The sequence below is a fragment of the Rhizobium sp. BK399 genome, from assembly GCF_014194695.1.
Lineage (GTDB): Bacteria > Pseudomonadota > Alphaproteobacteria > Rhizobiales > Rhizobiaceae > Rhizobium.
On the sequence record NZ_JACIAH010000011.1, the window covers coordinates 55,686 to 111,919 of the forward strand.

Annotated in this window: 52 protein-coding genes and 2 tRNA genes (2 of these 54 cut by a window edge); 26 read left to right on the plus strand and 28 right to left on the minus strand. The window is 59.1% G+C overall.

Translation table 11 applies throughout. The annotated features are described in order from the left end of the window. The 3 genes from trmFO to FHT97_RS21130 form a co-directional block, all read right to left on the minus strand. Positions 1–13, minus strand: the 5' end (the start) of a protein-coding gene (gene trmFO, locus FHT97_RS21120) for a methylenetetrahydrofolate--tRNA-(uracil(54)-C(5))-methyltransferase (FADH(2)-oxidizing) TrmFO (protein WP_183864149.1). Its footprint begins 1,421 nt before the window's first position; 13 of the gene's 1,434 nt are visible here — the first part of the coding sequence; it begins with the start codon at positions 11–13; its stop codon lies beyond the left edge, outside the window. Positions 14–76: 63 nt separating this feature from the next. Continuing rightward, complete coding sequence (locus tag FHT97_RS21125; RefSeq protein WP_183864150.1) at positions 77–2,140, minus strand: pyridoxamine 5'-phosphate oxidase family protein; 2,064 nt, start codon at positions 2,138–2,140, stop codon at positions 77–79. A 28-nt stretch (positions 2,141–2,168) separates the two neighbouring features. Continuing rightward, positions 2,169–2,786, minus strand: a complete 618-nt coding sequence (locus FHT97_RS21130; RefSeq protein WP_183864151.1) for a glutathione S-transferase — start codon at positions 2,784–2,786, stop codon at positions 2,169–2,171. Between the two features lie 127 nt (positions 2,787–2,913). On the opposite strand from FHT97_RS21130, the gene FHT97_RS21135 reads away from it, so the two are divergent. Further along, positions 2,914–3,783 (plus strand): LysR family transcriptional regulator, encoded by an 870-nt coding sequence (locus FHT97_RS21135; RefSeq protein WP_183864152.1) that lies wholly within the window; start codon positions 2,914–2,916, stop codon positions 3,781–3,783. 501 nt (positions 3,784–4,284) lie between these two features. On the opposite strand, the gene FHT97_RS21140 is transcribed toward FHT97_RS21135, so the two are convergent. Further along, positions 4,285–4,428 (minus strand): DUF1127 domain-containing protein, encoded by a 144-nt coding sequence (locus FHT97_RS21140; protein ID WP_183757029.1) that lies wholly within the window; start codon positions 4,426–4,428, stop codon positions 4,285–4,287. A 298-nt stretch (positions 4,429–4,726) separates the two neighbouring features. Next, the gene (locus FHT97_RS21145; protein ID WP_016553779.1) at positions 4,727–4,873 is read right to left on the minus strand and encodes a DUF1127 domain-containing protein; all 147 of its coding nucleotides are present in this window, start codon (positions 4,871–4,873) and stop codon (positions 4,727–4,729) included. A gap of 859 nt (positions 4,874–5,732) precedes the next feature. Here FHT97_RS21145 and FHT97_RS21150 point away from each other — a divergent pair. The 5 genes from FHT97_RS21150 (at position 5,733) to FHT97_RS21170 (ending at position 9,929) form a co-directional block, all read left to right on the plus strand. Further along, positions 5,733–6,836: a DUF2157 domain-containing protein gene (locus FHT97_RS21150; protein WP_183864153.1), complete on the plus strand. Its 1,104-nt coding sequence runs from the start codon at positions 5,733–5,735 to the stop codon at positions 6,834–6,836. After that, on the plus strand, positions 6,833–7,420 hold the full coding sequence (locus tag FHT97_RS21155) for a GDYXXLXY domain-containing protein (protein ID WP_183756973.1): 588 nt from the start codon (positions 6,833–6,835) through the stop codon (positions 7,418–7,420). The genes FHT97_RS21150 and FHT97_RS21155 overlap by 4 nt, the downstream gene beginning before the upstream one ends. A gap of 155 nt (positions 7,421–7,575) precedes the next feature. Continuing rightward, positions 7,576–7,660: transfer RNA gene (locus FHT97_RS21160), tRNA-Leu, on the plus strand. A gap of 184 nt (positions 7,661–7,844) precedes the next feature. Continuing rightward, on the plus strand, positions 7,845–9,326 hold the full coding sequence (tig, locus tag FHT97_RS21165; protein WP_183864154.1) for a trigger factor: 1,482 nt from the start codon (positions 7,845–7,847) through the stop codon (positions 9,324–9,326). Positions 9,327–9,503: 177 nt separating this feature from the next. Further along, complete coding sequence (locus FHT97_RS21170) at positions 9,504–9,929, plus strand: nuclear transport factor 2 family protein (RefSeq protein WP_183864155.1); 426 nt, start codon at positions 9,504–9,506, stop codon at positions 9,927–9,929. Between the two features lie 37 nt (positions 9,930–9,966). Here FHT97_RS21170 and FHT97_RS21175 read toward each other — a convergent pair whose 3' ends face one another. From FHT97_RS21175 to FHT97_RS21200, 6 genes are all read right to left on the minus strand, one after another. Then, entirely contained in the window at positions 9,967–11,757 is a 1,791-nt protein-coding gene (locus FHT97_RS21175) for a radical SAM protein (RefSeq protein WP_183864156.1), read from the minus strand. Positions 11,758–11,946: 189 nt separating this feature from the next. Continuing rightward, positions 11,947–13,353 carry a Si-specific NAD(P)(+) transhydrogenase gene (sthA, locus tag FHT97_RS21180; protein WP_183864157.1) on the minus strand — a complete coding sequence of 469 codons (1,407 nt, stop codon included), beginning with the start codon at positions 13,351–13,353 and terminating at the stop codon, positions 11,947–11,949. Between the two features lie 102 nt (positions 13,354–13,455). Beyond that, positions 13,456–14,040 carry a tyrosine-protein phosphatase gene (locus tag FHT97_RS21185; RefSeq protein ID WP_183756969.1) on the minus strand — a complete coding sequence of 195 codons (585 nt, stop codon included), beginning with the start codon at positions 14,038–14,040 and terminating at the stop codon, positions 13,456–13,458. 78 nt (positions 14,041–14,118) lie between these two features. Beyond that, entirely contained in the window at positions 14,119–14,940 is an 822-nt protein-coding gene (radC, locus tag FHT97_RS21190) for a DNA repair protein RadC (RefSeq protein ID WP_183864158.1), read from the minus strand. A gap of 7 nt (positions 14,941–14,947) precedes the next feature. Further along, a complete protein-coding gene (gene map / locus FHT97_RS21195) occupies positions 14,948–15,784 on the minus strand; it encodes a type I methionyl aminopeptidase (protein ID WP_183864159.1) in 837 nt (278 codons plus the stop codon). A 572-nt stretch (positions 15,785–16,356) separates the two neighbouring features. Continuing rightward, positions 16,357–17,646 carry a tlde1 domain-containing protein gene (locus tag FHT97_RS21200; protein WP_348649627.1) on the minus strand — a complete coding sequence of 430 codons (1,290 nt, stop codon included), beginning with the start codon at positions 17,644–17,646 and terminating at the stop codon, positions 16,357–16,359. A gap of 327 nt (positions 17,647–17,973) precedes the next feature. On the opposite strand from FHT97_RS21200, the gene FHT97_RS21205 reads away from it, so the two are divergent. Then, positions 17,974–18,993 (plus strand): class I SAM-dependent methyltransferase, encoded by a 1,020-nt coding sequence (locus FHT97_RS21205; RefSeq protein WP_183864161.1) that lies wholly within the window; start codon positions 17,974–17,976, stop codon positions 18,991–18,993. Between the two features lie 18 nt (positions 18,994–19,011). Here the strand turns inward: FHT97_RS21205 and phaC are convergent, their stop codons facing one another. Next, positions 19,012–20,850, minus strand: coding sequence for a class I poly(R)-hydroxyalkanoic acid synthase (gene phaC, locus FHT97_RS21210; RefSeq protein ID WP_183864162.1), 1,839 nt, complete (start codon positions 20,848–20,850; stop codon positions 19,012–19,014). A 154-nt stretch (positions 20,851–21,004) separates the two neighbouring features. On the opposite strand from phaC, the gene FHT97_RS21215 reads away from it, so the two are divergent. The 4 genes from FHT97_RS21215 (at position 21,005) to recJ (ending at position 26,228) form a co-directional block, all read left to right on the plus strand. Further along, on the plus strand, positions 21,005–21,421 hold the full coding sequence (locus tag FHT97_RS21215) for a hypothetical protein (protein WP_183756963.1): 417 nt from the start codon (positions 21,005–21,007) through the stop codon (positions 21,419–21,421). A 225-nt stretch (positions 21,422–21,646) separates the two neighbouring features. Further along, on the plus strand, positions 21,647–22,864 hold the full coding sequence (locus FHT97_RS21220; RefSeq protein WP_016553794.1) for an LL-diaminopimelate aminotransferase: 1,218 nt from the start codon (positions 21,647–21,649) through the stop codon (positions 22,862–22,864). Positions 22,865–22,928: 64 nt separating this feature from the next. After that, entirely contained in the window at positions 22,929–24,251 is a 1,323-nt protein-coding gene (locus FHT97_RS21225) for a homoserine dehydrogenase (RefSeq protein WP_183864163.1), read from the plus strand. 174 nt (positions 24,252–24,425) lie between these two features. Continuing rightward, on the plus strand, positions 24,426–26,228 hold the full coding sequence (gene recJ, locus FHT97_RS21230; RefSeq protein ID WP_183864222.1) for a single-stranded-DNA-specific exonuclease RecJ: 1,803 nt from the start codon (positions 24,426–24,428) through the stop codon (positions 26,226–26,228). A gap of 55 nt (positions 26,229–26,283) precedes the next feature. Here recJ and FHT97_RS21235 read toward each other — a convergent pair whose 3' ends face one another. Together FHT97_RS21235 and FHT97_RS21240 are read right to left on the minus strand one after the other, a co-directional pair. Then, positions 26,284–27,528, minus strand: a complete 1,245-nt coding sequence (locus FHT97_RS21235; protein ID WP_183864164.1) for a glycosyltransferase family 2 protein — start codon at positions 27,526–27,528, stop codon at positions 26,284–26,286. A gap of 808 nt (positions 27,529–28,336) precedes the next feature. Further along, complete coding sequence (locus tag FHT97_RS21240) at positions 28,337–28,624, minus strand: hypothetical protein (protein WP_183756959.1); 288 nt, start codon at positions 28,622–28,624, stop codon at positions 28,337–28,339. Between the two features lie 887 nt (positions 28,625–29,511). Here FHT97_RS21240 and FHT97_RS21245 point away from each other — a divergent pair. After that, the gene (locus tag FHT97_RS21245; protein ID WP_246712712.1) at positions 29,512–30,624 is read left to right on the plus strand and encodes an AraC family transcriptional regulator; all 1,113 of its coding nucleotides are present in this window, start codon (positions 29,512–29,514) and stop codon (positions 30,622–30,624) included. A 102-nt stretch (positions 30,625–30,726) separates the two neighbouring features. On the opposite strand, the gene FHT97_RS21250 is transcribed toward FHT97_RS21245, so the two are convergent. The 4 genes from FHT97_RS21250 to FHT97_RS21265 form a co-directional block, all read right to left on the minus strand. Next, on the minus strand, positions 30,727–30,933 hold the full coding sequence (locus FHT97_RS21250; RefSeq protein ID WP_183864165.1) for a hypothetical protein: 207 nt from the start codon (positions 30,931–30,933) through the stop codon (positions 30,727–30,729). 41 nt (positions 30,934–30,974) lie between these two features. Beyond that, a complete protein-coding gene (locus FHT97_RS21255; protein ID WP_183864166.1) occupies positions 30,975–31,544 on the minus strand; it encodes a hypothetical protein in 570 nt (189 codons plus the stop codon). 1,263 nt (positions 31,545–32,807) lie between these two features. After that, positions 32,808–32,882, minus strand: a tRNA-Glu gene (locus FHT97_RS21260). A gap of 235 nt (positions 32,883–33,117) precedes the next feature. Beyond that, positions 33,118–34,179, minus strand: a complete 1,062-nt coding sequence (locus FHT97_RS21265) for a class I SAM-dependent methyltransferase (RefSeq protein ID WP_183864167.1) — start codon at positions 34,177–34,179, stop codon at positions 33,118–33,120. Between the two features lie 230 nt (positions 34,180–34,409). On the opposite strand from FHT97_RS21265, the gene FHT97_RS21270 reads away from it, so the two are divergent. Then, on the plus strand, positions 34,410–34,844 hold the full coding sequence (locus tag FHT97_RS21270; RefSeq protein ID WP_016553801.1) for a hypothetical protein: 435 nt from the start codon (positions 34,410–34,412) through the stop codon (positions 34,842–34,844). Between the two features lie 107 nt (positions 34,845–34,951). Here the strand turns inward: FHT97_RS21270 and FHT97_RS21275 are convergent, their stop codons facing one another. The 4 genes from FHT97_RS21275 to FHT97_RS21290 form a co-directional block, all read right to left on the minus strand. Then, positions 34,952–35,725: an amino acid ABC transporter ATP-binding protein gene (locus FHT97_RS21275; protein WP_016553802.1), complete on the minus strand. Its 774-nt coding sequence runs from the start codon at positions 35,723–35,725 to the stop codon at positions 34,952–34,954. A gap of 20 nt (positions 35,726–35,745) precedes the next feature. Beyond that, on the minus strand, positions 35,746–36,900 hold the full coding sequence (locus FHT97_RS21280; protein ID WP_114712612.1) for an amino acid ABC transporter permease: 1,155 nt from the start codon (positions 36,898–36,900) through the stop codon (positions 35,746–35,748). A 1-nt stretch (position 36,901) separates the two neighbouring features. Continuing rightward, complete coding sequence (locus tag FHT97_RS21285) at positions 36,902–38,104, minus strand: amino acid ABC transporter permease (protein WP_183756954.1); 1,203 nt, start codon at positions 38,102–38,104, stop codon at positions 36,902–36,904. A 91-nt stretch (positions 38,105–38,195) separates the two neighbouring features. Then, positions 38,196–39,221, minus strand: a complete 1,026-nt coding sequence (locus FHT97_RS21290; RefSeq protein WP_016553805.1) for an amino acid ABC transporter substrate-binding protein — start codon at positions 39,219–39,221, stop codon at positions 38,196–38,198. A gap of 370 nt (positions 39,222–39,591) precedes the next feature. Here FHT97_RS21290 and FHT97_RS21295 point away from each other — a divergent pair, with 370 nt between their 5' ends. Next, positions 39,592–40,782 carry a cystathionine beta-lyase gene (locus tag FHT97_RS21295; RefSeq protein WP_183756952.1) on the plus strand — a complete coding sequence of 397 codons (1,191 nt, stop codon included), beginning with the start codon at positions 39,592–39,594 and terminating at the stop codon, positions 40,780–40,782. Here FHT97_RS21295 and FHT97_RS21300 read toward each other — a convergent pair whose 3' ends face one another. Both FHT97_RS21300 and FHT97_RS21305 read right to left on the minus strand, forming a co-directional pair. Next, positions 40,783–41,937 (minus strand): FAD-dependent monooxygenase, encoded by a 1,155-nt coding sequence (locus FHT97_RS21300; protein WP_183864168.1) that lies wholly within the window; start codon positions 41,935–41,937, stop codon positions 40,783–40,785. Between the two features lie 27 nt (positions 41,938–41,964). Beyond that, positions 41,965–42,210, minus strand: coding sequence for a zinc-finger domain-containing protein (locus tag FHT97_RS21305; protein ID WP_016553808.1), 246 nt, complete (start codon positions 42,208–42,210; stop codon positions 41,965–41,967). Between the two features lie 156 nt (positions 42,211–42,366). Here FHT97_RS21305 and FHT97_RS21310 point away from each other — a divergent pair, with 156 nt between their 5' ends. The 7 genes from FHT97_RS21310 (at position 42,367) to clpA (ending at position 48,776) form a co-directional block, all read left to right on the plus strand. Continuing rightward, the gene (locus tag FHT97_RS21310) at positions 42,367–43,149 is read left to right on the plus strand and encodes an alpha/beta hydrolase (RefSeq protein ID WP_183864169.1); all 783 of its coding nucleotides are present in this window, start codon (positions 42,367–42,369) and stop codon (positions 43,147–43,149) included. 115 nt (positions 43,150–43,264) lie between these two features. Beyond that, on the plus strand, positions 43,265–44,098 hold the full coding sequence (gene cysE, locus FHT97_RS21315; protein ID WP_183756949.1) for a serine O-acetyltransferase: 834 nt from the start codon (positions 43,265–43,267) through the stop codon (positions 44,096–44,098). A gap of 124 nt (positions 44,099–44,222) precedes the next feature. After that, entirely contained in the window at positions 44,223–44,426 is a 204-nt protein-coding gene (locus FHT97_RS21320) for a DUF3126 family protein (protein WP_016553811.1), read from the plus strand. Between the two features lie 208 nt (positions 44,427–44,634). Then, positions 44,635–45,057, plus strand: coding sequence for a DUF3597 domain-containing protein (locus FHT97_RS21325; protein WP_183864170.1), 423 nt, complete (start codon positions 44,635–44,637; stop codon positions 45,055–45,057). 218 nt (positions 45,058–45,275) lie between these two features. Next, a complete protein-coding gene (locus FHT97_RS21330) occupies positions 45,276–45,647 on the plus strand; it encodes a phasin family protein (protein WP_183756947.1) in 372 nt (123 codons plus the stop codon). A 263-nt stretch (positions 45,648–45,910) separates the two neighbouring features. Next, entirely contained in the window at positions 45,911–46,264 is a 354-nt protein-coding gene (gene clpS / locus FHT97_RS21335; RefSeq protein ID WP_183864171.1) for an ATP-dependent Clp protease adapter ClpS, read from the plus strand. 10 nt (positions 46,265–46,274) lie between these two features. Beyond that, positions 46,275–48,776 (plus strand): ATP-dependent Clp protease ATP-binding subunit ClpA, encoded by a 2,502-nt coding sequence (gene clpA / locus FHT97_RS21340; protein ID WP_183864172.1) that lies wholly within the window; start codon positions 46,275–46,277, stop codon positions 48,774–48,776. A 79-nt stretch (positions 48,777–48,855) separates the two neighbouring features. Here clpA and FHT97_RS21345 read toward each other — a convergent pair whose 3' ends face one another. From FHT97_RS21345 to FHT97_RS21360, 4 genes are all read right to left on the minus strand, one after another. Continuing rightward, positions 48,856–49,281 (minus strand): HIT family protein, encoded by a 426-nt coding sequence (locus FHT97_RS21345; RefSeq protein WP_183864173.1) that lies wholly within the window; start codon positions 49,279–49,281, stop codon positions 48,856–48,858. Between the two features lie 53 nt (positions 49,282–49,334). Beyond that, positions 49,335–50,525 (minus strand): GNAT family N-acetyltransferase, encoded by a 1,191-nt coding sequence (locus tag FHT97_RS21350; protein ID WP_183756944.1) that lies wholly within the window; start codon positions 50,523–50,525, stop codon positions 49,335–49,337. A gap of 78 nt (positions 50,526–50,603) precedes the next feature. Continuing rightward, positions 50,604–51,323 (minus strand): glycerophosphodiester phosphodiesterase, encoded by a 720-nt coding sequence (locus FHT97_RS21355; RefSeq protein WP_183864174.1) that lies wholly within the window; start codon positions 51,321–51,323, stop codon positions 50,604–50,606. Then, positions 51,323–51,787 (minus strand): RidA family protein, encoded by a 465-nt coding sequence (locus FHT97_RS21360; RefSeq protein WP_183864175.1) that lies wholly within the window; start codon positions 51,785–51,787, stop codon positions 51,323–51,325. The genes FHT97_RS21355 and FHT97_RS21360 overlap by 1 nt, the downstream gene beginning before the upstream one ends. A gap of 137 nt (positions 51,788–51,924) precedes the next feature. Between FHT97_RS21360 and FHT97_RS21365 the strand changes: the two genes are divergently transcribed. The 5 genes from FHT97_RS21365 to pyrH all read left to right on the plus strand — a co-directional run. Further along, positions 51,925–52,761: a cell envelope integrity EipB family protein gene (locus tag FHT97_RS21365; RefSeq protein ID WP_183864176.1), complete on the plus strand. Its 837-nt coding sequence runs from the start codon at positions 51,925–51,927 to the stop codon at positions 52,759–52,761. A gap of 178 nt (positions 52,762–52,939) precedes the next feature. After that, positions 52,940–53,590 (plus strand): pentapeptide repeat-containing protein, encoded by a 651-nt coding sequence (locus FHT97_RS21370; protein WP_246712719.1) that lies wholly within the window; start codon positions 52,940–52,942, stop codon positions 53,588–53,590. Between the two features lie 228 nt (positions 53,591–53,818). Continuing rightward, positions 53,819–54,586, plus strand: coding sequence for a 30S ribosomal protein S2 (rpsB, locus tag FHT97_RS21375; RefSeq protein WP_016553822.1), 768 nt, complete (start codon positions 53,819–53,821; stop codon positions 54,584–54,586). A gap of 243 nt (positions 54,587–54,829) precedes the next feature. Continuing rightward, on the plus strand, positions 54,830–55,756 hold the full coding sequence (gene tsf, locus FHT97_RS21380) for a translation elongation factor Ts (protein ID WP_037127686.1): 927 nt from the start codon (positions 54,830–54,832) through the stop codon (positions 55,754–55,756). A gap of 93 nt (positions 55,757–55,849) precedes the next feature. Beyond that, positions 55,850–56,234: the 5' portion of a UMP kinase gene (pyrH, locus tag FHT97_RS21385; protein WP_016553824.1), read on the plus strand. 338 nt of this gene lie beyond the right edge of the window; the window shows 385 of its 723 coding nt (coding positions 1–385); the start codon lies at positions 55,850–55,852; the stop codon falls past the right edge of the window.

The window sequence follows — 56,234 nt, forward strand, 5'->3', positions numbered from 1 at the left end:
AGGTCTTGTTCATGCGCGGCTGATTACCACGCTGGGCCGGCGCAGGAAACCGAAGAATTGCGAGGGCTCGATGCCCTCATATATCCAACTCCAGCCGGGCGCCTGTGTCGCTCGCCGCGGGCACGGCGCAACAGATCAGCGCTTCGTCATCGGCGACGTCCGCGGTCGGCTCCTTGATATAGGCGACGGAACCTGACAGGATTTTCGTCCTGCAGCTTCCGCAATTGCCGAGGCGACAGCTGAACTCGGGCGCCAAGCCGCGCGCTTCGGCAAGCTCCAGTAACGTGCCCGATCCCGGCTCCCAGCGCGCTTCCTTTCCGGAGTGCATGAAATAGACCGGCTGCGGTTCCTCGGCGGTGCGTGCGGACCACCTCGTGGTCTCGTCCCCCGACCGCTGGAGCGATGCGGGGCCAAACGCTTCCGCATGGATTCGTCCATCGGCAACATTCAATCCGCGCAGGCCATCATAGACTGACTGCATGAAACCTGTTGGACCGCAAAGATAGAAGTCATAATCGTTGAACGGCAACACGCTGGTCAGCAGCGTCATGTCAACGCGCCCCTGCTGTTCGTAGTCTTCGCCGCCGACCGTATCACTCGCATCACTGAGTAGCCGGACCAGCTTGACGACGCCACCGGCCGCGGCGGCGAGGGCATGAAGCTCGGCATCAAAGGCGCGATCCTGTTTGTTGTGAGCCGAATAGATCAGCCAGGTCGGCCGTATCCGCCGCGTACGCAATCCTTCGTAGACGATGTGCCGAAGCATCGCGAGCAGCGGTGTGATGCCAATGCCCGCCGCCAACAGGACGGCTGGGCGTCTCTCCGCGGCGTCGATCGTGAACGCGCCGGCGGGCGCGCGGACATCGATGATGTCGCCTTCTCGGATAACGTCGTGGAGATGCGTCGAAACTAGCCCCTCTCGCTTGACGCTGATGCGATACACGCTGTCGGAGGGAGCAGAGGATATCGTGTAAGTACGAACCAGCGGCGAGCCAGCTCCCGCTATGTTGACGCGAATGGGCAAATGCTGCCCAGCGATATGGGGAACGATCCCGCCCGCATCTGTAGGCTCAAGATAGAATGAGCGCACGCTTGCGCTTTCCCGAACGACGCGGGCAACGCGGAACGGCCGCCAGCCCTTGGCAAGGGCCGTCGCGCGAAGTCGAGCGGCGGCATCATTCCAGCTTCCGGTCATCAGGGAATTGGGTGACTGGCCATCAGCACGCGAACGCCAGCGGAGCGGCAGCGCGCCCGCTCTGTGGACGATCTGACTCGGACGAAAACACCATAGCCGTTCGGCTCCCTGGAAAGCCGCGATTTCAGGTGACTCCAGTATGACCCAAGCTTCACCCGAGAGTTGGAGTAGATCGCCGCTCTCAAAATCCGCGAAGACGAGCCCGGCCCGCGGATTGGCAACGATGTTGCCGAGCGTGTTGAAGAAGAGATTGCCGGCAAAGTCGGGGATTGTCAGAATGCCGTCCTCGCCGATTCTCACGAACCCCGGCCTGCCGCCGCGATGCGAGATGTCGATCTGCCGCTCGCCATCGCGATCGACATAGGATGCAACAAAAAACGTATCCGCCTTCGCAATCATCTCTGCTGGACGGCCGCCGAGACTGTCGAAACGGACTGGGGGTGGCTCGGCCGGCTGCAACGGATCCCGCACGAACTCGAAGTCGCGCAGCTGTATATATTGCGGGCAGTTGCCGTAGGATTGTCCGACGCGCACATCGAAGCGGTTGGGTCCGGTACGGTGGATCGTTCCGTTCAGACGGTTTCGGCGGCGCGTATGGAGCTCGATACCGAGCATGGCGACCGCGTTGCCGTCCTCCATCCCTTCATCGGCCGGGTCGAAAGGCATGCGCTGAAGACCGACACTCAGGGTATGAATGTCGGGGCTGTGCAGGAATCCCGGCCGATTGGCGCGCAACGTCGCCCAGGGGTTGCCTTCCGTGTCCACGCTTCCGAGGGCGATGAAGGGTAGCTGCGGATAGAATTCGCGGTGCTGATCGATCAGGTAATCTCGCAGCACGCGACGGCCCACTTCGTCCATTCGCTTGGCGACGCCGACCTTGTCCTGAAGCGCGACCTCCCCGGCATGCCAGGGAGAAGGCTTGGCGCCGCGTATTTCGACAGACATGGCTGCCTCCTTTCTCGGCTGGTGTGCCTCAAGCCGCTTCGACTATGCCGACGGGCGATTTCTGGAATGGCTCAAAGCCGGGCAGGCCCTCGATCCGCTCGAGCCATGCCGTCACGTTGCGATACGCCGATCGATCGACATTCCCTTCCGGTGCGCGGGCGATATAGCTGTAAAGGGCGACATCGGCGATGGTTGGTCGGCTTGCGGCGATCCATTCACGATCGACCAGCCGGTCATCGATCAACTGCAGAATGCGATGAGCCCGCGCGATCACTTCGCCGCTATCGAATGTCGCGCCGAACAACGTCACGAGCCTTGCCGCACAAGGGCCATAGGCAATCTCGCCGGCGGCAACCGAAAGCCACCGCTGGATCGCCGCCGCGGCTGCAGGCTCCTCCGGAAGCCACCCTTCGGGCGCGTACTTCTTGGCGAGGTAGACGAGGATAGCATTGGAGTCGCTGATAACGACATCGCCATCTTCGAGCACCGGCAACTGGCCGAACGGATTGAGCGCCAGGAACTTGGCGCTCTTGTGCTCCCTGGCAGCAAGGTCAACTTGCACGACCTCGGCGTCGATGCCGATAAGCGACAGGAAGAGGTGAGCGCGATGGGAATGGCCCGAAAGGGGATGCGAATAGAGCTTCATCAGTCTGATCTCCACGTTGCAATAGGCCGGATAGTAATTGTTCCTTGCTCAGTGTTGAATTACGATAACACACAAGAAACTATTTCATTTGGCGGAATAACGGTGGGTGATGGATCGACTTCAATGCATGAGAGTTTTCGTCAAAGTCGCCGAAACGGCGAGCTTTGCGCAGGCAGCTCGCCAGCTCCATATGAGTGCCCCGGCGGTCACGCGCGCAGTCGCCTCTCTCGAGGAGGCCACCGGGGCGCGGCTCTTCGTGCGCTCGACACGCTCCGTAAAGCTGACGCCGTCCGGCAGCCGCTATGCCGATGACTGTCGGCGGATCCTCGGGGACATTGACGAGGCGGAAGCCTCGGCGGGCGGATCTCATGCAACGGCATCGGGGATCCTGACGATCACGGCGCCGGTTCTGTTCGGTCAGATCTATGTCATCCCGATCATGACGGAGTTTCTCAGTCTGCACCCGGCCGTGACAGGGCGTGCACTCTTCTTCGACAGGATGGTCAATCTCGTGGAGGAGGGCATCGACGTTGCCGTCCGCATCGGACACCTGCAAGACTCGGATCAGCAAGCAGTCAGGGTCGGTAGTGTCCGCCGCGTCGTATGCGGCGCGCCCGGCTATTTCGAGCGCCACGGCGAACCGACGACGCCGGCGGACCTTGCCCGGCACGTCACGATCGTCAATACCGGGTCGTCGGCGCCGCTGGAATGGCACTTTGCGCCGGGCCACGCGCCCGTGAAGCTTCACCCACGCATGTATTGCAACACTGTCGGTGCATCGATCGAAGCCGCGGTGACCGGGTGGGGGCTCTCACGGACCCTGTCCTATCAGGTGGCGGAACACCTTGCGGCCGGTCGGTTGAAAACAGTGATCGAGGAGTACGAGGAAGAGCCTTTGCCAATTCACGTCGTTCATGTGGAGGGGAGACATGTCTCGGCGAAGACGCGTGCATTCGTAGATTTTGTGGCTCAGAAGATAAAAGCACTCGGCCTCTGAGCGGGGAGCGGAATGCTGACGTGGGGTTGGACGCCAGCGGTGATGCACATCCAGAAGTTCAAGCCGTTGCTCTGGCCGATGTTTCGTAGCGTTTGGACATGAAGCTTATTCGGTCGAGATTATTCAGCAGATCGACCATGTCGCATGCTTCGCGCCACGTCATCCTAGCCATCGGAACGCCGTTCAGTTCAGCCGGGCGCTGTGTCGTGGCGTCGACGACTGTCCAAAGGCCGTCCTCCATCCGAAGATTATATCGGCACATTCCGCATGTCTCCGTTATGCAACGGCCGGATACTTTCACAATGGTTAATATTAGTCCACCCTAAAGGACGACCGATATCGCGCGTATCAACAGGCTGGCAGAATGTTCATTTCGCATGTTGCGCTTTGATCTCGGAGATCCGGGTCCAACCGAATGGTTGGCGTCTGTATTGGGCAATAAGGCCCCAGAATCAAAAACGGCGCCGTAGCGCCGTCTTGGAAGCTTAGCGCTCGCCGCTATTAGCGGAACGAGCGGGAAGCGATGTTGCGGATGTCGTAGCGGCTAACGCCAATGTCGGCGAGCGTCTGGTTGGAGAGGCTGCCAAGCTCGCTGAGCGTGCGGCGGTAGCTAATCCAGCTCTTTGCAATGCGGATCGGGTTCATGTTCATCTTCCTCAAAGTGACCGTCGAGAGCGGCGCCATCGCCGCCTGATCGTTGATCACTCATATAGATGTTCTCTGTCATATTGTGCAGTGCAAAGAAAAGGCATCTGCTATGCAATTGTGCATGCGATGCTCATTTCGGATGCAGGGTTACTATCTGGGCGCCGCCCCTTGAGAGCCCGATTCCGGCCACAACCATTGCGGAAGCCGGTAGCCAGACAAAAGAAAACGCCCGTTGCCATTGGCAGCGGGCGTCTTGGGTAAGCGATCTGCTTGGGAGGATAGCGGATCGTTTGTATTAGCGGGCAGAAGCCTCGCGAGCAACGCGCTGGATGTCGGAGCGATCGATGCCGAGATCGTGCAATTCGCGGTTGGTCATGCGGCCGAGTTCGGTAACGGTCTGACGATACTTGCGCCAGTTGTTGAAAGAGCGTGTGAAGTTCATTTTGGTCCCCTTTCCTAGGGCTTGCGATTTGCCAGCTGCCGCCGATCGGCGCTGACCTCTATTTGATGAACTGAAATATATGTTGCAGTGCGAAACTTCGCCAGAGACAAGATTTCAGAGCACCTATGCAATAGATGCAGGTCTAGAACCGCTTATTGCATGATTTGGCCACTATCTGGTCAATCAATAGGCAGAATGCCTTGCTGCCGATCGGTTCGGGGCTGTTTTCCGGCCGCTGGGGCGCAGGGCATCCTGTGCCTAACAGGTCTCAGGCAAAGTTCGCTCGGTTCGCTCGTCGCGAGCGACGATTTTTCCGTTTGCTTGCGAGGGCGGGCCTGGTGGTCATATCTGTCGTGCGCGAGCTTCCGCCTGAGCGATTGTCATGGTCCTGCCGCAGATCGCTGGAAACGTTGGGCTTAGGCGGCTGTGCTCCGAAAACAAAACGCCCACCGGGGGAGGATCCGGTGGGCGTCATTAGAGTGACTGACAACTGGGAGGAGGAGTGTTGCCAGTCTATCGGAGGGCGCTGGGAGGAGGAGTGCGCTGCTCCGAATCTCGTTACGAAGATCATCTTCGCAGGCTTCCGGAAATCCGGGCAAGGACGCCATTCCCTGTCTTATGATCAAGCATATAGGATGGCCGATCTCGATTTTGCAGTGCAATATTCTCATGCTGCCCATGCATCAAGTGCATGGCTGCGAGTATGGAGCATATATTAGCGATTTGACGTTATCGATCGGTTAAGGCGCGCGCCTAATTTGTACAATGAGGAATTCATATGGGAATATTTCCCTCCTGCTCAATCAACGGCTATAAAGTAAGGAGAAAGCGCGTCATTGCGTGTTTGGTGGAGTAGGGCATGTACCGCGGTCGACTGGAGCGAGATCTTTCAGTTTGGGTGGAAAAAGGGCTTTTGCCGGAAGCGACCGCAGGAGCGCTGTTGGGGGAATATGATGCCCGTCCGGCAAGCTTCAGCCTCGGCAAGGTGTTGATGATCCTTGCCGCAATCCTGCTCGGCGCGGCGATCCTGCTTGTCGTGGCTTCGAACTGGGACGCCATCCCGCGCCTCGTGCGCCTGGTAGTCATCGTTGCGGTTATCTGGACCGTGCATCTCGGCGCGGCCGCCATGTTGAGGCGTGGTGCGATCGCGGCGGCAAGCGGGTTGCTGGTGATTGGCACCCTATCCTTCGGCGGGGCGATTTCGCTGGTCGGGCAGATGTATCATCTGTCGGGCGACGAGTTGACGGTGATGTATCTCTGGTTCGTCATTGCCGTGGTTTCGGCGATTCTGTTCCGTTCGGGCGTCGTCGCTGCGGTGGCGGGGTTTTTGTCGTGGGGCAGCTTTGCCGCCTATCTCGACACCTACGATACCCGGTGGGTCGGTCTTGATCCTTGGGTCGTGCCGTTGATGGCGGTGGTTGTCATTGGCCTTGTGCGCTTCACCGGTGCAGGCCGCGTGCGGCATCTGGCATATCTGCTGCTTGTCGGCTGGCTGACTTGGATCTATGCGGTCAACGAAAATTTCTGGCTTGCGCTCGTCTATTTTGTTGCCGGCATGCTGGCTTTCGTGGTCGTCAGCCTGCCGCTGCCGCGTCTTTCTGCACTCGTCAGAAGCGCCGGTTCCGCGCCCGCGTTCTACGCGTTCCTCGTGGCAGTGATTGGCTTGTTCTTCCTGCACGTCGAACTCGAGCATGGCTGGCAGTTCGTAACATTGGCGGTGGTGACGCTCGGCGCCGCGATTCTTGCGATCGGGCTCCAGGGCCGCGACAACGGCGCGGTGCGCTATCTGGGTTACACCATGTTTGCGGTGGAGATGCTCTATCTTGCGTCGGTGACGGTCGGATCGATTCTCGGTACATCCAGCCTCTTCTTGTTCTCGGGGCTTTTCGTTGCTGTCGTGGCATGGATCGTCATTCGGCTTGAGCGGCGATTTGCATCGAGAACGCAGGGGGCAAGCGTATGAGCGTCTTTTCAATGCAAGGCTCAGGGCGCCGCTACATTGTCGCCGCAGTCATTGTTGCCGCTCTGCAGACGGCGGTGCTGGGGTACGTCATTGAGAGTCGTGCTTCGATTTTGCGTAGCGGCGCCGATATTCTTCTAAAGACTGCGCCGGTCGATCCGCGCGACTTTCTGCGCGGCGACTACGTGGTGCTGAACTACGACATATCCTCGGTCCCGGTCGCCTCGATCATTGGTGGTGTGCCGCAGGATCAGGGTAGCAAGAGCCTCTGGGTGCGCTTGAAGCCTGGTGAAGGGGGCTTCTGGGGCATTGTCGAATCATCGTTCGCGCCTTTGCCGGAGCAGGCGGGGACTGTCGTTTTGCACACCAGACCTTTCTACAGCTACGGTCCCAGTTCCGCCGATCATCTTCGCGTTGAGTACGGGATCGAACGCTACTACGTTCCCGAAGGGCAGGGGACGGCCCTCGAGCGGGCTCGCCAAGATGGTGATGTATCCATTGCCGTTCGTGTGGCGTCCGACGGAACGCCGCAGATCCGCAGCCTGCTTGTCGACGGCAAGCCCGCTTACGACGAGCCTCTTTATTGAATAGAGGCCAAATGGGTGTGGAGGCCTGCTCGTGCGGGCAAAAACACTGTCATTTGCTCTTCATTTTTCCTTTGCCTCTCCCAAATCGGGTGATATAGAGACGCCGCGCTCCGGAAGGCCTCATGTGCAGGCATATGCATGCGGTTTTTGAGAACGCGGGTATGGTGAAATTGGTAGACACGCCAGATTTAGGTTCTGGTGCCGCAAGGCGTGGGAGTTCAAGTCTCTCTACCCGCACCAAAAGCTGGCTTGCAGGCGGGGGGACCGAAACCGGTGTCCCTCGATACCCGGAAGCAAGCGCCGTTCCGCCTTGGGTGGAATGAATAAGAATTGAGAACAAGCCACGCTCGGCAACTTTCCGGCGTCGTGCTCATCGAAACGAACGGCGTCTGGGCACGGCCGCCACGAAATGAGGTAGGAAGACATGCAGGTTATCGAAACGCTCGCTGAAGGGCTGAAGCGCGAAATCAAGGTCGTAATCCCGGCCAAGGACATGGAAGTCAAGATGAACGAGCGTCTTGCCGACGTGAAGGACAAGGTCCGCATCAACGGCTTCCGTCCGGGCAAGGTTCCGGCCGCTCACCTCAAGAAGGTCTACGGTAAGTCGATCATGGCCGACCTCGTCAACGAGATCGTTCGCGAACAGCCGACTGCCATCTTGGCGGAGCGCGGCGAAAAGTCCGCGACGCAGCCTGAAATCGCGATGACGGAAGACAAGGACGAAGCAGAACTGATCCTGGCTGCGCAGAAGGATTTCGAGTTCACGCTTTCCTATGAAGTTCTGCCGCCGATCGAGCTGAAGTCCGTCAAGGGCGTCAAGATCACCCGCGAAGTCGTTGATATCTCCGACGAGGAAGTCAACGAGCAGGTTCTCAAGGTTGCCGAAAGCGCCCGTTCTTACGAAACCAAGAAGGGCAAGGCTGCCGACGGCGACCGCATCACCATGGACTACCTCGGCAAGGTCGACGGTGTTGCCTTCGAAGGCGGCACCGATCAGGGCGCCGAACTGGTTCTCGGCTCCGGCCGTTTCATCCCGGGCTTCGAAGACCAGCTGGTCGGCACGAAGGCTGGTGACGAGAAGACTATCACCGTCACGTTCCCGGCTGACTACCCGGCCAAGAACCTGGCTGGCCAGGAAGCAACCTTCGACGTCACCGTCAAGGATGTTGCAGCTCCGGCCGACGTTGAAATCAACGACGAACTGGCAAAGAAGCTCGGCCTTGAGTCTGCTGACCGCCTGAAGGAAATCGTCCGCGGCCAGATCGAATCGCAGTACGGGTCGATGACCCGCCAGAAGGTCAAGCGCCAGATCCTCGACCAGCTGGACGAGATGTATAAGTTCGAGACGCCTGCCTCGCTCGTCGAAGCAGAATACAACGGCATCTGGAACCAGGTCGCCAACGACCTCGCTCAGTCCGGCAAGACCTTCGAAGACGAAGACACGACCGAAGAGAAGGCTCGCGAAGAATATAAGAAGCTTGCTGAACGCCGCGTTCGCCTCGGCCTCGTTCTCTCCGAAATCGGCGAAAAGGCCGGCGTTGAAGTGAGCGAAGACGAAATGCAGCGCGCCATCTACGAGCAGCTGCGTCAGTATCCGGGCCAGGAAAAGCAGATCCTCGACTTCTTCCGTAGCCAGCCGGGTGCAGCCGCCTCTATCCGCGCACCGATCTTCGAAGAAAAGGTCATCGACCACCTGCTGACCGAGATCGACGTTACGGACAAGAAGGTCACCAAGGAAGAGCTTCTCGCCGACGAAGAAGGCGAAGGCTCGGAGAAGGAAACCAAGAAGGCTGCTCCGAAGAAGAAGGCAGCTGCCAAGGCTGAGGCTTCCGAAGGCGAAGAAGCCGCCGCTCCGAAGAAGAAGGCCGCTCCGAAGAAGAAGGCTTCCGAGGACAGCGCCGAGTAATCTTCGGCCAAATGAACTTACAGAAAGCCCCGCCTTGTGCGGGGCTTTTTTATTCTCCAGGCCGCATGTTGCTTTCAGGTCACCGCTTATCCGGTCTGCGCTTGAGGCGCACCATCTGGTTGCATTTTAGAATGTTCGGATGCAAGCTGCGTATTGCTGGCAGGGGAGGGATTGACGATGACTTCCGGCGCAGACTTGAAAGACCTGACAAGGCAGATTTTCGAGGCGCGACATCAGGGGGACCTTGATGTCCTTATGTCATTCCTCGGTGACAACTGCATTTTCCGCGCGGCCGGAAGTCGGTATTTGGCGCCGCTCACCGAGCCGGTTGTCGGCAGTGCTGCACTTCGCGCGACGATGCGGCATTTCATCGACACTTGGGATATGACGGCGCTTGAGATCCTCGACATCCATGTCGATGGCAATGTGGCGCTGGTCCATCGTAGGGGGCAGATGCCGCACGGTACTACCAAGTTCGATACCGAGGTCATGGACAAGATGACCTTCGAGAACGGCAAGGTGATTGAGTGCGTAGAGTTCCTTGACACGCTTCAAGCTGCGTCGCTACTCAACATAGCAACGATCTCCGCGGCACAGATATAACCGTCCGTTCTTGGGCTGTCGACGGTGGCGCTCGGCCTCAGACGGCCGGGCGCACCTTGTGGGCGTGGGTTAATTCCGCGACCTTGTGAATGTGGGAGACCGCAGCTCGCCCGCCCGCTGTCTTCGTGAAGAGTTCAAGCGTCTCATCCTCATGGTCACCGACCGGTGTCAGTGCTTGGTCCATATAGGTCTTCGACTTTTTGTCTCGTGCGATGAAGAAGGCGCTGACTGCAAGCTTGGCAATGGTTGCACCTAGCGACAGGTGCTTGGTGACCGTTTCCCAGACGAAGCGCGGCCAAAAGATTACAGCGCTTTCGCGTGGCAGATCGGGCCGCCGTTCCGAGGGATGCTTGAGCCGTAGAAGGCCGCTCTGCAATGGATGCACGTTTTCCAATGGTACAGTCGTGGCGAACGACACAAGGACCTTTACGAGACTGGCGAGCGGCACACCCGTGGCAACGGCCCGGCGCAGCAGCGTCTTCATGTGCTCTGGCGAATAGTAGAGCGACCAGGCCTCCTGGTAGATGTCTTCCCATTCCTGCTTGGTCATCTTCGGATGCGCCGTGCAGACGTGCTCGACGTCATAAATATTGAGGTCGGCGTCCATCTCGACGCCCTTCTTCCATAGAGTCTGGTGGTCTTCGGAGCCCGGCAGTGGCGTCAGCACGAAGAATTCGATGACATCAAGCGGCAGTTCGTGCTGGATGATCGCGATGTCGCGTCGAATCGTCTCTGGCGTGTCTGCCGGGAAGCCAAGAATGTATCCGGCTAATGTCATGATGCCTTGCGCCTTCCAGGCAAGCAACATTTTCCGGTACTCAGTGATTTTGTTCTGGTTCTTCTTGGCCGCGGTCAGGTTATCAGGGTTTACATTTTCAAGCCCGATGAAGACGCGCGTAACGCCGGCGCGCTTGGATTTTTCGATGAAGTTGGGGATCTTGTGGCAGAGGGTGTCAACCTGGATCATCAATCCAAGTGGAATGCCGTCCTTCTCCCGGAGCTCGATCAAGCGATCGAAGATTGCCTCCCAATCTCTGTTGCGGGCGAAATTATCGTCGGTGATGAAGAACTTGTGGATGCCTTGCGCCCAGTTCATCCGCACCAGTTTTTCGACATCGTCGGCCGAGCGGAAGCGTGATTTGCGGCCTTGCACATTGATGATGGTGCAGAAAGAGCATTGGTAGGGGCAGCCGCGTCCGGCGTCGAAGCTGGTGCTGAGGCCGAGCGTCTGCGCCACATTGGTTTTCGGCAGGAAGGGAACGGCCGCACCTTCGATGCTCGGCAGGTCGTTCATGAAATTGTAGAGTGGCTCAAGCTGGCCGCTGGCCGCATCCTGCAGCACGCGTTCCAGGCGTCCTTCAGCCTCTCCGGCAAACATCGAGATACCCATCTCGCGACAGGCATCGAGGCCGACGGCCTTGCCGTCGAGCATGGCGAGGCACCCCGACACGTGAAAGCCGCCCATCGAAACCGGAACTCCGGCCTTGCGGAAAGGGCGCGCGATGTCCAGCGCCCGGGGATACTGGTTCGACTGAACACCGACCAGCGCAACCATCCCGAAATTGTCGTGTTGAGCGAGTCGTTTCAGCAGCGCCGGAGTGTCGACCCGCGTGTTGGTCTCGTCGATGACCGTGATCTCGATCTTGACCCCTGGCCCCAGCACCTCGCGTTCTGCGCAGTCGGAGGCGATCCCGTAAATCGCGGCCAGGGAATTGGAGGGGATCATCGCCCGCCACCACCGGATCACATAGCCGTCGTCGTCGTAATGCGACGGCTTGATCAGGATGAGCTGGAAATTCCGTTCGGCAGTCTTTGGCAGATCTTGCACGGTCACTCGCTGGTAAGAGAAATCCCCGAAAATGGACGCTACCAGACGCGGTGGATTATACAAGGGAAGGTTTTACGGGGACTATCTGACACAAATAAGTCAGGCCGAACGGATTTTTATACGCTACTATCATTCTGTTTTTATTTGATAAATCGCCAAAGATTTGCGGTAGAGCTTGATGGCTAGCTGTCAAAGCTCCGATTTGATGTCGCCCATCCGGTTCCATGCATCAAGACCGGCGATCTTGTAGGCTTCGGCGAGAGTCGGATAGTTGAACGTATTTTCCACAAAATACTCAACCGTGCCCTTGAGGTTTAGCACGGCCTGGCCGATGTGCACCAGCTCGGTCGCCCCTTCGCCGACGATGTGCACGCCAAGCAGCCGGCGCGTCTTCAGCGAAAAGATGAGCTTCAGAAGCCCCGTATCGAGGCCCATGATATGACCGCGCGACGTCTCGCGGAAGCGCGCAATGCCGCATTCATAGGGAATGCCGCGCTCCTTCATTTCTTCCTCGGTCAAGCCGCAGGTGGAAATCTCAGGCACGGCGTAGATGCCGTAAGGGAAGTATTTTGGCGGCTCCTTTGCGACCGCGCCGATCGCAACGCGGGCGGCGATGCGACCCTGTTCCATCGATGTGGACGCGAGGCTCGGGAAGCCGACGACATCGCCTGCGGCATAGATGTTCGGTACCGAAGTCTGGAAGGTTTCCGGATTGACCTTAAGGCGACCGCGGCTGTCGGCTTCCAGCCCGGCAGCCGGTAGATTGAGTGTGTCGGTCGCCCCCAGACGTCCGGCAGCAAACAGAACCATGTCAGTCACCAAGTGGCGACCATTGTCGAGCTTTAGTTCTACCTTGCCGTTGTCCAGGCGCGTTACCTTGTCGGCTTTGGTGCCGAGCAGGATCTTCATGTTGCGATCGCGCAGCTGATAGGTGAAGTCTTCGACGATTTCCCGGTCGATGAAGTCGAGCATCGTCGTTTTGGGATCGATGACTGTGACCGCGGTATCCAGGGCGCTGAAGATCGTGGCATATTCAATGCCGATGACGCCGGCGCCGATGACAGCCATCGAGCGCGGCAGCTCTCCGATATCGAGCAGTTCGTCGCTGTCGAGTACCGTCTTGTTGTCGAACGGGATGTAGTCCGGGCGGAACGGTTTCGTGCCGACCGCAAGCAGGACACTAGCCCCGGTGACCTTGACGACCTCGCCGTCGTCCTTGACGATTTCGAGCGTCGACGCGTCGACAAAGCTTGCTTTGCCCCTGATATGCTGCACGCGGTTTCGGGCGAACTGGTGCTCCAACACCTCGACTTCGTGATCAAGGGTGATCAGCAGGCGCCGCCGAAGGTCATCGGCGCTGATTTCCTCCTTCACCCGGTAGGATCGGCCGTAGAAACCCCGCTCGCGCCAACCTGAGAGATTGAGCGCCGTTTCGCGCAGCGTCTTTGAGGGGATGGTGCCAGTATGCACCGAAACGCCGCCAACACGCTTGCCCTGCTCGATGACCAGTACCTTCTTGCCGAGCTTGGCGGCCTGGATAGCGCCGCGGCGGCCTGCCGGACCGCTACCGACAACAACGAGATCGTACTGGAACATTCACCTGGCCCCGATTGCTAAGCTGGAATCATTTTTGCGACGCAGTATGTCGCGCGTCCACGGGTAGCAGGTCAATGTTGCAGAATATTTTATGAGCGAATATCAGGATTCACTGAAGCCAAGCAGGGGTTCTAGCTTCTCGAAGGTGCGATCCATCGCGAAAGCGCGGCTGATCGGAAGCGGAATATGGCCATAGAGAATCGACATCTGTCCCTCCGCCACGTGTTCGTTCGTCTTGCTGATTGCCGCAAGGTACAGGGCTGCTGCAAGCCCGGTGCGATCGGAACCGGACAGGCAATGGATCAACAAGGGTTTCGGAGCGTCCTTCATGACCTGGATCAATTCCTTCGCCTGCTCCGGAGTAAGCTCCCTGTAAGCGGACATTGGAAAATCGATGTGCTCGATACCGAGCGACTTCGCTTGTGCGACTTCGGCTTGCCACACGGGGGTATTGACGCCGCCACGCAGGCTGATGATCGTCTTGATCCCGTAGCGCTTCTCGAACTCCGCGATGGCCCGCGGGGAGGGCTGCGACGAGCGGTAGACCTCGCCGGCGACTACGCTATGAAAATTGTCGGTCGCGAACAGGTAGACGGCGTAGCCGCCGATCGTGAGCGTGAGGAGCGCAAGACATTGTACTGCAAGTCTCCAGGACCGTGGAAATTGGCGGGGGGCGATCGTGGTCATGGAGGTCTCGAAGCAGGACGGTTGCAGCGTCCTCGCTTTGCCACCCAAACCTGACTGGCACCTGAAGCGGCCCGGGCCCTAAATCAGACGCAGGCCCTTGAGGCTCGCATGGCCATCCTTGCCGATGATGATGTGATCGTGGACCGTGATCCCGAGCGGCTTTGCCGTGTCGACAATCATCTTCGTCATGTCGATATCGGCGCGCGACGGCGTAGGATCCCCGGAAGGATGGTTGTGGACCAAGATCAAGGCGGTGGCGGAAAGCTCGAGCGCCCGCCGCACGACTTCGCGCGGATAAACCGGCGTATGATCGACGGTCCCGCGTCCCTGGACCTCGTCGGCGATCAATGCATTGCGCTTGTCGAGAAACAGAATGCGGAACTGCTCGCGTGTTTCATGTGCCATCGCCGCGTGGCAGTACTGGATGACCGACGACCAGGACGAGAGCACCTGCTTGCCGCGAAGTTCGCTCTTCAGGGTTCGCTGCGCCACAGTCGACATCAGTTTCAGATCGAGTGCCACGGCCTCGCCGATGCCTTTTACCTCCTGCAGCAGAGGCAGAGGTGCGCCGAAGACGGCCGCGAGCGAACCGAAGCGCTCGAGCAGCGCCTTGGCGATCGGCTTGGTGTCGCGCCGCGGGATTAGTCTGAACAGCAGCAGTTCGAGCAGCTCATAGTCGGCAAGTGCGGTATCGCCATTCTCGCGAAAGCGGTCGCGCAACCGCTCCCGATGTCCGTGGTAGTGCTCTTCCTTGCCGACCGGCGCAGGGAGGTTGGCCTGTTTCGCCAGCGAGGTCGGCTTGGCGGCCTGCTCCGCAAAGAAAGAGCGTTCATCGCTTCCGTCGCTGGTGGCGAAGGGCAGTTCGGCGTCGTTGGAGTGCGAAACAGGACCCTTCGTCATCAAGCGCTCATCGGTTCAAGGGCGGAAGTCCGGGGCGGTCAAGGCCGCCGGGAGAAAGCGTGAAGATCTCGCAGCCATCGGCGGTTACGCCGACCGTGTGTTCGTATTGCGCGGAAAGCGAGCGATCGCGCGTGACGGCGGTCCAGCCGTCGGCCAGCACTTTCACATGCGGACGACCGAGGTTGATCATCGGCTCGATGGTGAAGATCATGCCCTCACGCAGCTCCGGTCCCTCGCTGGCGCGCCCGTAGTGTAGAATGTTCGGGGAGTCGTGGAAGAGGGCGCCTACACCATGGCCGCAGAAATCGCGCACGACGGAACAGCGTTCGGCTTCGGCGTACGTTTGAATGGCTTCCCCAATCGCACCGGTGCGAGCGCCAGGGCGAACGGCCGCGATGCCGCGCAGCAGGGATTCGTAAGTCACTTCAAGAAGCCGCTCTGCGGCGCGTTTGATGGTACCGACCGGATACATCCGGCTTGAATCGCCGTGCCAGCCATCGACCACATAGGTGACGTCGATATTGACGATATCGCCCTCGCGCAGCGGCTTGGCATCCGGAATACCGTGGCAGACGACATGGTTGATCGAGGTGCAGGTCGATTTCGTGTAACCGCGATAGTTGAGGGTCGCCGGAATAGCACCGTTGTCCATGCCGAACTCGAAGACGAAACGGTCAATTGCATCGGTCGCCAAGCCGGGCTTTACGACAGCGGCCAGCTCATCCAGGCAGCGCGCCGTGAGGCGGCAAGCCTTGCGCATTCCCTCGAAAGCTTCGGAATCGTAGAGCCTGATTGCGCCCGTATTCTTCGACGGTGCGGAAGAGGCTTCGATATAATTCACCATTGCAGGCCCTTAGCGATTGTCATTCTGGTACATAATGCAGCTATGCCGGGTTCGTCCATCGCGATCAATGGGTGGAACATTATTTCTGGCTGCGCGGTCGCTTTGAACCTGCGCTCCGGCCTTTCAACCGACCGCAGCACTAACCTACACGCGATCCTTTCGGCCCGTGGCTTGATCCTGCATGTCACTCGGACGGGGCGCTGGAAATTGCCTCGCTGGAGTAAAAACAATATGGCGCTTCCCAGCGCCCCGTTCGGCGGTTTGTGCCCGCAACTCCGGTCCCTCTGCAGCCTTGCCGGAGGAAGCCCAAGCTTCTTCAGGGGGCCATGTGTGCCACACAGGCACGTCCGAGGCTCAACTCGGCGCCGCATTCGCGCGGACGCCGCCGTCCCCGGAGGGAGACCATTTTCTGCGGACCCCTGATGCGGAAGCTCACGTCCTTCTTCCACATCCGGCGCCGTTCCCGCCCCGCCGCAACGCCTTGCGGTGTATCCGCGGCGGGACGAGGGGATGATGGCATAGCCGATCAATACGGGGAAAATCGAGTATGTCTTTTATTGATAACGACCTACTCAGGAGCGGGACGAAAACAGCGAGGCGAAGGTGGAAGTCGGCTTGTTCGGCATACTGGTGACCACAACCAGCTGACGTATCTGGCCGCGCTTGAAGGCGGCGAGGAAGCGCTTGTAATCCCTGAAGGATACGCAACCGTTGGAGTCGCCGCGGGCGCCGAGCATATAGGTGTGCGCGAGCAGACCGACGCGGTTATAGACGTAGCCTGCGCCACCGACAGGGTTGAGGCGGATCGCTTCGACACCGTGGAAGAGGCTTTCACGCATCGTCAGATTGTACGTGTGCGGTGGGGTCGGTCCGCGGTTCTTGGCATGCACGAAACGCGGGTTGTCACGCATCTTGCCGAGGCCGGAATGGGCCTCCAGGCGTTCGCCGTTCGGAAGGTAGACGACGTTGGCGGAAATGTCGTACACCGCGACGCCGCTGCGCGCGACCGGGGCAGACAGTCCCTTCTTTACCGTCGGCATCGCGTCTTCGTCATCATCCGAGGCGCCCGCATCCGGCCGGGCATAGGCGAGTACCGGTTCTGCTGGAGCGCTGCGATCGCTAGGCGTCGCGCGCTTGCTCAGGCCGTCGGGCCGAGCCATCGGCAAAGGGATCGACGTGTCGCTGCCGCTCAACACGAGATCGAACGGCTGGCTTGTGGCCGGAGCCGGTTGCGCGGCCGGCGCAAGGCTTGCAACCTCGACCGGGCCAGGCTTGGGGGCGGCGGGCGGGACCTGCCCCTTGATGACGGCCTCGGGTTGCGCGGCGAGCGCCAGTAGGGCAGGGCCTTCGGCTGCCGCGACCTCTGCCTTCGAGGGAATGATGATCCGATCAGCCGAGGCAACGGCGACAGGTGTCGTCGTAACAGCGTCATCCTTTGCCCGCGCCGGCTGGGCAGGTGCTGTTGCTGCCGCAATCATGGCCGGCTTGTTCGGCGAGGCTTCAGAAACGGTAAGAGGCTCCGACTGCCCGACGAATGCTGCTGCGAGCGCTGCGGACGGGGTCGCCACGCGAACGCCCCTTGCCAGCGCCAGTTCACTCTCGGTGCTCATGCGCAGCCTCGAGAATTTCTTGACGTGAACGAGGCGCTGCGTCGGCTCAGCCTTGGTGACGGCTAGGGGTGCAAGCGCGGCGTTGGCAAGCGGACCCGCGCTCGGGGCGACCATATGCATGGTCGCGACGGTGGCGACGACCCAAGCTGAAGCGGCAAACCCGGCACCGATAAGAGCTGCACCTGAAAGGAAGCGGAAAGCGGAAACGAAACGAGAAATGGGGGTACCTATGGGCCTGCTACTGCTAAACACATCGACCGCCAACGCCATAACACTCGTCTTTCACAACTCGTTACTGGGCCGGCGGTACTAACTGATCTTCTTCGCCGGGGCCGGTATAGGAGCATCAGGGCTAAATTGCGGCTCGCTAATATGTCCGGTTGCCTGGTAGGATGACGAATTATGGTAACCAATTCCTTTACGGGAGCGCGCAAGCCGTTCGAAATTGAAACGGGGGCCCTTTGCGCATCGCCGCGGCCTTCTTTTGCGCAAGCCTCCCTCTTCTCATGACGTGCCGAGAAGTGCGGATTCTGCTATATGTCCTTCCCGTCGTAGCTCCACGCTGGGAGGGAAAAGCCGATGTCTTCGACGCAAGTGGTTCATGAAGAGGTCTCGCCGGCCTTGCTGGTCGAGGCGATGTTCGCATTTCGGAAAACGGCCGCGATGAAGGCGGCCATCGAATTCGATGTTTTCACGAGACTTGCCGGGGACGGTAAAACCGCGGCGATGCTCGCGTCGGAGTTGGGTTGCGCCGAGCGCGGAGTGCGCATTCTGTGCGACTTTCTGGTGACTTCCGGTTTCCTGACGAAGGGCGGCGACAATTACGCGCTGACGCCGTCGAGCCAGGTCTTTCTCGATCGGCGCTCGCCAGCCTATATGGGGGCTGCCATCGATTTCCTCGGCTCGCCACAAATGGTGTCGTTGCTGCTCGACGACCCGGCTGCCTATGTCCGCAATGGCGGTTCCGTCGGCTTGGCGAACGTTGCCCCTGACAATCCGGTGTGGGTCAAGTTTGCCCGCGCCATGGGTGCGTTCACCGGCGTAAGCGCAAAAGCCCTGGCATCGGATGTCGCGACGTGGCCAACGCCGCCAAGCAAGGTGCTCGATATTGCTGCCGGCCCCGGGTTCTTCGGGATCGAAATCGTCAAGGTGGCGGCGTCGGCACGCGTGGTTGCACTCGATTGGAAACCGGTTCTTGCTGTAACCCAAGAGAATGCGACGAAGGCGGGGGTGGCGGACCGGTTCACCTTCCAGGCTGGAAGTGCGTTCGAAGTCGATTGGGGCGGCGGCTATGACCTCATACTACTCCCGAACTTCCTTCATCACTTCGATGTTGACGGCTGCATCGCGCTTTTGAAGAAGGCGCGAGCGAACCTGGTTCCCGGAGGGCGGGTCGGGATCGTTGAGTTCGTTCCGAACGAGGATCGCGTCTCGCCGGAGTTCCCGGCTGCTTTTGCCATGGTCATGCTGGCCACGACGCCGAGAGGCGACGCTTATACGCAACAAGAGCTTGCCGACATGGCCGAATCGGCTGGGTTCCGCGTTGTCGCTTTCAAGCCGCTGCCACCATCGCCGGCCAGCCTGATCTTCCTGGAGTGATGGGTTAAGGTCTCGACCCTAGGCTCGCTCCATCACATAGCTTCCCGGCGCCTCTTCGATGGCGTTGAGCGCGGCACCGCCCGGCTTCCGGGCGGGCACGCGCTTGCCATCCTTGGCCTCGATCCAGGCCTGCCAGTGTGGCCACCACGAGCCGGCATTTTCGGCGGCTTCAGTAAACCACGCATCGTAGTCGCCCTTTGCCGCGCCACCGGTCCAGTATTGGTATTTCTTCTTGTCCGGCGGATTGACGACGCCGGCGATATGGCCGGAGCCCGCGAGCACGAAATCGACCTTGCCGCCGAAGAACTGGCTGCCGAGAAACACCGATTTTGCCGGCGCGATATGATCCTCGCGGGTTGCTAGGTTGTAGATCGGGATCTTGACGTCCTTGAGCGACAGCTTGTGGCCGTCAAGGATCATCTCGTTGGCGGTCAACGCGTTCCTGAGGTAGCAATTGCGCAGGTAGAAGGCGTGGTTGGCTGCCGCCATGCGGGTGGAATCGGCATTCCAGAAGAGCAGGTCGAAGGGCATGGGATCCTGGCCCTTCAGGTAATTGTTGACGAAGTAGGGCCAGATCAGCTCCGAGGCCCGCAGCATGTTGAAGGCGGTTGCCATCTTCGAACCGTCGAGGTAGCCGATCTCGTCCATATGGGCTTCAAGCCGTCCCAACTGTTCCTCGTCGACGAAGACTTTGAGGTCGCCGGCATAGGTGAAATCCACCTGCGTCGTGAAAAGGGTGGCGGTCTTGATCCGCTTGTTCTTCTCCTTGGCATGCAGCGCCAGCGTTGCGGCAAGCAGCGTGCCGCCGACACAGTAGCCAACAGCGTTCGCCTCCTTCTCGCCCGTCGCCTTCTCGATCGTATCGAGGGCAAAGTCGATGCCCTCGCGCGCATAGGCGGCCCAGTCTTTTTGCGCATGGCGGGCGTCTGGATTGACCCAGGAAATCACGAAGACGGTCTGTCCCTGGTCGACACACCATTTGATGAACGATTTCTGCGGGTTGAGATCGAGGATGTAGAACTTGTTGATCCACGGTGGGCAGATGAGGAGTGGGCGCTTCAGCACCGTCTCTGTCGTCGGCTCGTACTGAATGATCTGGCAGATCTCGTTCTGGGCGATCACCTTGCCTGCGGTAAGCGCCATGTCGCGGCCGACGGCGAATTTGGTCATGTCTGTCTGGCGAAGCCTGAGGTCGCCTTGGCCGGCGACGATATCCTCAGCGAGCATCTTCATGCCGCGAACCAGGTTTTCGCCGCTGGTAGCAATCGTTTCGCGATAAAGCTGCGGATTGGTGGCGACGAAGTTGGTCGGCGAAAGGGCGGCCGTGATCTGTTTCACATAGAAGCCGGCCTTGTGCTTCGTATGTTCGTCGAGGCCGTCGGTTTCGGCGACGATCTTCTCGGCCCAATCTGCGGTGATCAGGTAAACCTGCTTTAGAAATTCGAAGAACGGGTTCTTTTGCCAGTCCTCATCGGCAAAGCGTTTGTCCTTGCTGACCGATTCTTCCGCCGGCGTCTCGCCCTGCATGCGCTGCATCGACCGCATCCAGATTCCGAAGTAGCTGCTCATCAGCTGCGTCTGCGCCTCGAAGGTGCGGCGAGGATCGGCGATCCAGTACTCGGTGACCTTGGAGAGCGTCTTGACCATATCGGTCATCGGCTCTGCCGCATTCTCAGCGATCTCGCCGCGTTCGCGCGGCGCAAGCCAGGCAGTTGCCGCCTTGCCGAGATTTTCGAGCGCACGGGCGAAGTTGACCGCCATGGCCTCGGGATCTTTCAACAGGTAGGGATCTAGATCCTTTGCATTGAAGCCCGGGTTCTTTGCCTTGTTGCCGTTTTCCTGCTTGCTGTCGGTCACGCGTTTCCTCCGGCGGCAGCATGTTCCTGCAAATTGAGTTGTACATCTGGAAAGATCGATAAAACAAGTTCCGCTGACGCTTGCTCGTGCTATTGCTTTGTGGCTGCGACGAATCTAACAGTCGAAGCACCGCAGGATTTGGGACCTCTGGCACATGACGACAAACGGCATCCGCATCATCGCAAACGTGACCCGCATCGCGCTCATCAGCGCCGCCGCGGCCATGACGCTTGCCGGATGCCTGCAGACGCCTGAGGAAAAGGCCGCTTTCCGCGCCAGCCAGGCAGCGCCCACCCCTGTTGTCATGAATGCGACAAAGGGCGAGGCGCCGACCGTGAGCGGCCTGTCGCACTACAAGGACGGCTATCCCGGGTTTGGTGCGCCGCTAACAGCCGCAAACGTCCAGATGAGCGATCAGGAGGCCGGCGGGCTCCAGCAGAAGTTGACGGCACTCGCCGCCCAGCGCAAGGCCGGCACGATCTCGGAAGCCGAGTATCAGCGTCGCGTTGCGGAATTCCGCAAGCTGGCTGCCGAGCACGGCGCCGATACGCTCTCGGAAATCGCCAATTAGGCCTTGCCTTCGCTGCGATTTGGAAGCAAAGCCTTCCATCAGTGGCGGAAGATGAATTTTTCCCGATAATGCAAGGCCTACACGGCTCTCTGTCAAAGAATTGCCGTGTGACGCAAGTCTGATGAATACGGCGTTTGTGATTCTGAAGTTCGTATCGCGAACAGCCGGGAATTTAGGACGAACTTCGAGCGCGGCCGCGGTGGCCGCATTTCCGTGGGGAAAGAAATGGAAGAGTTTCACAAAGTCCGGCGTTTGCCGCCTTACGTTTTCGAACAGGTCAACCGTTTGAAAGCAAGCGCGCGAGCGGGCGGGGCCGATATCATCGATCTCGGCATGGGAAACCCTGACCTTCCGACCCCGAAGGCGATCGTCGACAAGCTCTGCGAAGTCGTCCAGGATCCGCGCACACACCGCTATTCGTCGTCCAAGGGCATTCCCGGCCTTCGCCGGGCGCAGGCCGCCTACTACGCGCGCCGTTTCGGCGTGAAGCTCAATCCGGACACGCAGGTCGTCGCGACGCTGGGCTCCAAGGAAGGCTTCGCCAACATGGCGCAGGCAATCACGGCGCCAGGCGACGTGATTCTTTGCCCGAACCCGACTTACCCGATTCACGCCTTCGGCTTCCTGATGGCCGGCGGCGTCATTCGCTCGATGTCAGTCGAGCCGGACGAGAGCTTCTTCCCGCCGCTGGAGCGCGCGGTTCGTCACTCGATTCCAAAGCCGCTGGCGCTGATCCTCAACTATCCGTCCAACCCGACGGCTTTTGTGGCGACGCTGGACTTCTACAAGGACGTCGTCGCCTTCGCCAAGAAGCACGACATCATCGTCTTGTCCGACCTTGCCTACTCCGAGATCTACTTCGAGGGCGAGCCACCTCCGTCGGTGCTGGAAGTTCCGGGCGCAATGGATGTGACCGTCGAGTTCACCTCGATGTCGAAGACCTTCTCGATGCCGGGCTGGCGCATGGGCTTTGCCGTCGGCAACGAGCGCCTGATCGCGGCACTGACGCGCGTCAAGTCCTACCTCGATTACGGCGCGTTTACGCCGATCCAGGTTGCGGCAACGCACGCGCTGAACGGCGACGGCTCCGACATTGCGGAAGTCCGCAACGTCTACAAGCGTCGCCGCGACGTCATGGTGGATACCTTCGGCAAGGCCGGCTTCGAGGTGCCGCCGCCGGCAGCAACGATGTTTGCCTGGGCCAAGATCCCGGAAAAGTTCCGTCACCTCGGTTCGCTCGAGTTCTCCAAGCTGCTCGTCGAGAAAGCCGACGTGGCGGTCGCGCCGGGCATCGGTTTCGGCGAAATGGGCGACGACTACGTGCGTCTGGCGCTCGTCGAGAACGAGCACCGTATTCGCCAGGCAGCCCGCAACATCAAGAAGTTCATGTCGACGGCAGACGAGACGATGCACAACGTCATCTCGCTCAACGCACATCGCTGATATAATCCCCTCAACGGCAGCCGCTTCGGCGGCTGCCCTTCATGACACATTTCAGGATCGATCCATGGCAGATGCCCTCAAAATCGGCATTGCGGGCTTGGGTACCGTTGGTGCTTCGCTTGTCCGTATCATTCAGCAGCGCAGCAACGAGCTGGCCGCAACGTGCGGACGCCCGATCCTGATTACGGGAGTTTCCGCCCGCGACAAGACCAAGGACCGCGGCATCGATGTTGGCGGCATCGAATGGTTCGACCGGCCGGAAGATCTGGCGGAGAAGGGCGACATCGACGTTTTCGTCGAACTCATGGGTGGAGTCGACGGTTCCGCGAACAGCTCCGTGCGCGCGGCTCTGCAGCGTGGTCTCCATGTGGTGACCGCGAACAAGGCGCTGCTTGCCTATCACGGCGTCGAGCTGGCGACGATCGCGGAAGAGAAGGGCGCGTTGCTGAACTTCGAAGCAGCCGTTGCCGGCGGCATCCCTGTCATCAAGGCGCTGCGTGAGTCACTGACCGGTAACACGATCTCCCGCATCTACGGGATCATGAACGGCACCTGCAACTACATCCTGACGAAGATGGAGAAAGAGGGCCTGTCCTTCGCCGACTGCCTGAAGGAAGCACAGCGCCTCGGCTATGCAGAAGCCGATCCGGCCTTCGATATTGAAGGCAACGACACCGCCCACAAGCTCTCGATTCTCACGACACTTGCCTTCGGAAACCAGATCGCTGCCGACGATATCTATCTCGAAGGCATCACCAACATCTCGATCGAGGATATTCACGCTGCAGCCGATCTCGGCTACCGCATTAAGCTGCTCGGCGTTGCGCAGCGCACGGATACCGGCATCGAGCAGCGCGTGCATCCGACCATGGTGCCCGTCGATTCTGTGATTGCGCAGGTCGATGGCGTGACGAACGCGGTTGCGATCGAGTCGGACGTTCTCGGCGAGTTGCTGATGGTCGGCCCGGGCGCCGGCGGCAACGCAACGGCTTCGTCGGTGCTCGGTGACATCGCGGACATCGCCAAGAGCCGACCCGGCGCACAGCGCGTTCCCGTTCTCTGCCATCCTGCCAAGTCGCTGGAGCCCTATCGCAAGGCGCAGATGCAAAGCCACGAAGGCGGATATTTCATTCGCCTGACGGTACTCGACCGCACCGGCGTGTTCGCGAGTGTAGCCACCCACATGGCGGAAAACCAGATCTCGCTGGAATCGATCGTACAGCGTTCGAAGCAGCATCTGGCGCCGTCGCATCACCAGACGATCATCATGGTGACGCATGCGACAACCGAAGAGTCCGTCCGCAAGGCGGTCGCCGCAATCAAGGGCGAGGGTTACCATGTCGGAGAGCCGCAGGTGATCCGCATCGAGCGGCCGAAGGAAGACTGAGTCTTCCACGGGCGTTATGGCGTGCCGAATCCGGCGGCAGCTCTGATGCGTGCATCCACAGCTAACGTCATGCCTGGTGTCCAAAACCGTTGTGCGGCTGATCCAAGCCGCATAAAGCTGCCGATATCGCGCCCTGTCTCGGGGCGGTGACAAGCGTTGAGGGCAGCAGACGAGATGGAGATTCCGGCCGATCCGGTACAGCGCGCGTTTCTGGGCGTCGAGAAGTCCGTGTTGGACAATCGCTGGATTGCGCGCCTCGATCAAGCCGGCCAGAACCGGGCGCTCGCCATGTCGCAGATGCACGGGCTGCCTGAACTCATTGCGCGTGTTCTCGCCGGACGCGGCGTCACGGCTGACGAAGCGCTGGAGTTTCTTGATCCGACCCTTCGTGGCCTGATGCCTGATCCTTATACGCTGACGGATTGTGAGAAGGCTGCCAGGCGGCTTATGGAGGCAATTCGAAGCCAGCAGCAGGTTGCAATTTTCGGTGACTACGACGTTGACGGCGCATCGTCGTCGGCGCTGATGTTCCGATTTTTCAAGCACTTCGGCGTCAAGGCTGAGATCTATATTCCGGATCGCGTTTTTGAAGGTTATGGCCCCAACGCTGCGGCAATCGGCAGCCTGATCGACAATGGCGCACGGCTGATCGTCACCGTTGATTGTGGATCGACAAGCCACGACGCATTGGCCGAAGCTGCCAGGCGCAATATCGACGTCGTCGTCATAGATCACCACCAGGTGACACACGATTTGCCGCGTTGCCACGCGCTGGTCAATCCGAACCGCGAGGACGATCTCTCCGGGCAGGGACATCTTTGCGCCGCTGGCGTCGTGTTCCTGGTTCTCGTCGCGACGCTGCGGTTGTTGCGAGAGGCTGGCGATCCGCGCGCCAAATCGATCGATCTGCTGCAATGGCTCGATATCGTTGCGCTTGCGACTGTCTGCGACGTCGTCCCGCTGAAGGGCCTGAACCGCGCTTACGTGGTCAAAGGGCTGATCGCCGCGCGACATCAGGGCAATGCCGGCCTGTCCGCGCTGTTCCGCAAGGCCGGTCTCGCCGGGCCTGTAACGCCCTACCATTTCGGATTTCTGATCGGCCCGCGCATCAATGCCGGCGGACGCATCGCCGACGCTGCGCTCGGGAGCCGCCTGCTCACTCTCGACGACACGGGCGAGGCCGAGGCGATCGCCCAGCGATTGGACGAGCTCAACCGTGACCGGCAGGCGATGGAAGCGGCAATGCTCCAGGAAGCCGAGGCGGAGGCGCTGGCGGAATACGGGGATGGCACAGGCGCCTCGGTGATCGTCACCGCGCATGAAAAGTGGCACCCTGGGATCGTCGGCCTGATTGCAGCCCGTCTCAAGGAAAAGTTCAAACGCCCGGCCTTTGCCATCGCTTTCGACCCGTCCGGCAAGGGCACCGGCTCGGGCCGCTCGATCAACGGCTTTGACATGGGCAAGATGGTGCGCGCAGCGGTGGACGAAGGCCTGCTGATCAAAGGCGGCGGCCACGCCATGGCTGCCGGCCTCACCGTTGAGCGCGACAAGCTCGGCCGTCTACGCAGCTTTTTTTATGAACGTGCCGAAAAGACAGTAGCGGCGCTCGTCGCCAACGAGACGTTGAAGATCGACGGGGCGATTGCAGCCAGCGGCGCGACCCTCGATCTGATCGATCGGCTCGAGACAGCCGGCCCCTATGGTTCTGGCCACGCGCAGCCTCTCTTTGCGATTCCAGCCCACCGTCTTCGCGACTCCCGCCTGGTGGGCGAGAAGCACGTGAAAGTGACGCTCGAGGCCATGGACGGCACCCGGCTGGACGGGATTGCATTTCGGGCTGCCGATACGCAACTGGGCAACCTGTTGCTGAATTCCAGGGGCGCCAGCCTGCACGTTGCCGGCTCTCTCGGCGCGGACCACTATCAGGGCTCACGACGCATTCAGCTGCGCGTCCAGGACGCCGCGCCGGCGCGGTGATATCGGCGGATGCAGATGGCCAGCCGTTTCTGGACGACTGTGCCACAGACCGGCGTTAGATGAGAATGTGCTGCGTCAAGTCGCTCTCGATGAAGATCATGTTGGGCTTGTAGCCGCGCTCAAGGAATGTCTCGCGGCGGGCCATATCGGCTGCGAAGATCATTGTATTTTCGATCCCGATCGGATCATTGTCGTCGAGGTCGGCGGTGACATCGATTTCCGGCGGTAGACCGACATCGCGAAGCAGTTCGGTGATCAATGCCGGATCGGCCATGCCGCTGAGAATGAGCCGATCGACGCCTGCGGTTGCGGTCACCTGATAAGCGAGGGTCTGCATGGCGACCAGCATCGGGAAGGATTCGCGCAGTGCCGCGACTTCGGGGTGATCGCCCATGCCTCCGAGCGCGATGCGTGTATAAAGTTCGTAGGCCTTGATGAAATCCTTGCGAACCGCCCAGAAGCGAACCGCGACGGCCATGCGGTTGAGCGTGAAGACCTTGCACATTTCCTCGTAGATCGCACGTGCCTCGGGCGTCGTGCTGAGCTTTCCGCGCTTGGCGGCCATGTACAGGAAGTATTCGAGCCCGCCGCGATACTTGTCCCAGGCGACCATAACCTCCTCGTTGCCCGTCTGCGAGCGGTCGGGGGCCACCTTCGAGGCGACGACGGAGCGATAGAACGGCTGCTTGAGGAAGGCCACGCCGCTTTGGTCGAGCACATGAGCGAGATAGGGAAAGAAGCAGAAGCAAAAGTCGCGTGGAACCCACACGGAGCGCAGTGCCGACGAGCGGTAGATCGCAATTTCCGGGAAGATGTGGCGTTCGAACAGGAACTGAAACACTTCGACGAAGTCATGTTGGCCGAATTTGGTGTCCTCATCGACCTTGTAGAACGTGGTGAGGTCGCGGTCATTGATTTCGTCGTAGAGATACCAGGGCGCGTGGCAGGCGGACACGTCGGAATTAGCATCGAGGTAGGCGACCGCCGCCTTGACGCCCTCGGGAATGAGAAAGTCGTCGTCGGCGAGATAGATCGAATACTCACCGACCGCGTGGTGGAACGAGCTCGCGATATTCTTGTACGGCCCACCGTTGACTGCGCGACGGTAAAGGCGAATCGGAAGGCCCCTCGCGATGAACTCTTCGACGACCTCAGCCGTATTGTCGGTTGAGGCATTGTCGGAAATTACGATCTCGTAGGGGAAGTCGAAGTCGTAGGTTTCGCAATGCTCGAGTGCGTTGCGCAGATACGCTTCCCGATTGTAGGTCGGGATGCAGATGCTGAGTTTGATACCGCTCAATTGAATGCTCTCCGGGGCAGGGCGTTGCCTTCATGGCGTTGGTCGAAGGGCGCGGGGCGCCCGAAATTCTGCGGATCATGATTTCAAGGCGAGACGCTGCGATCACGGGCGGACCAAGGGGCCGCTCTCTCCACGGGGAGTCGCTCCCCTGTGAGCATTGCAACTTCCATCAAGATCGCCTCCGCGATGGGGATCTGTGCGCGGCCGCTTGCCGGCAAAGATTTGATGTGACTATCTATGGGGTAAAGTTGGAGCGAGGCTGGTGTTCGCGGTCGTGCGGGAAGCCGCAGCGACCGATAAGGCAATCGGAGAGATGAAGTCACGTTTTGTGGCGAGAGCGCCGCGCGTTCGCTAACTCAGACCGCGAGGTTGTGCGTCCATGCGTTGATTCGAATTAGGAACGCCTAAGCCGGTCTTGCGACCTCAAAGGACTTGAAATTCAGCGACGGCTCGTTCGAGCCTATAGTTTTTCTGCTCGCAACGAAGCGAAGTACTGTTTTCGCATAGGCTCACGCGGCGTGCTATCAGCATTGAGCGCGCATGGCGCCACAGGACCGGCAAGTGGGGCGGCTCAATGGACTTGCTCGAAAGTGAAAGGATCTGTCAGAAAGAGCCACTTTCAGTGACTTCAGCAAGCTTGAACAAATCCGTCTGCTCCAATGGGGGCCTTCCGCCAACCGCGCTGCAGCAACCGGTGGCAGCTAGACGAATACTTGATCAGCTTCCATCGAACCCGTGGAAACGTTAGTGCTCATGCCTCGCGCTATTTAGGAGTGGAGGGGGAAATGGCTTACCCCCTCGCGTACCCTCAATGATGGCTGCCGTTGCCGTTGTTGCCATTTGACAAGCCATTGGCATTGCCGTTCATCACACCATAGGATTGCATCAAGTTAGGGCGGGATGCCGGCCCCGTTGTCTGGTCGACGCCAGATGTACCGTTGCCGCCAATGTAGTCCCCGTTGCCGGTGTAGGACGACGACGACCGGCCGACGGTCGAGCCGTTGGATGTGGTGGGCTTACTGTCAATCGTAGCCTGCGCAAAGGCAGAGCTGGCGGCAAGAGTGATTGCGGCGGTGGCTATAATGAGAGACTTCATAGTTCGTTGTTCCTTTTAGCTCGAAGCATGATTGCTTCGCACTCAGGTTGTATTAGCGTCGTTGCAGCGAAGGCGCTTGTTCTGGAATGCCAGTTGTTTGCCCGTGTCTGCCAGGACACAGATTTGTCTATCGCTCATTTGCGGGCTTAGGCGCTGGGAGGTCGTCACGAACGCCCCGGCCAATGCACAGATTTGCGTCTCAAAACGTTCGTGCTGTCCAATCGTCATCGCCGGTGATCCACTGGTGGCCACGCCCAAGGACCTTAGCGGGGGCGTGCTTCCCGTATTCCTGGCTCTTGGCCCGGCTGGCTTCGTTGCGCGCTACCCTCTCTTTATTGCGATTGGGAGGCTCAAATCGATAAACCGAGCCTGCAGAAGGGAAAGGGCAAGATGGTCGCCCGCATTGACCCATCTGCTGTTGTCACCCGAAAACGCGCCCTCATGGAAATCAGGTGGGGCTGCGCACCTGCTTCCGAGAGGGGCGGACCAAGATCGAGTTTCTGCAAAAGCTTGTATGCCCGCGCAGTCGGACTATCGGTTGTGTCAAAATGGTCTTGCCAGAACGGCCCATCGATTTGGTTGTCGTAGTTCGCTGGTTCGACGCCGTACGTCTCCCATACAGGAGCCAAATCTGTTGGATTGTTGTGGCGAACGTCCTCACTGACGAAGGAATTCTCGCCACGTGGGTGGTCGGGGAGGGGCCAACTCATATGGCTCCAAGGACAGAAGCAACTCGTCACCAAGCGCGCGGTCGCGCGAGTGTCCATTCGGCGTCTTCTTGTTGGTGGCGGTTGTATTGCGCGGAAAGGCGCTTGGCTTGTCGTGTGCAGACATTAGTTTGCGCTAAGCTGCCACATTACAATTGGAAAAAAAGTGAGCGCTCTTGGTTGAAGATTGCGCGTGTCACGACAGATAGTAGCAATATCTGGCTTGGTGGGGACAACGCCATGGCTGGGCGGGGTAAAGCTAATATTCAGAGCCTGATCAACGGACCTACTGCATGGGGACTTGCCACGCGTTTGGCAGTTCGGCATCTGGAACGCGCTGGAATGGAGGTCGCGCCGCTTCTGTTGCAGTCTGGTCTATCAAGCGTGGCCATCGCGGAGCGCCAACGAATTCATGTTACGGCGCAAATGCGGTTCCTGGAGTTGGTGGGCTACGCTTTGAAGAATGCGTGGATAGGTCTCACCTTGGCCAAGGAGTGCGACCTGCGCGAACTTGGGATGCTTTATTACGTGGCGGCCTCATCACATGATCTAGGTGACGCTTTTAAACGCCTCTCAAGGTACGTAAGCCTTGGAAATGAGGCACTCGTCGTGAGGTTAGGGGAAAGGCCTGCATGCTCCATCGAAGTCTCGTACGCCGGCGTGCAGCGTCATCGGGACCGGCACCAGATGGAATTGCTGGCCTTTGCCGTCTTGCGTTTGTGCCGAAAACTCGTCGGACGGGATCTTTCGCCACACAAGGTGAGATTCATCCATCATCGAACTGGCGACCTGAGTCAAATCAGGCGAACGTTTGGGTGTGAGGTCGAGTTCGATGCAGAAATGGATGAGATCATTTTCAACGCCGGAACACTGGAGCTCCCTGTCGTTGGAGACGACCCATTTCTCAACGAACTGATATTGAAGATGTGCGACGAGGCGATGACGGCCCGCCTGGCCAACACTAGCCGCTTTCGAACTATCGTGGAAAACAACATTGCGCCACTCTTGCCGCATGCCGAGGCGACCATAAAAGCCGTCGCGAAGCGACTTGGTCTAAGCGAGAGGACATTTGCTCGGAAATTGGCGGCGGAGGGGATAAGCTTTGGCGAAATCCTGGACCAAATGCGCCGTGATCTTGCGATCCGCTACCTAGAGGACGATCTTCAGGCGTCCCAGATTGCCTGGTTATTGGGATTTCACCATCCGAGCTCCTTCAGTCATGCGTGCCGACGTTGGACAGGCAAAAGCCCGCTTGAATTTCGGCGCGCTCCTGTACGTGACCCCGCAGAGTAGTCAAGCGGACAGATCCTCGTCTTTCAGCGCGAGATGTGCCAAATTTTCGCTTTCACGGCCGATGCTATGCGCCCGCCCATAGTTCAGGGTTCGACTTGATGGTCATTTCTCACCCTTCGGAACGTGCTTCTTGAGGATGTCGACACTGGCTTCCAGCTCCGCGATCACCTTGCTGATGGTCACGCCATGCGACAGCCAATGGCGGATGCGCTCGACGTCGTACATCATCACGCCACCGCTGCTGACGTTGTCGACCAACTCCTTGATGGCGCGCTGCTTGGGCGGCTGCAGCGCGCTGGCGTCGAGCATGATCTGAAGCCGTCAGCGATCGAACGGTGATTTGTTTTCCATCACTTGTTCTTCCCAGGCTTGTCATTCTTATCCTTGTCCTGTCCCGGAGGGCCGGAGTGCTCATGATTGTCGTCGCCATAGCCATGACCTGGCTTGGTGTCACCGCTGTCGGTTGGCGTCGATGGCGTCTGGCCCTTGGTGGGTTCGCCCGAGCCATCATTCGGATCTGTTTCGCTTGGCGTGCTTGGGCCTAGGCCGCCACCGGTTGGGCCAGTATCCGCAGGTCCAGTGGGGCCAGTCGCGGTATTGTCGCTGGGGCCGCTGCCGTCAGTGGTGCCACCCGTCGAGCCGCCAGTGCTGCCGCCACCACCCGATGGTGAGGAAGGGGGCGACGATGCTGTCTCCTGCCCACGAGAAGGCTGATTGCTGGCACCTCCACCCTGCTGCTCACTGTTCCCTGCGAGAGAGCCTCTTGTCGTACCATCGCTTGCGCTGCCATGCGTGGATCCGAAGGTGCTACCGCCAGAGAACCCGACGTTGGTGGAGGTGCTACCCCAGAGAGCAGAGGAGCTTTTGCGGGCGGGTCGTCCGGTGCTATCGGCGAAAATGCTACCCGTATAGAAGCCCACCGCAATTTCCGAATTTGGAAGTTTCGCGCGGGTTTTAGAGACCTGATTGGCGCCAACATAGCTGTAGGTGCAGCTTCTCCAGAAAAGAAAGAGTTGTCGGCAATGCTTCTTCGGCGCGTTTGTAGTGTAAAGATGGTGGTGTCTTGTCTGCCCTGCGTAAGAAGCCGAGGAAAGCACCACGCAAACCGCTAAAGCGGAAGCAACAGTTTTTACGGTATTCGTGAGAAGACGTTTCATATTCAGGTCGTCCTTTGGGGTGTATTTGATGAGAGACAAATTATCTATCCAAAGGGCGTGCCGTTTGTTTCTGGCTGCCAATCTATTGCTGACGACTGCCACGGCTCTGATCCTGGCTGTTGAACCGGGTCATGCGATAGGAAAAACGGACAAGAATGTGACGGGGACTTTGGGAAGGGAGCGTGTGAAGGAAACGCGTCGACCGGGCGCCGAATTGATCGCTTAAGCATGGAAGCTCAGTCATTGCCCGGTCAGCAGTAAGGGCCGCTCACCGAACGGAGATGCGGATGCAGCGCTCGCAAACACTGCGACAACCGGAACAGTCGATGAATACCTAGCTCATCAGTCGGGGCGGTTACGGCGCTCTTTCCCCCAGCAATGTTCGGAGGGGAAAGGGGCGGTCTGGAGATTCGTGTATGAGTATCAGACGCCGATAACTGGCACGATGGCGGTTGGCGCCGCCTGGCTGACGATTCGGCAGATGCAAGCGACCGATCGCCTCCAAATCGCTCACCATCAGCAACAGGTGAACATCGCGACGCTGCCTAGCCACCTTGCCATTCTGCGATTGATGGGAGTTTTGCCTAAGGCATTGCGGAACTGCAGCAACAAGGCGTTTGAGTTCGTCAGCCTCTGCGAAGGAGAATTTGGATAACCGGTATGGGATAGGAAGGCGAACTTTGCGCTAGGAATGTGCATCGTCGGGTACCGGCATGTGGCGGACAGCTTTACCCACAGCAGGTTTACGTCTTGCTCTTCAAGACAAAACCCTCATCGCTGCGCTATCCCACACGACTGGACGGCCTGAGTGGTACACGGACCTGATGAACCCGATTCTTTCGGACTTGGCTGCAACGACTCAAAATCTGAATGCTTCGCTGGCACATTGGAGCGAAGCCATCTTGGGCTACGAGGCGCCAATCACAGGGTAGATTTTCATTTTCCCCGGCTTGCCCCCGAAAACAAATTATTCTTCGGAACTATCCGCAAACTGGCTATGTTGTAAATGAAATCAAGGAGTTGAAGTGGCACGCCCTAGGGGAGTCGAACCCCTCTTCCCAGAATGAAAATCTGGTGTCCTAACCGATAGACGAAGGGCGCTTCCTTCGTGGTGGCGCCCTTATAGTCAGGCACTTTGAATCCCGCAAGCGGCAAAACAAGAAAAAATCACAATGGCGCGATTTTTTCCCTGCTTCCAGCATCACGCTCCCACTCAGTCCCACTTATCGTTTTGATATTGTTCCGTATTATCAATTCGCGGGCCGCCTGCGAAGATGTGGAAAGGTTTGGCGATGCAGCCGATCGTAGCCGGCAGCATCGCCAATGAGCAGTTTTCTCAGGCGCGCACCTCGAAAACCATGTTGAACGGTGTTTCGGTGGCGCGGCGGAAATGCTTGAAGCCGGCGTCGAGCGCGACTTTCCTGAGCTTGGTCTCGCCGGCCTGCGCGCCGAGGGCGAGCCCGACCTCTTGAGAGAGCGATGCCGGTGTGCAGATCATTGTCGATGCGCCGTAGTAGACGCGGCCGACCGGGTTGAGATTGTCCTTCAGGCAGTCATGAGCGAAGGGCTCGACGATCAGCCAGGTGCCATCAGCAGAGAGCGATTTCTTGACATGTTTGCCGGCGCCGACCGGATCTCCCATATCGTGCAGGCAGTCGAACATGGCGATGAGATCGTAACTCCCTTCAGGGAATCCGGCCGCCGGAGACTGTTGGAAGGTGACGCGCTCGGAAACACCAGCCTCCTTTGCCGCGGCCTTCGCCCGCTCAATCGACGGCGCGTGATAGTCGAAGCCGTAGAATGTCGACGCGGGGTAAGCTTGAGCCATCAGGATCGTTGAGGCGCCATGACCGCAGCCGACATCCGCGACCTTCGCGCCCGCTTTCAGGCGAGCTTCGACGCCCTGCAAAGCCGGTATCCAGTCTGCGACCAGATTATTGTTATAGCCGGTCCTAAAGAATCGCTCGGTTCCGCGGAACAGGCAGGCGCTGTGCTCATGCCACCCCACACCCGTGCCGGCGCGGAAGGCGTCGGCCACCTTGGGTTCGTCCATCCACATGGACTGCACGACCTGAAAGGCCCCGGCGAAGAAGGCAGGGCTGTCTTCCTCGGCAAAGACCATTGCCTGCTCAGGCGTAAGGTGAAAGCGATCGGTCTTCTCGTCGTAGCTGAGGTAATCGGCTGCCGCCAAGGCAGACAGCCACTCTCTGAGATAGCGCTCCTTTATGCCGGTTTCCTTCGCTATCTCAGCTGAGTTGCGTGGTTTGCCGTCGGCCATCGCCTTGAACAAGCCGAGGTCATCGCCCAGTACCACCAGCGCTCCGGATACGGCCGCGCCCACGTCGCCGATCAACCGGCCGACGAGTGCGTCTACTTTCTGCATGTCGGGTTCGCGCATGTCTTCCTCCCTAGGAAAACGCAGGAAAAGCCAGCCCACCCGGCACTATAGCACCGTCGTCGTTCGCCGCTAAAACAACACTGAGGCATCATGGGCGCGAGTTTCATTTTCAGAATGAGAAGGCGATCTGCAAACGAAACTAAACGTACTGGTTGCGCCAATTGTCGCGTTGACAAGAAAATTGGCCAGATCGATAGTTCGATTGCCCCTAGAGGCTTGGAGGAAAGATCATGATCAAGCAGTTGACTATTCTTGCATCCGTTTCCCTGCTCGGGGCGCTGGCATTTGCAACGCCATCCTCGGCGCTGACCATGAAAGAGTGCAGCGCGAAGTATAAGTCGGCCCAGGCGGACGGCTCGGCAAAGGACATGAAGTGGAATGACTTCCGCAAGGCGCAGTGCGGTCCAGACGCGACGGCAGAGCCGGATGTCACGCTGAATAGTGGCGAGGAACCGGAAAAGCCGACGATGACGGCGCCCAAGGGCGTTTCGTTCCCGACAGCCGTTGCACCAAAATATGCGAAGGAAACGCCCGGCAAGGGCAGGATGCACACCTGCGTCGACGCCTACCACCAGAACAAGGACGCCAATACGCTCAATGGCCTGAAGTGGATCCAGAAGGGCGGCGGCTTCTACAGCCTTTGCAACGCCAAGCTAAAGAGCTGACATCTTCGTCGCGTTTGGTGATCGAAGGAGACCATTGCGATAGGTTCCGAAATGAAAAGGCCGCCGGACAAAATCCGGCGGCCTTTGAATTGATCGGAGGCGTCTGCCTAGTGCAGGATCTGGCTGAGGAACAGCTTGGTGCGTTCGTGTTGCGGATTGTCGAAGAACTCGGCCGGCGAGTTCTGTTCGACGATCTGGCCTTGGTCCATGAAGATGACACGGTTGGCGACCTGACGCGCAAACCCCATTTCGTGTGTCACGCAGAGCATGGTCATGCCTTCTTCGGCGAGCCCGACCATCGTCTCCAGCACTTCCTTGATCATCTCAGGGTCGAGCGCCGATGTCGGCTCGTCGAACAGCATGATCTTCGGATTCATGCAGAGCGAACGGGCGATCGCCACGCGTTGCTGCTGACCGCCGGAGAGCTGGCCTGGGTACTTGTTGGCCTGCTCCGGGATCTTCACGCGCTTCAGGAAGTGCATGGCGACTTCTTCCGCCTGCTTCTTCGGCATCTTGCGCACCCAGATTGGGGCCAGCGTGCAGTTTTCCAGGATGGTCAGATGCGGGAACAGGTTGAAGTGCTGGAAGACCATGCCGACTTCGCGGCGGACTTCATCGATCTTCTTGAGGTCGTTGGTGAGTTCGACGCCATCGACGACGATCTGCCCTTTCTGGTGTTCTTCCAGGCGGTTGATGCAGCGGATCATGGTCGACTTGCCGGATCCCGACGGGCCGGCAATGACGATGCGCTCGCCGCGCATTACTTTCAGATTGATGTCACGCAGCACGTGAAAATCGCCGTACCACTTGTTCATCCCAATGATGTCGACGGCAACATCGGTTGCCGAAACGGTCATCTTTTTTTGCTGAGCTTCAGCCATGTGTTCGTTCCCTTGATCTTTTATCGTTTGTGGCCGGTATCGAGATAGCGTTCCATGAAGTTTGAATAGCGCGACATGCCGAAGCAGAACAGCCAAAAAACGAAGCCTGCGAAAATCAGGCCCGTCAATGGCGTCACAGCGCTTGCCCAGTTGGCGTCGGTAAAGTTGAACCGGACGATGCCGAGCAGATCGAACATACCGATGATCGATACGAGCGACGTATCCTTGAACATGCCGATGAAGGTGTTGACGATACCCGGGATGACCAGCTTGATCGCCTGCGGCAGGATGATCAGCCGCATCTTCTGCCAGTAGCCGAGGCCGAGTGAATCGGCGCCCTCGGACTGGCCTTTCGGGATCGCCTGCAAGCCACCGCGAATGACTTCGGCCATGTAGGCTGAGGCAAAGATCGCCACACCGATCAACGCGCGCAACAACTTGTCGATCGTGTAGCCTGCTGGCAGGAACAGCGGCAGCATCACGCTCGCCATGAACAGCACCGTGATCAGCGGGATGCCGCGGATTATCTCGATGAAGCCGACGCAGACCATCTTGATGACAGGCATCTTCGAGCGGCGACCGAGCGCCAGGATAATGCCGAACGGCAGAGACACGGCGATGCCCACGAATGAAAGCACCAGCGTCACCATCAGCCCGCCCCAGAGCGGTGTGTCGACGATCTCCAGGCCGAAGCCGCCGTAGAGCAGCCAGAAGGCAAGGAGCGGCAGGGCGATGAAGAGCAGGACTGCGTTGGTGCCCTTGAACGGTGCTTTTGGTATCAGCATCGGTACCAAGAGCAGCACGAACAAAATCCCGACGATGGTCGGGCGCCAGCGTTCGTCGAGCGGGTATCGACCGTACACGAACTGGTCGACCTTCGCATTCACGAATGCCCAGCAAGCACCGCTCCAGCCGTCGGGCTGAATGCCGCCCTGAACCGCTGTTGCACAGAAGGTGCGATCCGTTCCGGTCCAGACGGCCTGGATGAACAGCCAGTTGATCACGTGCGGCAACGCCCAGCCAAGGAAGGCAATGGCCAAGACCGTCAGCACGATATCCTTGGGTGTCGCCATCAGGTTCTTGCGAACCCAGGCCAGCGGGCCGCTTTCGCTGCGCGGCGCCGGCTCGGCATCGAGGAAGTTGGTTCTGACGAAGGGTTGGTTGGATGTCGGCATCTTATCTCTCCACCAGAGCCATCTTGGCATTGAACCAGTTCATCAACAGCGAGGTGAGGATGCTGAGGGTGAGATAGACGACCGCCCAGATAAAGACGATTTCGATCGCCTGGCCCGTCTGGTTAAGGATCGTGCCGCCGACCGCAACGAGATCCGCGAAGCCGATGGCAATGGCCAGCGACGAGTTCTTCGTCAAGTTGAGGTATTGGCTGGTAAGTGGTGGAATGATGATGCGCAAAGCCTGCGGGACTACGACGAGGCGCGTAACACTTGCAGGATGCAGACCAAGCGCACCGGCTGCCTCGGATTGACCCTTCGGTACACCGCGAATACCCGCGCGGACGATTTCGGCAATGAAGGCCGCCGTATAGAAGGACAACGCCAAGAACAGCGACATGAATTCCGGCCCGACGACCGCGCCACCGGTGAGATTGAATTTTCCGGCCACGGGTACGTCAAACGACAGCGGCATGCCGGACAGCAGGAACGCCAGAAGCGGCAGGCCGACGACGAGTGCAGTCGATACCCAGATTGTATGGAATTGCTTTCCAGTTGCGGCTTGGCGCTTGTGCGCCCAACGCGCGACGAATGCGGATGCCACGATCCCAACGAGGAAGGCCAGGCCGACCGCCCACATGCCTTCGCCGAAGATCGGTTTGGGAAACGCGAGCCCGCGATTGTTGAGGAATACGTTCAGCGGCAGATGCAACGACTCGCGAGCCCCTGGCAGGACGGCAAGAACGCCCTGATACCAAAAGAAGATGACGAGCAGGGGCGGGATGTTGCGGAAGACCTCGACATACACCGTGCAAAGCTTGGCGATCAGCCAGTTATGCGACAGGCGGCCGATGCCGACGACAAAGCCGATGATCGTTGCCGTGATAATGCCGGTAACCGCTACCAGAACGGTGTTGAGGAGGCCGACCACCAGCGCGCGGCGATAGGTGGCGTCGCTGGAATAGCCGATCAGCGACTGGCCGATGTCGAAGCCAGCGCGCCCGTTCAGAAAGCCGAAGCCGGAAGCGGTGCCGGAGCGTGCCAAATTCTGGGCCGTGTTGTGGGCGATCCACCATACGAAGCCAACAATGACGACGATGGTGAGAACTTGGAAGAAAATACCCCGATACCTCGGGTCGTAGAGCGCTGACTGGAAGCTCCAGCCAGTGCTTTGCACATGCGACGTGTGCACAGCCTCTTGCGTCATGCCGAGCCTAATCCCCTATGAGCCCGTTTTCGGGCTTTTCTCTTTGTGGTGGGAAGGCGGAAAACCGCCTCCCCACAGTTTCGTCAGTCGATCAACGTACCGGCGGTGCGTATTGGAGGCCGCCCTTGTTCCACAGCGCGTTCAGACCACGCTCGATCTTGAGCGGGCTGCCCTGACCGACGTTGCGTTCGAAGACTTCGCCATAGTTGCCGACGCCCTTGATGATGTTGTAGGCCCATTCGTTGGTGAGCCCCATGTCGGTGCCGATTTTCGTATCGGTTTCCGTGCCGAGGAAGCGCTTGATGTCAGGATTCGCGGAGTTCTTCATCTCATCGACGTTGGCCTGGGTGATGCCGAACTCTTCTGCGGTGACGAGCGCATAAGCCGTCCACGAAACGATGTCGAACCATTGGTCGTCACCCTGGCGAACGGCCGGGCCGAGCGGTTCCTTGGAAATGATTTCCGGAAGGACCATGTGCTCGTCGGGGTTCTTCAGCGTCAGACGCAATGAGTAGAGGCCAGACTGGTCGGTCGTGTAGACGTCGCAACGGCCGGCGTCGTAGGCGGCGTTGACTTCCTCAAGCTTTTCGAAAACGACCGGATTGTACTGGAGGTTGTTCGACTTGAAATAGTCTGCGAGGTTCAGTTCGGTGGTTGTGCCGGACTGCACGCAGACAGCCGCGCCGGAAAGTTCGAGCGCCGACTTCACGTTGAGGCTCTTGCGAACCATGAAGCCCTGGCCGTCATAATAGGTAACCGGGCGGAAGTTGAAGCCCTGTGCCGTATCGCGGTTGATCGACCATGTCGTGTTACGCGACAGGACGTCGATTTCGCCCGACTTCAGAGCCGGGAAGCGGTCCTTGGCCGACAGTGGCGTATATTTTACCTTGGTCGGGTCGCCGAAAACGGCCGAAGCGATTGCCTTGCAGAAGTCGACGTCGAAGCCAGCCCAATTGCCGGAAGCGTCAGGCTGCGCGAAACCGAGAAGGCCGGTGTTGACGCCGCACTGAATAAAACCCTTTGCCTTGACGTCTTCGAGCGTGGTGGCAGAAGCTGCCGAAGCGCCAAGTCCGAAGACTGCTGCGCCGATGGCGGCCGACAGAAGCTTAATCTTCATTTTTCCCAACCTTTTCCTTTGTCTTATCTTTTTGTGGGAGCGTCGCTGAAGCAAGCAAAACCTCCCATATGGCTCGACACCCTCCCGGCGCGAGCAGTGCTATCTCAGTCGCAAATGTCACCACGGTCAAGTGTCGCAGTGAAAGATTGCGTGATATTTCGGCAATTCCCTAATTGAGGCGCGCAAAATAAGCAGATGGCTAACGAAATGGCGGCGTTTTGCCGAAAAAAATCGCGCAAAATCACTGATATATCTGCAGAATCCTCAGATAGGCGGACATTTTACCCAATTTTCCTTCGGGGTTGACCGATCGTTTTGACCGGTTCAAAAAGTTTGCCGACTGCATCCCACCGCCAAAGGCATTTCCGACATGACAGATAAAGACGGCCTGCTTCAAAACGCAGGCATCAACACGCGCCTTTCCCACCTCGGCAACGATCCGGCCGAATACCACGGTTTCGTCAATCCGCCGGTTGTTCATGCCTCGACGGTGCTCTTTCCCAATGCAAGGGCGATGGAAACCCGCGCGCAGAAGTATACTTACGGAACACGCGGTACCCCGACAACGGACGCCCTTTGCGAGGCGATCGATGCCCTCGAAGGCTCTGCTGGGACAATCCTCGTCCCGTCGGGCCTGGCGGCGGTTACCGTCCCGTTCCTGGCTTTCCTGTCTGCCGGTGATCATGCGCTGATCGTCGATTCCGTCTATGGGCCGACTCGGCATTTCTGTGACACCATGCTGAAGCGCCTGGGCGTTGAGGTCGACTATTACGACCCGATGGTCGGGGCGGGCATCGAGGCGTTGATCAAACCGAACACGAAGCTCGTCCACACAGAAGCTCCGGGGTCGAATACCTTCGAAATGCAAGATATTCCGACAATTTCCGCGATTGCGCACAAGCACGGCGCAATTGTAACGATGGACAACACCTGGGCGACGCCGGTCTATTTCAAGCCGCTCGATTTCGGCGCCGACATCTCCATTCACGCAGCCACCAAGTACCCGTCCGGCCACTCGGATATCCTGATGGGAACGGTTTCGGCGAACGCCAAATACTGGCCGCAGTTGCACGAAGCCAACATTACTCTTGGCATTTGCGGCGCCCCCGACGACGCCTATCAGATCCTGCGTGGGCTGCGCACCATGGGTGTTCGCCTGGAGCGCCACTATGAAAGCGCGCTGACCATCGCCAGGTGGCTCGAGGGCAGGGAGGACGTCGCCACGGTGCTCCATCCGGCGCTTCCGAGCTTCCCTGGGCACGAACTGTGGAAGCGCGACTTCAAGGGCGCGAGCGGCATCTTCTCCTTCGTTCTTGCGGTTGACGCTCCGGAGAAGTTCAAGGCCAAGGCGCATGCCTTCCTTGACGCACTGCAGATCTTCGGCCTCGGTTGGTCGTGGGGGGGCTTCGAAAGCCTTGCAGTCCATGTCAACTTGAACGATCGCCGCATTCGAAAGGCGCCGACTGAAGGACCGGTCATCCGCCTGCAGATCGGGCTCGAGGATGTCGTCGATATCAAGGCCGATATCGAGCGCGGTTTTGCCGCGGCAAAAGCCGTCTGATCAGGTGCCGGCTCGGTAGCCGTAAATCCAGTCGAGATCCGCCGCAAGGCTTTGCGGCGGTCGCAACCCCAGGACGATGTCACGGCCGACGCGGATTGGCCCGCGCGCGTGATAGGCAAACTGGTTGAATGCACCACGCTTGCGCAGTCGCGCGATCCGCGGAGCGCGATGCGTCTCGAACAACTGCAAGGCCTCAGCGACGGGCCGTGCGGCTACGAACATAGCTAGCTCGTATGCATCCTCGATCGCCATTGCAGCACCCTGAGCCGCAAACGGCATCATGGCGTGAGCGGCGTCGCCGATAAGAACACTGTCACGGCCATTCTGCCAGCGTCCGTCCGTTGTTTCGTAGAGGGGCCAGAAGGTCATGCCGCGTGCGTCGGCAAAAATCCGCGTCATGGCAGGGTGCCATCGGGAAAACCGTGAAAGCAACTGTTGGCGTTGCGATTCCGTTGGTCGCGTCGTCCAGTCGTGCGACACGGCATTGCCTGTCGTGATCGCCACCATATTGAAACCGTTGGTTTCGCTCAGCGGATAGCAGACGAGATGTGCTGATGGACCAAGGAAAGCAGAGACGCTTGTCGGTTCAAGAAACGCGGGTGCGTTCGCCGCATCGATCGTGAAACGGTAGGCAATGTTCCCCGAGAAGCGAGGCGAGGGCGCGCCATCGATGCTCTCTCTTACCTGCGACCAGACGCCGTCGGCGCCAATCAGAAGATCCCCAGGACCGCCGGAAACGTCCGAGAGTGTCCCGCGCCCGATCTGCGCTCCGAGATGCAGTTTGCAGAGTGGCTCCTTGGCGACTGCATCAAGCAGTGCCCGCTGCAGCGAGGCGCGATGCAGGACGCCATAAGGGGCTCCCCATCGGGCGCGCGCAAATCCGCCGGCCGGAACGGCTGCCAGTTGACGCAAGGTGGTTCCGGATACGAGTCGAATGGAGTCTGGCTCCAGCCAGATGTCGGTGAGGCGCTCGAGGATGCCGAGCTCCGCCAGAATGTGAGCGGCATTCGGCGAAATCTGCAGACCAGCGCCGACCTCTGTCAGTTCAGGGGCTTGCTCGAAAATCTCGGAATGGATGCCGCGCCGTGCCAGTGCAAGCGCAACGGTAAGGCCAGCGACACCCGCGCCGACGATGGCGGCATGTTCAGCCGGCATGGGCTGTCCGATCCCGAGTTGGCGCTCTTAGGCAGCCTTGACGTGGAAGACGCAGCCGGCCGGATTGGTCTGGTTTGCCTTCAGCGCGCCATTCAAGCGGTAAAGGGTCGAGCAGTACGAGCAGACCTTCTCGTTCTCGTCGCCCATGTCGATGAAGATGTGCGGATGATCGAACGGAACGGAGGCGCCGGTGCACATGAACTCCTTCACGCCGACTTCGATAACGCGGTGTCCGCCGTCGTTCTGGAAGTGGGGAATGTTGTGGCCGGCCATGCTCGTCTCCGAATGCTTCGTAAATGTGCGCGGACCTTATAGTCGTTCATCGCAAATGTGTAGAGCCAAAGAGAGGCAGGACGCACAGTTTTTGCAACTGCGAGGGTTTCAGTTCGGCGGCCTATAAAATATGGTCCGGCAAAAAAGGACAGTCTGATGAACTTGAATACGCCCGTCTTTTCCAGCTTCACGCATAACGGTCTGAAGCTTGCCTTCTTCGACGAAGGTGATCCGTCGGGCGTGCCGGTGCTGCTGATCCACGGATTTGCGTCAAGCGCCAACGTGAACTGGGTTTATCCGGGCTGGCTGAAGACATTGGGCGATGCGGGCTACCGGGTCATTGCCATCGACAACCGGGGACATGGCGCAAGCGACAAGCCACGCGATGCCGAGGCCTACCGCCCCTGGCATATGGCGAGCGACGCCATCGCGCTGCTCGATCACCTCGGGATTCCCGAAGCCAACCTGATGGGCTACTCGATGGGAGCCCGCATTTCTGTGTTCGCGGCGCTCGCCCATCCCGACCGCGTGCGTTCGCTGGTCCTCGGCGGCCTCGGGATCGGGATGACGGACGGAGTCGGCGACTGGGATCCGATTGCGGATGCCTTGTTGGCGGCTTCCCTCGATGATGTCACCCATGACCGCGGGCGAATGTTCCGGGCTTTTGCCGACCAAACAAAAAGCGACCGTGATGCGCTCGCCGCCTGTATCAAGGGGTCGCGCGATCTCGTTGCGCGGTCCGACATGGCGAAGATCGAAGCTCCGACCTTGATCGGCGTCGGAACCAAGGACGACATCGCGGGTTCAGCCGAGGAACTCGCCGCACTGATGCCTCGCGCGACGGCGCTTGATATCCCCGGCCGCGATCACATGCTGGCCGTCGGCGATCGGGTCTTCAAGAAGGCGGTGCTGGAGTTTTACGCCGAAGTCGCCGGATAGCGACTTGGCTTCTGTTGTGGCAGGTGGGAACGATGCAAGATTGCCGAAGCACCCATTTATGTTAACAGGTTTTTGCCCTATATAGAGCCGATCTACGCATACGAGGAGACCTTTCATGGTCGCAAAGACAGACATTCGCTCTCTTGAGACGGGCAACCCCCTCAAGGTGATAGATCCGATCTGGGACAGCCTGCGCGAGGAAGCGCGCGCCGCCGCGGAAAGTGATCCGGTGCTGGCCGCGTTTCTCTACTCGACGGTACTCAATTACCGGTCGCTGGAAGAGTGCGTGATCTATCGTATCTGCGAACGTCTCGACCATCCCGACATGCAGGCGATTTTGCTGCGCCAGACCTTCGATCAGATGTTGGAGGATTGGCCGGAGTGGAGCGCGATCCTGCGTGTCGACATCCAAGCGATTTATGATCGTGATCCCGCATGCCTGCGTTTCATGGAAGCGGTGCTCTACTTCAAGGGATTCCATGCGCTGCAGACGCACCGCCTCGCGCATTGGCTGCTGAACCGCGGCCGGCGCGATCTGGCGCTGTATCTGCAGAGCAGATCATCAAGCGTGTTCCAGACCGATATCAATCCGGCCGCGCGCATCGGCAGAGGCATCTTCCTCGATCACGCCACCGGGCTGGTCGTTGGTGAGACCGCCGTGATCGGCGACAATGTATCGATCCTGCATGGCGTCACCCTTGGCGGCACCGGCAAAGAAGGCTCGGACCGCCATCCGAAGATCGGCAGCGGTGTGCTGATCGGCGCCGGCGCCAAGATCCTCGGTAACATCGAGATCGGCTATTGCTCGCGCATTGCCGCTGGCTCAGTCGTGCTGAAGGCGGTGCCGCCCAAGACCACCGTGGCAGGCGTTCCGGCCAAGGTGGTCGGAGAAGCAGGGTGTTCGGAACCGTCGCGAATAATGGATCAGGTGATCGGCGCGGATATCTGAGCCGCGCGTCACCTAACAGTTGGCATATCGGCGGGGATAGCGTTGTGCGTGGGTCCCCGTGCCTTTACAGCGCCGTCTTTCCCATGCAAGAAGCGGCCAACCGAGACCGCTCAGGAGATGCAGTGTGAAGCCCGAAGAAATCAAGAAACTCGACGCCTATTTCAAGCGCACGTTCAACCCCGAGGTCATCGTCAAGGCACGCCCGCGAAAGAACGATTCCGCTGAAGTGTATCTCGGCGAAGAATTTCTGGGTGTCGTCTATATCGATGACGAGGACGGCGACCGCTCCTACAATTTCTCGATGGCGATCCTCGACGTCGATCTCTGAAATCGGATCGATGGGCGGTCTGTTGGCCGCCCGTCAATCCAGCGGTGTCCCGCCCCACGCCGCCCAAGCCGCGATCGCTAACCTCCGATTGTTTCCTACCGCAGAGCAATCTCTAGCGGAAAATTGGGCAACCTTCTCTGGACCCATCCGTCGAACGCTCCATCTCCTCCGCTGAGCATGTGCTCTAGGCTAGGAAGGGATGTTGAGAATGGGTATTTTCGACAAGATCAAGAACGCGATTTTTGGGAAAGCTGTGGCTGCTCCAGTTACTCCGTCTGCCACACCCGCGCCATCGCCGACTGCGGCTGCGCCGAGCGCCGCGCCCACGGCCACACCCCAGCCGGCACCGACGGCCGCGTCACCCGCCGCTGCGACCATTGACATCGTGCCACTGCTGGATGCGGCAGTGAAGAAGAGCGGACAGAAGCTGGATTGGCGCCGTTCTATCGTCGATCTGATGAAGGCGGTCGGCATGGACGCGAGCCTTGCGGAGCGCAAGGAACTTGCCGCCGAACTGGGCTTTACGGGCGATCCGCATGACACCGCCACCATGAACATGTTCCTGCATAAGGCATTGATGAAACGCCTTGCTGAGAATGGCGGAAAAGTTCCGGCTGACCTTCTCGACTGACCCGACGGTTCCATTGGCATCGCGACGATATTTTTGATGAAATCTCTGGTTGCGGTGTCCTGATATATTTTAGGGAAATCAAATGCAGCGCGTTGACTAAGAGCGAGAGCCGGGCTCGACACTCGCATAGGATGTTGTGCGATGCACAACAATACTTGACTATTTGTGCGTTGCAGCTAGGCTCCATCAAGCCACACATGCCAAGGAGGATGATGGTCATGTTGAACTTCGACGACGTCAATCGGAAGAACAAGGAAGCCATGGACACGGTCCTGAAGAGCTATTCGGAGACTGCCAAGGGTTTCCAGGCCATTGCCGCCGAAGCCGTGGAGTATTCCAAGAAGTCGTTCCAGGACACGGTCACGCATTTTGAAAGCCTGTCGGGAGCGCGTAGCTTTGAAGCTGCCTTCGAGCTGCAGACCACCTATGTGAAAACCGCATACGAGAACTTCGTGAGCGAAGCCACCAAGCTCGGCGAAATGTATTCCGATCTCGCCAAAAGCGCTTACAAACCATACGAGGCGCCTGTTGCGGCAGCGGCCGCCAAGGCGATGAAGACGGCTCCAGTTGTTGCGCCCGCTGCGGCGTAACCATAACCGGCAATTGCCGTACAGCTCTTGAAAATCGAAGACCGGCTACGCATCTGCGGCCGGTCTTTTCTTTTTTCACAATGCCCGTCGCATGCCCACCACCCGGTTTCTGTGTCTTTGCATCAAGACTGGCCGAATTGTGATTGCAGTGTGAAACGAGGGGCTTAAAATCGCTCCAGGATGGACTAAGTTAGTATTTCGAATATTCGGCGGGAAACCACTCCTCCCAGCTTCTTGCCGGACTGATCGAGGAATGAAAGAAAATGGTCGCAGAGCCGATCCGGATGCAAAACGACAGCGAAAGGAACGGGGACAACGGAAATCGCGGAACCTCGGTCATTACACGTACAAAGCCGAAGACCAAGAAGCCTAATCTCTACCGTGTGCTACTCCTGAATGACGACTACACTCCCATGGAATTTGTCATTCATATCCTCGAGCGTTTTTTTCAGAAGGATCGTGAAAGTGCCACCCGCATCATGCTCCACGTCCACAACCACGGCGTCGGTGAGTGCGGAATATTTACATACGAGGTAGCGGAAACGAAGGTGAGCCAGGTGATGGACTTCGCCCGACAGCACCAGCATCCGCTGCAATGCGTCATGGAAAAGAAGTGAGGATCTGAACGTGCCAACATTTTCGCCTAGTCTTGAGAAGGCGCTCCATCAGGCACTGACCTTTGCCAACGAGCGGCATCATGAATATGCCACGCTCGAGCATCTGCTGCTCGCCCTGATCGACGATGCCGATGCGGCCGCGGTTATGGGAGCCTGCAATGTCGACCTCGACGCGCTGCGCAAAACGCTTGTTGAATATGTCGATAACGAACTCTCCAATTTGGTCACTGGCTATGACGAGGACTCCAAGCCCACTTCCGGCTTTCAGCGCGTCATTCAGCGAGCGGTGATTCATGTGCAGTCGTCCGGGCGTGAGGAAGTGACAGGGGCCAACGTCCTCGTCGCGATCTTCGCCGAGCGCGAGAGCCACGCCGCATACTTCCTGCAAGAGCAGGAGATGACCCGATACGATGCCGTCAACTATATCTCTCACGGGATCGGCAAGCGCCCCGGCGCATCCGACGCTCGTCCGCCGCGTGGCGCCGATGACGGCGAATCCGAGAGCAAGCCAGCTTCGCGCAGTAGCGGTGACCAGGAGGAAGGCGGCTCCAAGAAGCAGCAGGACGCCCTGAAGGCCTACTGCGTAAACCTCAACGAGAAGGCCAAGAGCGGCAAGATCGATCCGCTGATCGGCCGGCAGTCCGAGGTCAACCGCACGATTCAGGTTCTGTGCCGCCGATCGAAGAACAACCCGCTCTATGTTGGTGATCCCGGTGTCGGCAAGACGGCGATTGCTGAGGGCCTGGCCAAGCGCATCGTTGAAGGCAAGGTGCCGGAAGCCCTGGCCGATGCCACGATCTTCTCGCTCGATATGGGCACGCTGCTCGCCGGTACGCGCTATCGCGGCGATTTCGAAGAACGCCTGAAGCAGGTCGTCAAGGAGCTCGAAGAATATCCGGGCGCCGTGCTCTTCATCGACGAAATCCATACCGTCATCGGTGCGGGTGCGACGTCAGGCGGCGCGATGGATGCCTCGAACCTTTTGAAGCCGGCTTTGTCCTCGGGCGCGATCCGTTGCATCGGTTCGACGACGTACAAGGAGTATCGCCAGTTCTTCGAGAAGGATCGCGCTCTGGTTCGTCGTTTCCAGAAGATCGATGTCAATGAACCCTCGATCGATGATGCGATCGAGATCATGAAGGGCCTGAAGCCGTACTTCGAAGAGTATCATCACCTGCGTTACTCGAATGAGGCGATCAAGACGGCTGTCGAGTTGTCGGCCCGCTACATCTCGGACCGCAAGCTGCCCGACAAGGCGATCGACGTCATCGATGAGACCGGGGCCGCACAGATGTTGCTGCCACCGTCCAAGCGCCGCAAGCTGATCACCGAGAAGGAGATCGAGGCAACGGTCGCAACGATGGCACGCATCCCGCCGAAGACGGTGTCGAAGGACGATGAAGCTGTCCTTGCCAATCTCGAGCAGGAGTTGCGCTCGGTCGTTTACGGCCAGGACAACGCGATCGAAGCGCTATCGACCTCGATCAAGCTGGCGCGCGCCGGCCTTCGCGAACCGAACAAGCCGATCGGCTCCTATGTCTTCTCCGGCCCGACCGGCGTCGGCAAGACGGAGGTTGCCAAGCAGCTGGCGTCGTCGCTCGGCGTCGAACTGCTGCGCTTCGACATGTCCGAATACATGGAGCGGCACACCGTATCGCGTCTGCTCGGCGCACCTCCTGGCTATGTCGGCTTCGACCAAGGCGGTCTCCTGACCGATGGCGTCGACCAGCATCCGCACTGCGTCGTGCTGCTTGACGAGATCGAGAAGGCGCATCCCGACATCTACAACATCCTGTTGCAGGTGATGGATCACGGCGCGCTGACCGACCACAACGGCAAGAAGATCGACTTCCGCAATGTCATCCTGATCATGACGACAAACGCGGGCGCATCGGAGATGGCCAAGGCTGCGATCGGTTTCGGCTCGTCGAAGCGGACGGGCGAAGATGAGGAGGCATTGACCCGCCTGTTCACGCCGGAATTCCGCAACCGTCTCGACGCGATCATTCCGTTTGCGGCGTTGCCGACTGAGGTCATCCACAAGGTGGTGCAGAAGTTCATCATGCAGCTGGAGGCGCAGCTTTCCGAACGGAACGTCACCTTCAACCTGCAAGAGGACGCAATCTCCTGGCTGGCTGAAAAGGGTTACGACGACAAGATGGGCGCCCGCCCGCTCGCTCGCGTAATTCAGGACGTCATTAAGAAGCCGCTGGCGAACGAAATCCTCTTCGGCAAGTTGCGGAAGGGCGGCGTCGTCAACGTTACGGTCGGTCCGAAAGAAGATGGCAAGCCCGGTATTGTCCTCGAAGCCGTATCGGACAACGCGCCGATCAAGCCGAAGCCAGAAGCCGAAGTTGCCCATCCCGAGGCTGACGATGTGGATGACGGCGAACTGAAGACGAAGGCCCGCCCGAAGAAGACGACGGCCAAGAAGGCTAAGGCCGCCGCCGATCCCGAGGTCAAGAGCTTGCCCAAGAAGGGTAGTGCGGTTCCACGGGTTCCAAAGAAGTAAATGAACAAAAGGCGGCTCGAGTGGCCGCCTTTTTCTTTGCTGCTATCTTCGCCAACGCTAGGTCGGTACTCGGCGTTGATTAGAGTTCAGCCTTGATCTTTTCGGCATTCGCGGCGAGCACCGCATTGTCCTCCATCTGGCCAGAATGAGGACGCAGCGCCATTCCCTCGTGACGTGGGATCACGTGGAAGTGCAGGTGGAAAACGGTCTGGCCGGCGGCGGGTTCGTTGAACTGGCAGACCAAGACGCCATCGGCGTCGAAGGCTTCCTTGACTGCGTTGGCAATCTTCTGGACAACGGGGATCGTCTTGGCGAGAACGACAGGGTCAGCGTCGAGCAGGTTGCGTGACGGCGCCTTCGGAAGGACGAGTACATGGCCAGGCGCCTGCGGCATCACGTCCATGAAGGCAACCGTGTCGCTGTCCTCGTAAATGCGGTGCGAGGGAATTTCGCCGCGCAGGATCTTGGCGAAAATATTGTTGCTGTCGTAGGCGGCGCTGGTCATACGAACTCTCCTCATTACTGCTGTGATCGCGTAGCGCGACAGGGGCGAAAGCGTCAATCCTCCTGCTGGCGTTCGCCCTTTCGAAACGGGCTGTGCTCGGTCAGGATCTCGTTCATGTGTTCGATGTCGTCGCGCTCGCGTTCGAGATAGTCGGAGATTGCCCGGCGCAGTCCGGAATGGGCAACGTAATGCGCGGAATGGGTTGTCACCGGCAGGTAGCCGCGTGCGAGCTTATGCTCGCCCTGGGCGCCAGCTTCGACGCGCTTGAGACCCTTTGCCAGGGCAAAGTCGATCGCCTGGTGGTAGCAGACTTCGAAGTGCAGGAATGGGTGATCCTCGACGCAGCCCCAATGACGACCATAAAGCGTATCGCCGCCGATGAAGTTGATCGCACCGGCAATATAGCGACCGTCACGCTTTGCCATCACGAGCAGGATGTCGTCGGGCATGCGCTCGCCAATCAGCGAGTAGAACTTGCGGGTGAGATACGGTCGGCCCCATTTTCTGCCGCCTGTATCCATGTAGAATTCGAAGAACTGGTCCCAGATCCGCTCGGTCAGGTCACCACCGGTCAGCCAATCGATGCTGATGCCGTGGTCAAGCGCGGTGCGGCGCTCCTTTCGAAGCGCCTTGCGCTTGCGTGACGCGAGCGTTTCCAGAAACTCCTCGTGATTGGCATAGCCCTCATTGATGAAGTGGAACTGCTGGTCCGTCCTGTGCAGGTAATCCTCGCCCTCAAAGATCCCAATCTCGTCCTCGGGTACGAAGGTGATGTGTGCGGAAGAGACGCCAAGCTGGCGTACGACCTCCTTGAGGCTCTCGGCTATGGCGTGCTGGATCGGCAAGCGCTGTAGCCCCTCGGTCACAAGCAGCCTCGGGCCGGTCGCCGGTGTAAAGGGAATGGAGCATTGGAGCTTCGGATAGTACCGTCCGCCCGCTCGCTCGAAGGCATCTGCCCAGCCGTGGTCGAAAACATATTCGCCCTGGCTATGGTTCTTGAGATAGCCGGGCAGGGCACCGATAAGCTCGCCTTTGTCCGTTTCCAGGAGAAGATGGTGGCCCATCCAGCCGGATTGCGCAGTCGCCGATCCGGATTCTTCCAATGAAGAAAGAAAGGCATGCGACACGAAAGGATTGTAGGTGAGCGCGGTGCTCTTTGGGGAGGTCCCGGAAAGCCGCGACCAGCTCTCCGGGGAAATCGCGGTGAAAGACCGCTCGATGCGGATTGAAAGTTCGTCTGTCATGGAGCGAATGCGAGACCGTTTGGGAGGAGAATGGGGCTCACCAGCAGTCTGCGCATGATCTTGTCCAAAAAGCGAGCATCAAACCGAAAGGCGCGGATCGAATCCCTCGAATGTCATCTGGTCGGCATTCTCAAAGGTGTGCTTTCGTGCCTTTTCGTCACGGACGGTCCAAGTGATGACCATGACACCCTTTTCGCGCTGCGCCGTGATGAATGGGTTTGGCAGATCCGCGAAGAAGTAAGAAATGAAGTCAAGGCCGAGTTCCATGGCCTTTTCGTGGACTTCGAACTCTTCCGGTTTGTTGCCGCCGGCCGTCAGCCCGAGCGGATAGGGGGCATTCAGCCCCTTCAGGTCGCGAAGCAGCCAGTGGTCGAAGCTCATCAGGGCGACCTTGCCTTCATACCCTTCGAGCACTTCGAGAACGGCTTCCGCAAAGCCCTCGTCGTCGGCCTCACGGCCCTTCAGTTCGATGACCAAAGGCACTTGACCCTTTACGAGATCGAGCAGCTGACGCAGCGTTGGAATCTTGTCGGCTGTCCCGCCGACGGAGATGAGGCCGAGCTCTCGTGACGTACGCTCGCGCACGTCTCCCTTGAGATTGCACAGGCGCTCCAGGTCCTCGTCGTGGAAGACAACAGGCACGCCGTCAGAAGCGTAGTGCAGGTCGCATTCGATGGCGAAGCCCGCTTCGACTGCGCGCGAAAACGCGGAAAGCGTGTTTTCCCACACCGCCTTGTTGAGATCATGGTAGCCGCGATGAGCGACCGGCTGTTCCTTGAGCCATGCAGCGGAGGTCATCAGGCAATTTCCACAATCGCGTCGATTTCAACAGCAGCATTCAGGGGCAGCGCGGCCATGCCGACGGCGGCGCGCGCGTGCTTTCCGGCCTCACCGAGTACGGCTCCGATCAGGTTGGAGGCGCCATTGATCACGAGGTGCTGTTCGACGAAGTCGGGGGTCGAAGCCACGAAGCCATTGAGCTTGATAACACGTTTGATGCGACCAAGATCGCCGTCGAGAGCAGCTCGTGCCTGAGCAAGGATATTGATCGCACAGAGCTCCGCCGCGCGCTGGCCAGCTGCGACGTCGACGGTCTTGCCCAGATGACCGGTGATGATCTTGCCGTTTTCGAGCGGCAACTGCCCGGAGATGTAGAGGAGGTTCCCGCTGATGACGTAAGGAACGTAATTTGCGGCCGGTGCGGCAGCTTCAGGCAGGGATATCCCCATTTCTTTCAGGCGCGCAACGATTTGATCGGACATTTTCCTCTCCGCTTTTATTGTCAATAGTTCTAAAATTATGCATCAAGGCTTGGAATCAAGATTGTGACATTTTCGAGCCTCGATTTGGCCGAAAGCGTTCTTATAACATTGCAGGCGAGTCCAACAGGAGATTGTCAATGTTCCGATCGAGTCTTGCCGCAGTTCTTTTGGCGAGCGTTTCGACGACCGCCTATGCGGCGGCGCCAGTAACGAGTGCCGCAATTGCGACCGGTCTCGTTGCCCACAGGGCGGTCTACGATCTGGAATTGAAGGATGCCTCCGAGCGCTCTGGTATTTCGGGCATGTCCGGCCGTATGGTGTATGAGTTCGACGGCAACTATTGCACCGGCTTTACCACCAACTTCCGCTTTGTGACGCAGATCGACACCGGCGATACTGTCCGCGTCAGCGACCAGCAGACGAAGACCTTCGAGAATCTCAAGGATCGCAGGTTCACCTTCGACACGAAATCCTTCACCGACGACCAGCTTGATAAAGAAGTCAACGGCGCCGCCCAGGACCTGGCCGAAGGTGTGAAGGTTGCCCTGACGCAACCGGCCAGCAAGGAACTGCAGCTTGGCGCAAGCCGTTTCCCGACGGAGCACATGCTTGATGTGATCGAGAATGCCAAGGCAGGCAAGCGCCTGTTCGAGGCACGCGTCTTTGACGGCTCGGATGACGGTGACAAGGCGCTGGTGACGACGACTGTCGTCGGCAAGCAGGTGGCGCCGGCGACCGATGAGGCCGATGCGGGCAATGCCGGCGCCTTCTCGAAGGCCGCCTTCTGGCCCGTCACGATCTCGTATTTCAATGAGAATACCAAAACGGATACGTTGCCCGTGTATCGCATGTCGTTCAAGCTCTACGAAAACGGCATCACCCGCGATCTGACCATGGACTACGGCGACTTTGTTTTGACCGGCAGGCTTGCCAAGCTCGAGCTGCTCGACAGCAAGTCGGCTGCCTGCAAATAATCGTCGCGGCTGGCCGCGATCGCGATTGTCGCTATGTCTAAGTAAACCCTCTCTATGCTACTAATTCAAATGGCGCGCTGATTTCAGCGCAAGGGTCGGATTTGGAGTGAGAATCTTGGCGATACGGCATGGTGTTTTGGGTGGTGGGCTCTTCGGTATCTCGACTGCGGTCGCGCTAATGTGGCTCACCGGCGCCCCACCACTGGCGTCGGATTGCAGCAGCATGCCGGTGGCTGGAATCGACTGGAGGGAGTGCACCAAGAAAAATCTCATGTTGCAGGGGAGCGACTTTCAGGGCGCCAACCTGGCTGACGCAGATCTCAGCCTGACCAATCTCAGCGGTACCAATTTGTCCTCCGCGAATTTCGAGAAAGCAACGCTGGTGCGGGCTTGGTTCACAGGGGCACAAGCTGGCAAGGCGAACTTCTCGAAGATCGAGGCCTATCGCTCTGGCTTCGAGAATGTCTCTGCAGAAGGCGCGTCGTTCGCGGGGGCAGAACTGCAACGCTCGAATTTCAGTGGTGCCAAGCTCAGCGGCGCAAATTTCGAGAAAGCCGAACTTAGCCGCGCCAGCTTCGCCAGGGCCGTTCTCACCGGTACCAAGTTTTCTCTCGCGAACCTGTCGCGCGCCGATCTGAGTCGGGCAACTCTTGAAGGACCGGCAGCGTTCGATCGCGCCTTTATGTTTCTGACGCGAATCGAAGGACTTGATTTGTCTGCCGCGACCGGTCTCGAGCAGGCTCAAATCGATCTTGCTTGCGGCGATGCGAAGACGAAGTTGCCTGCCGGACTTTCCGCTCCGGCGAGTTGGCCCTGCGAATCCGATTGATTGTGCAGGTGTAGCGCAGCTAGTTGTGCGTCACATCCCTGGCTTCCCTTGTCGCTTTTTTTGCCGAGAGCCTTGATTTTCCGCGGAAGGGGGGGTATGGGCACCCGCATTCCACACGTAAGGCATGGGATTGTCCGGGAGAAATCCGGATGGTTCCGCCCGGTGGCATCCTCGAAGAGGGGGTGCTGTTAGCCTTGCGGAGGTTCAACCGGAAAAGGATAACAAGGCATGGCATTGCCCGATTTTTCTATGCGCCAGCTCCTCGAAGCAGGCGTCCACTTCGGCCACCAGACGCACCGCTGGAACCCGAAGATGAAGCCGTACATTTTCGGCGATCGTAACAACATCCACATCATCGATCTGGCTCAGACCGTTCCGATGCTGTCGCGCGCCCTGCAGGTTGTCTCCGACACCGTTGCTCGTGGCGGCCGCGTTCTCTTCGTTGGCACCAAGCGCCAGGCTTCTGAGCTCATCGCTGACTCGGCCAAGCGTTCCGCTCAGTACTATGTCAACTCGCGTTGGCTCGGCGGCATGATGACCAACTGGAAGACGATCTCCAACTCGATCCAGCGTCTGCGCAAGCTCGACGAAATCCTGTCTTCGGAACAGTCTGGCTACAACAAGAAAGAGCGCCTGAACCTCGAGCGCGAGCGCGAAAAGCTCGACAAGGCTCTCGGTGGTATCAAGGACATGGGCGGCACGCCTGACCTGATGTTCATCATCGACACCAACAAGGAAAAGATCGCGATCGACGAAGCCAAGCGCCTCGGCATCCCGGTTGTCGCAATCATCGACTCGAACTGCGATCCGGACCTGATCGACTATCCGATCCCGGGCAACGACGACGCTTCGCGCGCCATCGCTCTCTACTGCGACCTGATCGCTCGTGCAGCTATCGACGGTATCGCTCGCCAGCAGAGCTCGTCGGGCCGCGACCTCGGCGCATCGATCGAAGCTCCGGTTGAGCCGGCGCTCGAAGGCGAAGCCGAAGCCTGATAAAAGAAGCAGGCGGGTCGAATGGTCCGCCATGCTTTCCAGAGATTGGGAAAGGCCGCTCGCGACTCTCAGAAGTTCGGCGGCCTTGACCGTTTCAGGCGAGGGAAATCAGTCCTTCGCCATACAAGTTTCGTTATGACGCGTCATTCATCACGCTGTCATACATACAGGTACATTTCGTGCCTCAATCCGGTGCCGCACCGCCTTTCGCGGGCCACCGTTTGAACCGACAAGAGGAAGCTTATGACCGAGATTACGGCTGCACTGGTGAAGGAACTGCGCGAGAAGTCCGGCGCAGGCATGATGGACTGCAAGAAGGCGCTGCTGGAAAACAACGGCGACATCGAAGCGTCGATCGACTGGCTCCGCGCAAAGGGCATCTCGAAGGCCGACAAGAAGGCTGGTCGCGCTGCTGCTGAAGGCCTGGTTGCCATCGCTGGCGCCGGCCACAAGGCTGTTGTCGTCGAGCTGAACTCGGAAACCGACTTCGTTGCCCGTAACGACGCGTTCCAGGACCTCGTTCGTGGCATCGCCAACGTTGCTCTGTCCACCGACGGCACGGTTGAAGCCATTGCCGCTGCGACCTACCCGGCATCCGGCAAGCCGGTCGCCGACACCATCAAGGACGCGATCGCGACCATCGGCGAAAACATGACGCTCCGTCGCGCTGCCAAGCTCGAAGTCGAGCACGGCGTTGTTGCGACCTACATCCACAACGCTGCTGGCGACGGCATCGGCAAGCTCGGCGTTCTCGTCGCGCTGAAGTCGGAAGGCGACAAGGCTGTCCTGACCTCGATCGGCCGCCAGGTTGCCATGCACATCGCTGCGACCAACCCGCTCGCAATCCGCGCCGAAGAAGTCGACGCTGCCGTTGCCGAGCGCGAACGCAACGTCTTCATCGAGCAGGCCCGCGAATCCGGCAAGCCGGAAGCCATCATCGAAAAGATGGTCGAAGGCCGCATGCGCAAGTTCTTCGAAGAAGTCGCTCTGCTCTCGCAGGCTTTCGTCATCAACCCCGACCTGACGGTCGGCGCTGCTGTCAAGGAAGCTGAAAAGGAAGCCGGCGCCAAGATCGAAGTCGTCGGCATGGCGCGTCTTCTCCTCGGCGAAGGCGTCGAGAAGGAAGAGAGCGACTTCGCTGCTGAAGTTGCCGCGGTCGCCAAGGGCTGATCGACCTATACATGTGAAAACCGAAGGGCATCGCGTGACAACGCGGTGCCCTTCGTGTATCCGGCACACAGCGGTAAAATACGAGGAGCCACGATGTCGTCAGAGCCTGTCTACAAACGCGTTCTACTCAAGGCTTCCGGCGAAGCCCTCATGGGCAGCCAGGGATTTGGAATTGATGTAGCGGTCGCAGACCGCATCGCGGCTGACATAGCCGAAGCGCGGCAGATGGGTGTGGAAGTCGGCGTCGTCGTCGGCGGCGGCAACATCTTCCGCGGTGTCGCAGTTGCCTCTAAGGGAGGCGATCGCGTTACAGGCGACCACATGGGGATGCTCGCTACCGTGATCAACGCGCTGGCGTTGGCAACGTCGCTGCGCAAGCTGAACATCGATACCGTGGTGCTCTCAGCCATTGCCATGCCCGAAATCTGCGAGAGCTTCTCGCAGCGTGCAACCCTTTATCATTTGTCGCTCGGTCGCG

Excerpts from the sequence above, each read along its gene's own strand:
- rpsB (WP_016553822.1), top strand. The coding sequence starts at position 53,819 with ATGGCATTGCCCGATTTTTCTATGCGCCAGCTCCTCGAAGCAGGCGTC.
- FHT97_RS21140 (WP_183757029.1), bottom strand. The coding sequence starts at position 4,428 with ATGAACCCGATCCGCATTGCAAAGAGCTGGATTAGCTACCGCCGCACG.
- FHT97_RS21370 (WP_246712719.1), top strand. The coding sequence starts at position 52,940 with ATGTGGCTCACCGGCGCCCCACCACTGGCGTCGGATTGCAGCAGCATG.
- cysE (WP_183756949.1), top strand. The coding sequence starts at position 43,265 with ATGGTCGCAAAGACAGACATTCGCTCTCTTGAGACGGGCAACCCCCTC.
- FHT97_RS21185 (WP_183756969.1), bottom strand. The coding sequence starts at position 14,040 with ATGACCACGATCGCCCCCCGCCAATTTCCACGGTCCTGGAGACTTGCA.
- FHT97_RS21325 (WP_183864170.1), top strand. The coding sequence starts at position 44,635 with ATGGGTATTTTCGACAAGATCAAGAACGCGATTTTTGGGAAAGCTGTG.
- FHT97_RS21155 (WP_183756973.1), top strand. The coding sequence starts at position 6,833 with ATGAGCGTCTTTTCAATGCAAGGCTCAGGGCGCCGCTACATTGTCGCC.
- FHT97_RS21125 (WP_183864150.1), bottom strand. The coding sequence starts at position 2,140 with ATGTCTGTCGAAATACGCGGCGCCAAGCCTTCTCCCTGGCATGCCGGG.
- FHT97_RS21345 (WP_183864173.1), bottom strand. The coding sequence starts at position 49,281 with ATGACCAGCGCCGCCTACGACAGCAACAATATTTTCGCCAAGATCCTG.
- FHT97_RS21310 (WP_183864169.1), top strand. The coding sequence starts at position 42,367 with ATGAACTTGAATACGCCCGTCTTTTCCAGCTTCACGCATAACGGTCTG.
- FHT97_RS21170 (WP_183864155.1), top strand. The coding sequence starts at position 9,504 with ATGACTTCCGGCGCAGACTTGAAAGACCTGACAAGGCAGATTTTCGAG.
- FHT97_RS21295 (WP_183756952.1), top strand. The coding sequence starts at position 39,592 with ATGACAGATAAAGACGGCCTGCTTCAAAACGCAGGCATCAACACGCGC.
- tig (WP_183864154.1), top strand. The coding sequence starts at position 7,845 with ATGCAGGTTATCGAAACGCTCGCTGAAGGGCTGAAGCGCGAAATCAAG.
- FHT97_RS21305 (WP_016553808.1), bottom strand. The coding sequence starts at position 42,210 with ATGGCCGGCCACAACATTCCCCACTTCCAGAACGACGGCGGACACCGC.
- FHT97_RS21290 (WP_016553805.1), bottom strand. The coding sequence starts at position 39,221 with ATGAAGATTAAGCTTCTGTCGGCCGCCATCGGCGCAGCAGTCTTCGGA.
- FHT97_RS21130 (WP_183864151.1), bottom strand. The coding sequence starts at position 2,786 with ATGAAGCTCTATTCGCATCCCCTTTCGGGCCATTCCCATCGCGCTCAC.
- FHT97_RS21350 (WP_183756944.1), bottom strand. The coding sequence starts at position 50,525 with ATGACAGACGAACTTTCAATCCGCATCGAGCGGTCTTTCACCGCGATT.
- FHT97_RS21250 (WP_183864165.1), bottom strand. The coding sequence starts at position 30,933 with ATGCTCGACGCCAGCGCGCTGCAGCCGCCCAAGCAGCGCGCCATCAAG.
- FHT97_RS21360 (WP_183864175.1), bottom strand. The coding sequence starts at position 51,787 with ATGTCCGATCAAATCGTTGCGCGCCTGAAAGAAATGGGGATATCCCTG.
- FHT97_RS21330 (WP_183756947.1), top strand. The coding sequence starts at position 45,276 with ATGTTGAACTTCGACGACGTCAATCGGAAGAACAAGGAAGCCATGGAC.
- tsf (WP_037127686.1), top strand. The coding sequence starts at position 54,830 with ATGACCGAGATTACGGCTGCACTGGTGAAGGAACTGCGCGAGAAGTCC.
- FHT97_RS21355 (WP_183864174.1), bottom strand. The coding sequence starts at position 51,323 with ATGACCTCCGCTGCATGGCTCAAGGAACAGCCGGTCGCTCATCGCGGC.
- FHT97_RS21215 (WP_183756963.1), top strand. The coding sequence starts at position 21,005 with ATGACGACAAACGGCATCCGCATCATCGCAAACGTGACCCGCATCGCG.
- FHT97_RS21265 (WP_183864167.1), bottom strand. The coding sequence starts at position 34,179 with ATGCGCGAACCCGACATGCAGAAAGTAGACGCACTCGTCGGCCGGTTG.
- FHT97_RS21240 (WP_183756959.1), bottom strand. The coding sequence starts at position 28,624 with ATGAAGTCTCTCATTATAGCCACCGCCGCAATCACTCTTGCCGCCAGC.
- radC (WP_183864158.1), bottom strand. The coding sequence starts at position 14,940 with ATGACGAAGGGTCCTGTTTCGCACTCCAACGACGCCGAACTGCCCTTC.
- FHT97_RS21280 (WP_114712612.1), bottom strand. The coding sequence starts at position 36,900 with ATGCCGACATCCAACCAACCCTTCGTCAGAACCAACTTCCTCGATGCC.
- FHT97_RS21205 (WP_183864161.1), top strand. The coding sequence starts at position 17,974 with ATGTCTTCGACGCAAGTGGTTCATGAAGAGGTCTCGCCGGCCTTGCTG.
- map (WP_183864159.1), bottom strand. The coding sequence starts at position 15,784 with ATGGTGAATTATATCGAAGCCTCTTCCGCACCGTCGAAGAATACGGGC.
- FHT97_RS21135 (WP_183864152.1), top strand. The coding sequence starts at position 2,914 with ATGAGAGTTTTCGTCAAAGTCGCCGAAACGGCGAGCTTTGCGCAGGCA.
- recJ (WP_183864222.1), top strand. The coding sequence starts at position 24,426 with ATGGAGATTCCGGCCGATCCGGTACAGCGCGCGTTTCTGGGCGTCGAG.
- FHT97_RS21220 (WP_016553794.1), top strand. The coding sequence starts at position 21,647 with ATGGAAGAGTTTCACAAAGTCCGGCGTTTGCCGCCTTACGTTTTCGAA.
- FHT97_RS21365 (WP_183864176.1), top strand. The coding sequence starts at position 51,925 with ATGTTCCGATCGAGTCTTGCCGCAGTTCTTTTGGCGAGCGTTTCGACG.
- FHT97_RS21145 (WP_016553779.1), bottom strand. The coding sequence starts at position 4,873 with ATGAACTTCACACGCTCTTTCAACAACTGGCGCAAGTATCGTCAGACC.
- FHT97_RS21285 (WP_183756954.1), bottom strand. The coding sequence starts at position 38,104 with ATGACGCAAGAGGCTGTGCACACGTCGCATGTGCAAAGCACTGGCTGG.
- FHT97_RS21150 (WP_183864153.1), top strand. The coding sequence starts at position 5,733 with ATGTACCGCGGTCGACTGGAGCGAGATCTTTCAGTTTGGGTGGAAAAA.
- FHT97_RS21300 (WP_183864168.1), bottom strand. The coding sequence starts at position 41,937 with ATGCCGGCTGAACATGCCGCCATCGTCGGCGCGGGTGTCGCTGGCCTT.
- sthA (WP_183864157.1), bottom strand. The coding sequence starts at position 13,353 with ATGTTCCAGTACGATCTCGTTGTTGTCGGTAGCGGTCCGGCAGGCCGC.
- FHT97_RS21270 (WP_016553801.1), top strand. The coding sequence starts at position 34,410 with ATGATCAAGCAGTTGACTATTCTTGCATCCGTTTCCCTGCTCGGGGCG.
- FHT97_RS21275 (WP_016553802.1), bottom strand. The coding sequence starts at position 35,725 with ATGGCTGAAGCTCAGCAAAAAAAGATGACCGTTTCGGCAACCGATGTT.
- clpS (WP_183864171.1), top strand. The coding sequence starts at position 45,911 with ATGGTCGCAGAGCCGATCCGGATGCAAAACGACAGCGAAAGGAACGGG.
- FHT97_RS21225 (WP_183864163.1), top strand. The coding sequence starts at position 22,929 with ATGGCAGATGCCCTCAAAATCGGCATTGCGGGCTTGGGTACCGTTGGT.